Origin of the sequence: Pseudomonas sp. SID14000, assembly GCF_002165135.1 — a bacterium.
In the GTDB taxonomy this organism is placed as follows: domain Bacteria; phylum Pseudomonadota; class Gammaproteobacteria; order Pseudomonadales; family Pseudomonadaceae; genus Aquipseudomonas.
Genome location: NZ_NFZQ01000002.1, coordinates 228,774 through 285,328, shown reverse-complemented (window position 1 = coordinate 285,328; position 56,555 = coordinate 228,774). Strand labels below are relative to the sequence as shown.

At 62.2% G+C, this 56,555-nt stretch carries 54 protein-coding genes, 1 tRNA gene and 2 pseudogenes (1 of these 57 only partly in view); 39 read left to right on the top strand and 18 right to left on the bottom strand.

Annotated features, from left to right (window positions below; translation table 11 throughout):
* Nucleotides 1–46 precede the first annotated feature (46 nt).
* Nucleotides 47–625, top strand: a complete 579-nt coding sequence (locus CAY82_RS04125) for a cysteine hydrolase family protein (protein ID WP_087500045.1) — start codon at nt 47–49, stop codon at nt 623–625.
* Here CAY82_RS04125 and CAY82_RS04120 read toward each other — a convergent pair.
* A complete protein-coding gene (locus CAY82_RS04120; RefSeq protein ID WP_087500044.1) occupies nt 610–963 on the bottom strand; it encodes an SH3 domain-containing protein in 354 nt (117 codons plus the stop codon). The genes CAY82_RS04125 and CAY82_RS04120 overlap by 16 nt on opposite strands.
* Nucleotides 964–1,056: 93 nt before the next feature.
* On the opposite strand from CAY82_RS04120, the pseudogene CAY82_RS26970 reads away from it, so the two are divergent.
* The 7 genes and pseudogenes from CAY82_RS26970 to CAY82_RS04095 form a co-directional block, all read left to right on the top strand.
* Nucleotides 1,057–1,207 (top strand): annotated as a pseudogene (locus CAY82_RS26970) (alpha/beta hydrolase); the annotation flags it as partial.
* Between the two features lie 293 nt (nt 1,208–1,500).
* Entirely contained in the window at nt 1,501–1,686 is a 186-nt protein-coding gene (locus CAY82_RS04115; protein ID WP_063912572.1) for a hypothetical protein, read from the top strand.
* 179 nt (nt 1,687–1,865) lie between these two features.
* Nucleotides 1,866–2,117 (top strand): annotated as a pseudogene (locus CAY82_RS27230) (helix-turn-helix transcriptional regulator); the annotation flags it as partial.
* 67 nt (nt 2,118–2,184) lie between these two features.
* Nucleotides 2,185–2,568: a hypothetical protein gene (locus CAY82_RS04105; protein ID WP_087500043.1), complete on the top strand. Its 384-nt coding sequence runs from the start codon at nt 2,185–2,187 to the stop codon at nt 2,566–2,568.
* A gap of 770 nt (nt 2,569–3,338) precedes the next feature.
* Nucleotides 3,339–3,524: a hypothetical protein gene (locus tag CAY82_RS25740; RefSeq protein WP_140399079.1), complete on the top strand. Its 186-nt coding sequence runs from the start codon at nt 3,339–3,341 to the stop codon at nt 3,522–3,524.
* Between the two features lie 117 nt (nt 3,525–3,641).
* Complete coding sequence (locus CAY82_RS04100; protein WP_256576223.1) at nt 3,642–4,358, top strand: DUF6875 domain-containing protein; 717 nt, start codon at nt 3,642–3,644, stop codon at nt 4,356–4,358.
* Nucleotides 4,359–4,360: 2 nt separating this feature from the next.
* The gene (locus tag CAY82_RS04095; protein ID WP_256576222.1) at nt 4,361–5,686 is read left to right on the top strand and encodes an ABC transporter ATP-binding protein; all 1,326 of its coding nucleotides are present in this window, start codon (nt 4,361–4,363) and stop codon (nt 5,684–5,686) included.
* 412 nt (nt 5,687–6,098) lie between these two features.
* Here CAY82_RS04095 and CAY82_RS04090 read toward each other — a convergent pair.
* Nucleotides 6,099–6,186: transfer RNA gene (locus tag CAY82_RS04090), tRNA-Ser, on the bottom strand.
* A gap of 133 nt (nt 6,187–6,319) precedes the next feature.
* Between CAY82_RS04090 and CAY82_RS04085 the strand changes: the two genes are divergently transcribed.
* From CAY82_RS04085 to CAY82_RS04045, 8 genes are all read left to right on the top strand, one after another.
* Nucleotides 6,320–6,991 (top strand): Bax inhibitor-1/YccA family protein, encoded by a 672-nt coding sequence (locus tag CAY82_RS04085; protein ID WP_087500042.1) that lies wholly within the window; start codon nt 6,320–6,322, stop codon nt 6,989–6,991.
* A gap of 223 nt (nt 6,992–7,214) precedes the next feature.
* Nucleotides 7,215–8,594 (top strand): nucleobase:cation symporter-2 family protein, encoded by a 1,380-nt coding sequence (locus CAY82_RS04075; RefSeq protein WP_087500040.1) that lies wholly within the window; start codon nt 7,215–7,217, stop codon nt 8,592–8,594.
* Nucleotides 8,595–8,778: 184 nt separating this feature from the next.
* Nucleotides 8,779–9,171, top strand: coding sequence for a sulfurtransferase complex subunit TusD (tusD, locus tag CAY82_RS04070; protein ID WP_087500039.1), 393 nt, complete (start codon nt 8,779–8,781; stop codon nt 9,169–9,171).
* A gap of 1 nt (nt 9,172) precedes the next feature.
* Complete coding sequence (tusC, locus tag CAY82_RS04065; RefSeq protein WP_087500038.1) at nt 9,173–9,532, top strand: sulfurtransferase complex subunit TusC; 360 nt, start codon at nt 9,173–9,175, stop codon at nt 9,530–9,532.
* Nucleotides 9,532–9,828, top strand: a complete 297-nt coding sequence (gene tusB, locus CAY82_RS04060; protein WP_087500037.1) for a sulfurtransferase complex subunit TusB — start codon at nt 9,532–9,534, stop codon at nt 9,826–9,828. Before tusC ends, tusB begins: the two co-directional genes overlap by 1 nt.
* Nucleotides 9,825–10,160 (top strand): TusE/DsrC/DsvC family sulfur relay protein, encoded by a 336-nt coding sequence (locus CAY82_RS04055; RefSeq protein ID WP_087500036.1) that lies wholly within the window; start codon nt 9,825–9,827, stop codon nt 10,158–10,160. Before tusB ends, CAY82_RS04055 begins: the two co-directional genes overlap by 4 nt.
* Nucleotides 10,157–11,161 carry a glycosyl transferase family protein gene (locus CAY82_RS04050; RefSeq protein ID WP_087500035.1) on the top strand — a complete coding sequence of 335 codons (1,005 nt, stop codon included), beginning with the start codon at nt 10,157–10,159 and terminating at the stop codon, nt 11,159–11,161. The genes CAY82_RS04055 and CAY82_RS04050 overlap by 4 nt, the downstream gene beginning before the upstream one ends.
* 92 nt (nt 11,162–11,253) lie before the next feature.
* A complete protein-coding gene (locus CAY82_RS04045) occupies nt 11,254–12,213 on the top strand; it encodes a glutathione S-transferase family protein (protein WP_087500034.1) in 960 nt (319 codons plus the stop codon).
* Nucleotides 12,214–12,331: 118 nt separating this feature from the next.
* Here CAY82_RS04045 and cysG read toward each other — a convergent pair whose 3' ends face one another.
* The 6 genes from cysG to CAY82_RS04015 all read right to left on the bottom strand — a co-directional run bounded on the left by cysG (nt 12,332) and on the right by CAY82_RS04015 (nt 19,937).
* A complete protein-coding gene (gene cysG, locus CAY82_RS04040) occupies nt 12,332–13,723 on the bottom strand; it encodes a siroheme synthase CysG (protein WP_087500033.1) in 1,392 nt (463 codons plus the stop codon).
* A complete protein-coding gene (gene serS, locus CAY82_RS04035) occupies nt 13,724–15,004 on the bottom strand; it encodes a serine--tRNA ligase (RefSeq protein ID WP_025339770.1) in 1,281 nt (426 codons plus the stop codon).
* A 30-nt stretch (nt 15,005–15,034) separates the two neighbouring features.
* On the bottom strand, nt 15,035–15,409 hold the full coding sequence (crcB, locus tag CAY82_RS04030; protein WP_087500032.1) for a fluoride efflux transporter CrcB: 375 nt from the start codon (nt 15,407–15,409) through the stop codon (nt 15,035–15,037).
* The gene (locus CAY82_RS04025) at nt 15,406–16,731 is read right to left on the bottom strand and encodes a replication-associated recombination protein A (RefSeq protein WP_087500031.1); all 1,326 of its coding nucleotides are present in this window, start codon (nt 16,729–16,731) and stop codon (nt 15,406–15,408) included. Before CAY82_RS04025 ends, crcB begins: the two co-directional genes overlap by 4 nt.
* A gap of 12 nt (nt 16,732–16,743) precedes the next feature.
* Nucleotides 16,744–17,379, bottom strand: coding sequence for an outer membrane lipoprotein chaperone LolA (gene lolA, locus CAY82_RS04020; RefSeq protein ID WP_087500030.1), 636 nt, complete (start codon nt 17,377–17,379; stop codon nt 16,744–16,746).
* Nucleotides 17,380–17,441: 62 nt separating this feature from the next.
* Nucleotides 17,442–19,937 carry a DNA translocase FtsK gene (locus CAY82_RS04015; protein WP_170931021.1) on the bottom strand — a complete coding sequence of 832 codons (2,496 nt, stop codon included), beginning with the start codon at nt 19,935–19,937 and terminating at the stop codon, nt 17,442–17,444.
* A gap of 444 nt (nt 19,938–20,381) precedes the next feature.
* Here CAY82_RS04015 and aat point away from each other — a divergent pair, with 444 nt between their 5' ends.
* From aat to infA, 3 genes are all read left to right on the top strand, one after another.
* On the top strand, nt 20,382–21,062 hold the full coding sequence (gene aat / locus CAY82_RS04010; RefSeq protein WP_087500028.1) for a leucyl/phenylalanyl-tRNA--protein transferase: 681 nt from the start codon (nt 20,382–20,384) through the stop codon (nt 21,060–21,062).
* Nucleotides 21,063–21,118: 56 nt separating this feature from the next.
* Complete coding sequence (locus CAY82_RS04005; RefSeq protein ID WP_063913066.1) at nt 21,119–21,826, top strand: arginyltransferase; 708 nt, start codon at nt 21,119–21,121, stop codon at nt 21,824–21,826.
* A 102-nt stretch (nt 21,827–21,928) separates the two neighbouring features.
* Nucleotides 21,929–22,147 carry a translation initiation factor IF-1 gene (gene infA / locus CAY82_RS04000; protein WP_002553999.1) on the top strand — a complete coding sequence of 73 codons (219 nt, stop codon included), beginning with the start codon at nt 21,929–21,931 and terminating at the stop codon, nt 22,145–22,147.
* A 182-nt stretch (nt 22,148–22,329) separates the two neighbouring features.
* On the opposite strand, the gene clpA is transcribed toward infA, so the two are convergent.
* Complete coding sequence (gene clpA, locus CAY82_RS03995; protein WP_013973289.1) at nt 22,330–24,600, bottom strand: ATP-dependent Clp protease ATP-binding subunit ClpA; 2,271 nt, start codon at nt 24,598–24,600, stop codon at nt 22,330–22,332.
* Between the two features lie 30 nt (nt 24,601–24,630).
* Complete coding sequence (clpS, locus tag CAY82_RS03990) at nt 24,631–24,993, bottom strand: ATP-dependent Clp protease adapter ClpS (protein WP_013973290.1); 363 nt, start codon at nt 24,991–24,993, stop codon at nt 24,631–24,633.
* 230 nt (nt 24,994–25,223) lie between these two features.
* Here clpS and cspD point away from each other — a divergent pair, with 230 nt between their 5' ends.
* The gene (gene cspD / locus CAY82_RS03985; protein ID WP_140399077.1) at nt 25,224–25,478 is read left to right on the top strand and encodes a cold shock domain-containing protein CspD; all 255 of its coding nucleotides are present in this window, start codon (nt 25,224–25,226) and stop codon (nt 25,476–25,478) included.
* A 68-nt stretch (nt 25,479–25,546) separates the two neighbouring features.
* On the opposite strand, the gene icd is transcribed toward cspD, so the two are convergent.
* Complete coding sequence (gene icd, locus CAY82_RS03980) at nt 25,547–26,803, bottom strand: NADP-dependent isocitrate dehydrogenase (RefSeq protein WP_087500027.1); 1,257 nt, start codon at nt 26,801–26,803, stop codon at nt 25,547–25,549.
* Nucleotides 26,804–27,217: 414 nt separating this feature from the next.
* On the opposite strand from icd, the gene CAY82_RS03975 reads away from it, so the two are divergent.
* The 11 genes from CAY82_RS03975 (at nt 27,218) to CAY82_RS03925 (ending at nt 40,633) form a co-directional block, all read left to right on the top strand.
* Nucleotides 27,218–29,443, top strand: coding sequence for an NADP-dependent isocitrate dehydrogenase (locus tag CAY82_RS03975; RefSeq protein WP_087500026.1), 2,226 nt, complete (start codon nt 27,218–27,220; stop codon nt 29,441–29,443).
* Nucleotides 29,444–29,634: 191 nt separating this feature from the next.
* Nucleotides 29,635–30,075 (top strand): NUDIX hydrolase, encoded by a 441-nt coding sequence (locus CAY82_RS03970; RefSeq protein ID WP_087500025.1) that lies wholly within the window; start codon nt 29,635–29,637, stop codon nt 30,073–30,075.
* A gap of 59 nt (nt 30,076–30,134) precedes the next feature.
* Complete coding sequence (gene mnmA, locus CAY82_RS03965; protein WP_087500024.1) at nt 30,135–31,259, top strand: tRNA 2-thiouridine(34) synthase MnmA; 1,125 nt, start codon at nt 30,135–30,137, stop codon at nt 31,257–31,259.
* A complete protein-coding gene (hflD, locus tag CAY82_RS03960; RefSeq protein ID WP_015270973.1) occupies nt 31,256–31,882 on the top strand; it encodes a high frequency lysogenization protein HflD in 627 nt (208 codons plus the stop codon). Before mnmA ends, hflD begins: the two co-directional genes overlap by 4 nt.
* Before the next feature lie 150 nt (nt 31,883–32,032).
* Nucleotides 32,033–33,403: an adenylosuccinate lyase gene (gene purB / locus CAY82_RS03955; RefSeq protein WP_087500023.1), complete on the top strand. Its 1,371-nt coding sequence runs from the start codon at nt 32,033–32,035 to the stop codon at nt 33,401–33,403.
* An 81-nt stretch (nt 33,404–33,484) separates the two neighbouring features.
* The gene (locus CAY82_RS03950; RefSeq protein WP_087500022.1) at nt 33,485–34,651 is read left to right on the top strand and encodes a cupin domain-containing protein; all 1,167 of its coding nucleotides are present in this window, start codon (nt 33,485–33,487) and stop codon (nt 34,649–34,651) included.
* Nucleotides 34,644–35,072, top strand: coding sequence for a GNAT family N-acetyltransferase (locus tag CAY82_RS03945; protein ID WP_003258855.1), 429 nt, complete (start codon nt 34,644–34,646; stop codon nt 35,070–35,072). Before CAY82_RS03950 ends, CAY82_RS03945 begins: the two co-directional genes overlap by 8 nt.
* A gap of 201 nt (nt 35,073–35,273) precedes the next feature.
* Nucleotides 35,274–37,217 carry a DNA topoisomerase III gene (locus tag CAY82_RS03940; RefSeq protein WP_087500021.1) on the top strand — a complete coding sequence of 648 codons (1,944 nt, stop codon included), beginning with the start codon at nt 35,274–35,276 and terminating at the stop codon, nt 37,215–37,217.
* Nucleotides 37,218–37,451: 234 nt separating this feature from the next.
* The gene (locus CAY82_RS03935; protein ID WP_087500020.1) at nt 37,452–38,741 is read left to right on the top strand and encodes an FAD-binding oxidoreductase; all 1,290 of its coding nucleotides are present in this window, start codon (nt 37,452–37,454) and stop codon (nt 38,739–38,741) included.
* Nucleotides 38,742–38,821: 80 nt separating this feature from the next.
* The gene (locus tag CAY82_RS03930; protein ID WP_087500019.1) at nt 38,822–39,652 is read left to right on the top strand and encodes an alpha/beta fold hydrolase; all 831 of its coding nucleotides are present in this window, start codon (nt 38,822–38,824) and stop codon (nt 39,650–39,652) included.
* 201 nt (nt 39,653–39,853) lie between these two features.
* Nucleotides 39,854–40,633, top strand: coding sequence for a TSUP family transporter (locus tag CAY82_RS03925; protein ID WP_087500018.1), 780 nt, complete (start codon nt 39,854–39,856; stop codon nt 40,631–40,633).
* Here CAY82_RS03925 and nudC read toward each other — a convergent pair.
* Together nudC and CAY82_RS03915 are read right to left on the bottom strand one after the other, a co-directional pair.
* Complete coding sequence (gene nudC, locus CAY82_RS03920; protein WP_087500017.1) at nt 40,601–41,431, bottom strand: NAD(+) diphosphatase; 831 nt, start codon at nt 41,429–41,431, stop codon at nt 40,601–40,603. The genes CAY82_RS03925 and nudC overlap by 33 nt on opposite strands.
* Before the next feature lie 37 nt (nt 41,432–41,468).
* Nucleotides 41,469–42,281, bottom strand: a complete 813-nt coding sequence (locus CAY82_RS03915) for a crotonase/enoyl-CoA hydratase family protein (RefSeq protein WP_087500016.1) — start codon at nt 42,279–42,281, stop codon at nt 41,469–41,471.
* Between the two features lie 150 nt (nt 42,282–42,431).
* Between CAY82_RS03915 and nhaB the strand changes: the two genes are divergently transcribed.
* The 5 genes from nhaB to CAY82_RS03890 all read left to right on the top strand — a co-directional run bounded on the left by nhaB (nt 42,432) and on the right by CAY82_RS03890 (nt 46,894).
* Nucleotides 42,432–43,934, top strand: a complete 1,503-nt coding sequence (nhaB, locus tag CAY82_RS03910) for a sodium/proton antiporter NhaB (RefSeq protein WP_087500015.1) — start codon at nt 42,432–42,434, stop codon at nt 43,932–43,934.
* A 201-nt stretch (nt 43,935–44,135) separates the two neighbouring features.
* A complete protein-coding gene (locus tag CAY82_RS03905; RefSeq protein ID WP_087500014.1) occupies nt 44,136–44,750 on the top strand; it encodes a dihydrofolate reductase family protein in 615 nt (204 codons plus the stop codon).
* Between the two features lie 80 nt (nt 44,751–44,830).
* The gene (locus tag CAY82_RS03900) at nt 44,831–45,376 is read left to right on the top strand and encodes a lipocalin family protein (protein ID WP_087500013.1); all 546 of its coding nucleotides are present in this window, start codon (nt 44,831–44,833) and stop codon (nt 45,374–45,376) included.
* Between the two features lie 95 nt (nt 45,377–45,471).
* Nucleotides 45,472–45,918, top strand: coding sequence for an NUDIX hydrolase (locus tag CAY82_RS03895; RefSeq protein ID WP_102059521.1), 447 nt, complete (start codon nt 45,472–45,474; stop codon nt 45,916–45,918).
* A gap of 16 nt (nt 45,919–45,934) precedes the next feature.
* A complete protein-coding gene (locus CAY82_RS03890; protein WP_087500012.1) occupies nt 45,935–46,894 on the top strand; it encodes a ribonuclease Z in 960 nt (319 codons plus the stop codon).
* 368 nt (nt 46,895–47,262) lie between these two features.
* Here the strand turns inward: CAY82_RS03890 and CAY82_RS03885 are convergent, their stop codons facing one another.
* Both CAY82_RS03885 and CAY82_RS03880 read right to left on the bottom strand, forming a co-directional pair.
* Nucleotides 47,263–48,546, bottom strand: a complete 1,284-nt coding sequence (locus CAY82_RS03885; protein WP_087500011.1) for a Zn-dependent hydrolase — start codon at nt 48,544–48,546, stop codon at nt 47,263–47,265.
* Nucleotides 48,547–48,684: 138 nt separating this feature from the next.
* Entirely contained in the window at nt 48,685–50,175 is a 1,491-nt protein-coding gene (locus CAY82_RS03880) for an NCS1 family nucleobase:cation symporter-1 (RefSeq protein WP_087500010.1), read from the bottom strand.
* Nucleotides 50,176–50,512: 337 nt separating this feature from the next.
* Between CAY82_RS03880 and hydA the strand changes: the two genes are divergently transcribed.
* The 3 genes from hydA (at nt 50,513) to preA (ending at nt 54,676) form a co-directional block, all read left to right on the top strand.
* Entirely contained in the window at nt 50,513–51,952 is a 1,440-nt protein-coding gene (gene hydA / locus CAY82_RS03875; RefSeq protein WP_087500009.1) for a dihydropyrimidinase, read from the top strand.
* A gap of 81 nt (nt 51,953–52,033) precedes the next feature.
* On the top strand, nt 52,034–53,401 hold the full coding sequence (locus CAY82_RS03870) for an NAD(P)-dependent oxidoreductase (RefSeq protein ID WP_087500008.1): 1,368 nt from the start codon (nt 52,034–52,036) through the stop codon (nt 53,399–53,401).
* Nucleotides 53,402–54,676 (top strand): NAD-dependent dihydropyrimidine dehydrogenase subunit PreA, encoded by a 1,275-nt coding sequence (gene preA / locus CAY82_RS03865; protein WP_087500007.1) that lies wholly within the window; start codon nt 53,402–53,404, stop codon nt 54,674–54,676.
* Nucleotides 54,677–54,788: 112 nt separating this feature from the next.
* On the opposite strand, the gene CAY82_RS03860 is transcribed toward preA, so the two are convergent.
* The 3 genes from CAY82_RS03860 to zwf form a co-directional block, all read right to left on the bottom strand.
* Complete coding sequence (locus tag CAY82_RS03860; protein ID WP_087500203.1) at nt 54,789–55,409, bottom strand: TetR/AcrR family transcriptional regulator; 621 nt, start codon at nt 55,407–55,409, stop codon at nt 54,789–54,791.
* The gene (locus CAY82_RS03855; protein ID WP_087500006.1) at nt 55,409–55,765 is read right to left on the bottom strand and encodes a VOC family protein; all 357 of its coding nucleotides are present in this window, start codon (nt 55,763–55,765) and stop codon (nt 55,409–55,411) included. Before CAY82_RS03855 ends, CAY82_RS03860 begins: the two co-directional genes overlap by 1 nt.
* A 261-nt stretch (nt 55,766–56,026) precedes the next feature.
* Nucleotides 56,027–56,555: the final stretch of a glucose-6-phosphate dehydrogenase gene (zwf, locus tag CAY82_RS03850; RefSeq protein WP_087500005.1), read on the bottom strand. Its footprint extends 977 nt past the window's final position; only the last 529 of its 1,506 coding nucleotides appear in the window; the start codon falls outside the window, past its right edge — the gene reads right to left on this strand; its stop codon occupies nt 56,027–56,029.

The following is a 56,555-nucleotide window of genomic DNA, read 5'->3' as shown; positions in this document are numbered from 1 at the left end:
GCTAGGTTCAAGTGCTTGCCCCCCCGCCAAGGAGTGCCATCCCACCATGACTGCTTTCGCGACCAACGCAGCACTGTTGTTGATCGACCTTCAGGCCGGCATCCACCACCCGCGCCTGGGCCGGCGCAACAACCCCGAGGCAGAAGTACATATGGGCGAACTGCTGGCGGCATGGCGTCGGTCAGGACGCCCGGTGGTACATGTGCGCCACCTGTCCCGCTCGGTGGACTCGGTGTTCTGGCCGGGCCAGCCCGGTTGCGAATTCCAGCCCGCATTCACCCCGCTGGCCAGCGAAACAGTGTTCGACAAACATGTGCCCGATGCCTTCGCCAACTCCGGCCTGGAGCGATGGCTGCACACGCGCAGCATCAACGAACTGGTCATCGCCGGGGTGATTACCAACAATTCCGTGGAATCCAGCGCACGCTCGGCGGGCAACCTCGGTTTCGATGTGGTGGTGGTTGAAGACGCCTGTTTCACCTTTGACCAGTACGACCTGCAAGGCCGGCTGTGGCCCGCTGAGGATGTACATGCGCTGTCGCTGAGCAACCTGGCACTGGATTACGCGCGGATCCTGCGCACAGAGCAGGTACTGATTGATGGCGCGCTTCAAGTCAGCCGCTGAAGCTTCTGCGCAGGCAACCAGCCAAGCTCGCCATTGCCATGGCGCCGACACCAGACCCAGCCATTGAGCTGATGCACCATCTGCACCAACTGCCCCGGGTCGACATCCAGCTCATGCGCCGAGTAGTGGTCCAGCGCCCTGCCCTGGCACACGCTGAGCCGCTCGATCAATTGGGCCGGCACCCAGCCGGGTTCCTGGCCGGTGCAGGTGCACAGATACCAGTCCTGCCACCCTGGCTCGCCCTCGTAGCGCGGGCCGATGTCCAGCAAGGTGCCCCTGGCGAAGCGGATGGGCCGCGGGTACTCACTGCGGTGAGTTTCAATCACGACGTAATGCACGGGCCTCTCCATGGCCGGGAAAGCTAGCGATCGTAGCAGAAGCAGTAAAACTCGCTGCCATCCGGTGTTTGTATCTTTCGGCGTACCGACCCCCTGGAGGACGACACCAACGGCGCCCCGCCCCCACCGGCCGAAGCCTATGCGCAGCGCTCTACTGGCAAGTAGGGCTACCCCGGCTGATCAGCGGTGGCATCAAGCGCCGCAAACGTTCACCCAGGCAATGGTGGATGCAGATCACCTGTAGTTGCGGGTTAGCAATTGCTACATAAGATTTCGAAAAGCACGGCATGCCTTGGATTGAGCCGCGTTAAGGGCGTGCATTACCGAAAACCGCTTGCTCCCAGCTACCATGCGGCGTTGAGCCAGGTTTGAAAGACACGACTTGAAACGTAGTTTGTAGGATCTTTTACCGAGCAATGTAGGAAGAATCGATGTAGAGGGATTTGCCTGTATGAAACCTCAGTTTCTCCAGCAAAATCGAGCTGCTACGGTCCAGTTTTCCTACAACGGCACGGAAGCCTACAGCATGAGAAAAGCATGGACCCGTTCAATGCCTCGGCCCTGAAACTGCAGAAAAATTTGCTTAACCTGCGCCTTGAGCGCGATCGCCTGAGAAGGGAGGGCAAGGACAAGGAAGCGGACGAACTCGCTGCACCGATCGAGCGGATAGAGGCGGCTATTCGGCAATTACCGGATGACATGAAGCCAGTGACCCTGCAATAGAACCTGTGGGAGCGGGCATGCCCGCGAAGAATGCAACGCGATGCATGGCACCGGCTGCGCCGGTGTTCGCGGCTGAAGCCGCTCCCACAGGTACAGTACAGACCTCAAGCTTTACGCAATCCCTGCAGAATATTATCCATCTCCGCGCGCTGCGCATGCAGAGCACTGAAGGTGGTCCCGGGCGAGGCCAATCGATGGAACCCACTATCACGCACCACACTGATCGTGAACATCAACGTCTGCGGTTTTGTGGGTGACGGGATCTACCTCTTCTACTAGGATGACACGTCTGCATCAAACGCCTGCAGGCCGCTGATGAAGAGCATTTCGAGATCTCGGAGAACACCAGGCATAAGGATCGGCTTATCCGCCGGGACATAACCTATGCCCCGGCCTGGGTGCTGCTGGTGTGGAACGCCTATCTAGTCTGATTTATCCCGAATTTCGTAGCCATGGCCCTGCAGCAGCATTCACCAATTACATCTATCGGGATCACCAGTGTCACGTATCAAAAAGCTTGGTGTTTTTATCATTCTGCTCGTTGGTTCCGGCTATGCAGCTGTCGAATGGAAGAGGCACGCAGACTTTGAAAAGACCGGGGAGGACCTGGTCCGCCAGCTGGGCTCACAAATCGTTACCAATCTTGGGCAGATGAATGCCACTTGCAGGTCCGTGGCCAGGATTGACTCGGTCGCCCTTGATTCTGACGGGTTGCTTGGCATGAAGGGATCGGCCGTTCTGTACATTACCGGGAAGAACGACAGCGCTATTTCCATTAACTACCGCATGGAAACGGTGGGAGACAAGGTTTGGGTCCAGCCTACGGATCAGGTTTCCGCGCAGTTGTCAGTGATGCAATTTGGCTTGAGAAGCTGCGGCTAGAGCTCAGTAGCAAGCAGGGCGGAGGCGGTCAAAGAGGCAGTCACCGCCGGCGGCCAGGTGCTGGGCCACACCAAGGGCGACATAACCGAGTGGATTTATCGCCGAGTTGGAGCCCTGGCGAAACCGACCAAGTAAGAAGTATCGGAAGCGCTTCCGAAACAAACCATTCCCACGGACGCTCCCATGGATGGTTTTCTATGCCCCAAAAACGCAAAAAGCTCTGAGTAATCAGGGCTGGTCTCCCAGCAGAGGGAGCGTCTGAGCCACGTCAGTCCATACACAATTCATCTACAGCGTCTGGATGACCATGTCTATGGATGGTGAACATCTGCAATTGCTCATCACCGCCGCCCCCCAAAGTTCTTTGACCAGGCTTGCTGAATGGCGTGTGACAAAATCGATGAAGCTCGGAACAGCAGAATGACCAAGATCTAGTCGTTCAGCCTCGAACGACGAGGCGTCTGGCGGTCAAGCCAGTGTCATCAGCTACGCCCTACCTCTGCTGGACGAGGTCAGCATTTCTCCGAGCCAACTTGGCCGCCCGCGCAAGCGCTGTTAATGGTTGCTTGCAGGCAGGGCTACGACGGCTATGCGCTACGCCGCTACTGCGATATCAAATGGAACCCGAACATATCGATATTATCGATAGTAATTTGTATTTTTTTGCATAATAAAATCTGAAATTACGCTTCAAATAATCAAGAGAATATCGCTACGATGAATGCGCATCATTAGCTGATGCATTTGATTATTATTTACATGGAGCGTTTATGAAAATCGACTATTCCAATCCAATGTCTAAAGCCTTTACAACGGAACAAAAGGGGATGACTCTTGCCGAGGCGAGCCCAAATACCATGTTCAAAAAACTCAAGTCTGTTCTGTTCAACCTCGCTAACCCACCATGCTCTCCAGGATGGGCTCATGTTTGCGGTAGCGGCGGTTGGAATTGGTAAATAAGGCGATTGGTAAGTCTAGAAATCAAACTCACTGATTTTGAGTTAGGCATTTAATCGGCTGTACTAGACCCCTTTCGAAATTGAAAGGGGTTTCATTGCTTCAAGGAAGAAAATATGACATCTCTATGGACAATCCAACAATCACTACCCGATGACTTACCAGAATTTGCGATCGAAGCTTATAGCGACATCAAGCCTTACTTGGAAATTTTTCTAACCGGGAACCACCCGCACAGAAAAGGGGTGATGTGCCCTTTCATGCCCAAAGCTCTACGCTCGAATGAGATTTATTTTTCCTGCGTTGAAAATAGTAGATCAGACCAAGAAATTATCTCCCTGATTGAGAATTGCATTACCTTCTACAAAGCGCGAGCAAGAAAAACCCCTGGCGCCATTATAATTATATTTGAGCCTGACTTCGATATAGCTCGCCTTCTCCGGATACATATCGAAGCGAAGCCAACTTGTATAAAAAGTGAGTTGATGATCGGAGCGCTATATAAGGACAGCCCGGCCCCAAGCTTGCACTCTAAAAGCTACTTTCCACTTAGAACCCCTACCCCGACATTGGTGCTCAGGGATCTCACGTCACAGGATTTAATTTTTCTCAATCCCGACCATTACAATATAAAGCAGAAAATCGGTTTTCTCGACGCATTCATCAATAAATTCAGTTTCTATGACGGCAAGGGATTCATAGGAAAGCAGTTAGCTGAGGCAAAAGCATTGAGGAGCAGATACGCAAGAGCCAGAACGAGAAACGCTGGTGCCATAGCTATGTTGAGCGTCTCGATTATTTTATTTGCTTTGTTCGCCATAGGAAGTAGCTAAGCATGAAAGACAGAAGCTTTGTTCTTGCCATTTTGCTTGCAATTGCACAGCAAGCCTTACTAGCATTTTCTACATACTTCATTGCCATGGCAGGAGCTACTCTGTCCGACGGTGATTTAACGCTAGTTTTGCGCTACATCTCTTTCTTTTTTGGATTTGCGCTCTCTGCCTACATTGTAAGCTCATTGTCATCAATTTATGTTACGAAGGCTTCCAACTCCATATGGCTTAAGTACACAAAGTCGGCTTTGCGCGAAGCCTCTAGTGACATGCAATATGCTTCAGAAAAAAATAAAAAGAGCTTGGTTCAGTGGGTCAGCGGAGAGGCGGGTTCGACCATTACTCATGCCTGTGGATTTTACGTCGGACTGGTATCAACCTGCCTTAATATAATTATGACGCTTGCTGTGTTTTACTTATCAATAGGTTTAGAAATTACAATAGCAATTTCCATCTCACTCTTGATATCTGCCACACTAGTGGCTTTTTTAAAGAACCGGATAAAGAAGATTGCCGGGGACATGCAGCAAAAGAGGCTTGATGCGTTGCTGTCCATTGAACTCACTTGGGACTCAGCGACCCTAGGGAGTCTTAGAATGAAATCAGAGAGCTTTGAGTCCCTCGACACGAAAACGCGCTCGTATTTTGGCGAGGTAGACAGATACGTTTTACTAGAGCAGGCAATCGCATGTTTACCTATCGCTCTCGCGACCATTGTTGTGGCCGCGACCATCCACACTGCAGGCATCATCACTGCTGCAAGCGTGGGTGCCTTGGTGGCTATGCTGCCTAGAAGCCTGCAGGTATTCGGGAGCATCCACTCCTTAAGTATCTATTTCAGTCAGTTCCTCTTGGTTCGAGCCAAAATGAAGAACCTACATAGTTTCGTTTCTAAACTTGATAAGCATGACAGACTTTCTTCCATGAACTTAGATCACATCAAGATTGAAGAGCACCATTCATCTTATGCCGTCAAACCCTGCGAGCTCTTAGATCAACTAAAAAATGGATCAATCACAGTTGGTCGCTATTTGCTGAGCGGAAGTAATGGGTCAGGAAAGTCTTCATACCTAAAAAAAATAAAAGCTGCTGCAAAGGATTCTATTCTGATGACGCCTGAGGCGCAATTTATTAATCTTGACAATAATCTGTCAACGGGTGAACTGAGGCTTCTACAAATTGAAAAGGCTTTGTGTTCACCCCCACCAATCGTTATGCTGGACGAGTGGGACGCCAATCTAGATCTCGACAATGTGAGCCGTTTCAATGCCATCCTAGATTCAGCAGCAAAGAAAATTGTGGTCATCGAGTCTAGGCATAAGCGCTAATGTGCTCCGCCAAGTGTCATAGACGCTGCAGCTTATTAGCGCCACCGACACCATAGGTGGAAGCTTGGTGATACCTTTCATAGCCTCCCTGCACCGGTATACCTCGAATAGCCAGGAGGCGCTGCTCATGGACAAAATACGTATCAACCCTGGAAGAGCAAAGGCGGTGAGCTGAGGCTGACACAGGAAGCCTTCGAGGCCATCCCGAAGACCTGAGTCCATTGCCTAGATCTGCGGGGGGGCATCTGACTCCGCCAATCGGGATGCCTCCATTGCGAAGGCGCCCACACCGGAGGAAAACACCCGAGTTGCGGAAACGCTGAAGAATATGCGGAAGCGACCAGGTGCCGGGCGAGGAAAAAATCGAGACCCCAAAAACGCAAAAAGCCCTGAATAATCAGGGCTTTGAATATGGCGGAAGCGTAGAGATTCGAACTCTAGGATAGTTGCCCATCGACGGTTTTCAAGACCGTTGCCTTAAACCACTCGGCCACGCTTCCAGCTCGTTTTGCGGCCGCCATCATACCGTAATGAAACAAGCTGTCAAACTCTCTGTGTCGCGGGTTGTGGGAGCTCTGATAGACTCCTAGCATCTGAACGTTTGAAACCACAGGTTTACCAAGGAGTGTCGCCATGCGCGAACAGGATTACGCCGTACACCACGGCCAGCAGGTCGAGCAGCAGGAGATCAGCAAGGTCCTGCGCAACACGTACAGCCTGCTGGCACTAACCCTCGCCTTCAGCGGTGTCATGGCCTTCGTGGCCCAGCAGATGCGCGTCGGCTACCCGAACGTGTTCGTGGTGCTGATCGGCTTCTACGGGCTGTTCTTCCTTACCAACAAACTGCGTGACTCGGCCTGGGGCCTGGTCTCTACCTTCGCCCTCACCGGCTTCATGGGCTTCATCCTCGGCCCAATCCTCAACCGTTACCTGGGCATGGCCGGTGGCGCCGAGGTGGTCAGCTCGGCGTTTGCCATGACTGCGCTGGTGTTCGGTGGTCTGTCGGCCTATGTGCTGATTACCCGTAAGGACATGAGCTTCCTCAGCGGCTTCATCACTGCAGGCTTCTTTGTCCTGCTGGGTGCTATCGTGGCCAGCTTCTTCTTCCAGATCAGCGGCCTGCAACTGGCGATCAGCGCCGGCTTCGTGCTGTTCTCGTCAGTCTGCATCCTGTTCCAGACCAGTGCGATCATTCATGGTGGCGAGCGTAACTACATCATGGCGACCATCAGCCTGTATGTGTCGATCTACAACCTGTTTGTCAGCCTGCTGCAACTGTTTGGCATCATGGGTCGTGATGACTGATTGATTGCTGTACGAGAAAGCCCGCCTCGGCGGGCTTTTTTGTGGGAGCGGGTTTCGGGCTCAGGCTCTACCTGCTGGAGCAAACAGCACTCAATAACTGACCTTAAAGTCAGATAATCAGCCGAATGGTCGTCGATCATGCCGCCATCGTGCTTTTCCCTACCCCAATCCGCCATCACCCCGTAGAATGCGCTCCTTTTTTCTTCCGGGGCAGCTTTCCGCAATGAGTTCACACGAACACGGCCCAGGCGTGGCGGCGCCTGCCAATGAACTGGTGCTTGGTCTGGAGGACAAGCCACGGCTGTTGATCGGCCTGCTGGCAGCCCTGCAGCACCTGCTGGCTATCATCGTGCCAATCGTCACCCCTGGCCTGCTGATTTGCCAGGCGCTGGGTGTATCCGCACGTGACACCAACCTGATCGTCTCCATGTCGCTGGTAATCTCGGGTATCGCCACCTTCGTGCAGTGCAAACGCTTCGGGCCATTCGGCGCCGGGCTGCTGATCGTACAGGGCACCAGCTTCAACTTCGTCGGCCCGCTGATTGCCGGCGGGGCGCTGATGGTCAAGCAAGGTACGCCGGTAGAGGGCGTGATGGCGGCCATCTTTGGTGTGGTAATCGCCGGTTCGTTCGTCGAGATGGGCGTGTCGCGCATCCTGCCCTTCGTCAAACGCCTGATTACCCCGCTGGTGACCGGCATCGTGGTGCTGATGATCGGCCTGACCCTGATCAAGGTCGGCCTGATCAGCATGGGCGGTGGCTTCGGCGCCATGGCCAATGGCACCTTCGCCAATGGCGAGAACCTGCTGCTGTCGGGCGTGGTGCTGGCGATCATCGTCATCCTCAACCGCATCCCGGTGGTATGGATGCGCAGCTGCGCCATCGTTATCGCCCTGGCGGTCGGCTATGCACTGGCCGGCTATCTGGGCCGCCTGGATTTCACCGGCATGCACGAAGCCGCGCTGTTCCAGGTACCGATGCCGCTGCACTTTGGCCTGGGCTTCTCGTGGGCGCTGTTCATCCCGATGTTGGTGATCTACCTGGTGACTTCGCTGGAAGCCATCGGTGACGTTACCGCCACCAGCAAGGTGTCGCGCCAACCGGTCGAAGGGCCGGTGTGGATGCAGCGGATCAAGGGCGGTGTGCTGGTCAACGGGGCCAACTCGCTACTGGCCGGTTTGTTCAACACCTTCCCCAGCTCGATCTTTGCCCAGAACAATGGCGTGATTCAGCTGACCGGGATCGCCAGCCGCCATATTGGTATTTGGATCGCCGTGATGCTGGTACTGCTGGGGCTGTTCCCGAGCGTTGCCGGGGTGATCCAGGCAGTGCCGGAGCCCGTGCTGGGTGGCGCGGCCATGGTCATGTTCGGGGCGGTTGCGGCTTCGGGTATCAATATTCTGGCCAGCACTCGGCTGGACCGTCGTGCCCTGCTGATTATCGCTGTGTCCCTGGCCTTGGGCCTGGGTGTGGCGCAGGTGCCGGAGTTCCTGGCGCACATGCCGGCGGCGATTCGCAATGTGCTGGAATCAGGTGTGGCTACCGGGGGTATCTGTGCCTTGGTGTTGAACTGGTTCCTGCCGGAGAGCAAGGAACAGGCTTGAGCCTGGCGTCCTTCTGTTAGGGCCATGGGGCTGCTTTGCAGCCCGTCGCGACACAAGGCCGCTCCTACACGGGGCCGCGCAGGCCTGGAAATTGGTACAAGACAGAAAGCCCGCCCCGCCATGCACAAGCGGGCGCGGGCTTTTTTGCTTTATCATGGCACCATTCCTTTTGCATGAGTTATCCATGAAATTCGCTATCGCGGTGTTCTCCCCGGCCCATGCGCCCTCCTCGCGGCGCGCCTTGCGCTATGCCGAGGCGGTGCTGGCTGGCGGGCATGAGATTGCCCGGCTGTTCTTCTACCAGGACGGGGTACACAGTGCCTCGGCAAACGTGGTCACCCCCCAGGACGAACTGGATGTGGCCGGCCAATGGCGCGCGTTCATCGAGACCAACCAGCTGGATGCAGTGGTGTGCATCGCCGCCGCTCTGCGCCGTGGCGTGCTCGACGAGGCCGAAGCCAGCCGCTATCAGCGCCCGGCCGTGAACCTGCCCAAACCCTGGGAGTTGTCGGGGCTTGGCCAGTTGCATGAGGCGGCGCAGGTTGCCGATCGCCTTGTCTGCTTTGGAGGCGACTGAAATGACCAAATCCTTGTTGATCATCAGCCGCCAGGCGCCCTGGAACGGCCCATCGGCCCGTGAGGCGCTGGACATCGCTTTGGCTGGCGGCGCTTTCGATCTGCCACTGGGCATGCTGTTCCTCGATGACGGCGTGTTCCAGCTCGCCGCGGACCAGCAGCCCAGCGCCGTACAGCAGAAGAACCTGGCCGCCAACTTGCAAGCGCTGCCAATGTTCGGCGTCGAGGAACTGTTTGCCTGCAGCCACAGCCTGGCCCGCCGCGGCCTGGCAGCCGACACCCTGGCGCTGCCGGTGCAAGTGCTCGATGACGCGGCCCTTGCCGCGCTGATCGCCCGTTTCGACCAGGTGGTAACGCTCTGATGACGACCCTGCATGTAATTGCCCACTCCCCGTTTGGCGACGAGCGCCTGGCCAGCTGCCTGCGCCTGCTCGGTACCGACGACGCCCTGCTGCTGTGCGGCGATGCGGTGTACGCCCTGCGCAGCGGCAGCGAGCCGCACCGCCTGCTGCAAGCCGCCGGCCTGGCCCGGCGCCTGTTCGCCCTGGAAGAAGACGTGCAGGCCCGCGCGGTCGCCAACGAACTGGCCAAGGCCGTGGACTACGCCGGGTTTGTCGAACTGTCGCTGCATTACGACAAGGTCAACAGCTGGCTATGAATACCCTCAACGTTGGCGATCAGGCGATCGCCCTGGACAAAGACGGCTTTCTGGTCGACCTGCAAGACTGGTCACCTGCCGCCGCCGAGGCGTTGGCCGCGCGCGAGGGCATCCCGCTGACTGCAGACCACTGGGAAATCCTCGAACTGCTGCGCCAGTTCTACCAGGAATACCAGCTGTCCCCGGCCACGCGCCCGCTGATCAAGTACACGGCCCTCAAACTGGGCGCGGACAAGGGCAATAGCCCGCACCTGAATCGCCTGTTCAACGGCACTCCCGCCAAACTCGCCGCCAAGCTGGCGGGCCTGCCCAAGCCGACCAACTGCATATGACAGAACCTCGCCCGCTTACCCTGGAAACCCCGGCCGAGCACCCGTTCGCCGAGTTCGTACGCATTCTCGGCAAAGGCAAACGCGGCGCGCGCGGCCTGACCCGTGAAGAAGCCCGCACGGCCATGACCCTGCTGCTGGAAGGCAAGGTCGAAGACACCCAGCTCGGTGCCTTCCTCATGCTGCTGCGGCACAAGGAAGAAAGCGCCGAAGAACTGGCCGGCTTCACCGAGGCCCTGCGCGCGCACCTGCAGGCGCCGCGCATCGCCGTGGACCTGGACTGGCCCACTTATGCCGGCAAGAAGCGCCACCTGCCCTGGTACCTGCTGGCCGCCAGGTGCCTGGCCAACAATGGCGTGCGCATCCTGATGCACGGTGGCGGCGCCCACACCGCCGGGCGCATGTACACCGAGCAGTTGCTGCCCCTGCTGGAAATCCCGCTGTGCCGTGACTGGGCTGCGGTCAGCCAGGCCCTGGAGCAGCAGCACCTGGCCTTCTTCCCGCTGCAGGACTGGGCACCACAGTTACAGCGCATGATCGACCTGCGCAACACCCTGGGCCTGCGTTCGCCCATCCATTCGCTGGCCCGGGTGCTTAACCCGCTGGCTGCGCGTTGTGGCCTGCAGAGCATCTTCCACCCCGGTTACCAGGCGGTGCACCGCGAGGCCAGCCGCCTGCTGGGCGACCATGCAGTGGTGATCAAGGGTGATGGCGGCGAGATCGAGGTCAACCCTGATGTCATCAGCCACCTGTACGGCACCACCGCAGGCGAAGCCTGGGACGAGGAATGGCCAGCGCTGAGCGAACGCCGCCACGTGAAGCCGCCAAGCCTGCAGCCTGAGCAATTGCTGGCAGTCTGGCACGGCGAGGCCGAGGACAGCTACGGTGAAATGGCCGTGGTCGCGACCATGGCGTTGGCCCTGCGCAGCTTGGGCCAGGACCGTGAACAGGCTTTCGCCACAGCACGTGGCTACTGGAGTTCACGCAACAAATCGAATAACTAGATAGTAAGATTGCAGTCTTTGCGCTAGTTATTCGAACGATTTTCCCTAGACTGGGCTCCAACGACAGACAACTTTGTTCCGAGGAGCTCACCATGGGCCTTTTGATCGACGGCCGCTGGCATGACCAGTGGTATGAAAACGGCAAGGATGGCACGTTCAAACGCGAAAATGCCCAGCGCCGCAATCAGCTGCCCGCTCCCGAAGCCGGCCGTTACCACCTGTACGTCTCGCTGGCCTGCCCATGGGCGCACCGCACCCTGATCTTCCGTGCCCTCAAGGGCCTGGAGCCCCTGATCGACGTGTCCGTGGTCAGCTGGCTGATGCAGGACCATGGCTGGACTTTCGACCAGCAGCAAGGCTCCAGCGGTGACCACCTCGACGCGTTGCAGTACCTGCACCAGCGCTATACCCAGGATGACCCGCACTACACCGGCCGCGTGACTGTACCGGTGCTGTGGGACAAACAAGAGAAACGCATCGTCAACAACGAGTCGTCGGAGATCATCCGCATCTTCAACAGCGCGTTCAACGAACTGACCGGCAATACGCTGGACCTTTACCCAGAGCCACTACGCCCGACCATAGAGGCGCTGAACGAACGCATCTACCCGGCGGTGAACAATGGTGTGTATCGCGCAGGCTTTGCCACTACGCAGGAAGCCTACGAGGCTGCGTTTGACGATGTGTTCAACGAACTGGACTACCTGGAAGACTTGCTGAGCCGCAATCGCTACCTGGCCGGGGAATACCTGACCGAGGCCGATGTGCGCCTGTTCACTACCTTGGTGCGCTTCGACGCGGTGTACCACGGGCACTTCAAGTGCAACCTGCGCCGCCTGAGCGACTATCGCAACCTGTCGAACTGGCTGCGTGAGCTGTACCAGTGGCCGGGGGTGGCGGGTACAGTGGACATGGAGCATATCCAGAAGCACTACTACATGAGCCACAAGACCATCAACCCGAACGGGATCGTGCCCAAGGGGCCGCTGCAGGACTTCAACCTGCCGCATGATCGGGAGCGGTTGGCAGGCAAGGGGATTTGGCAGGCTTGAGATTGTCGGGGCTGCTTTGCAGCCCATTCGCAGCACAAGGCTGCTCCTACAGGGGATCGCTGTTTGCTGTAGGAGCAGCCTTGTGCTGCGAATGGGCCGCAAAGCGGCCCCAACGATTTCAGCTGTTCTGCGAGCCTTCGAACCAGGCCAGCTTGTCACGCAACTGCACCACTTCCCCGACAATCACCAGGGTCGGCGCATGCACTTCATGCTGGGCCACCAGGTCCGGCAAATCCGCCAGGGTGCCGGTGAACACCCGCTGATTACGCGTAGTCCCCTGCTGCACCAGCGCTGCCGGGGTACTGGCCGCACGGCCATGGCGAATCAACTCGGCACAGATGGTCGGCAAACCCACCAAGCCCATGTAGAACACCAGGGTCTGCGCTGGCGCCACCAGGTCATTCCAGGGCAGGTTGCTGGTGCCATCCTTCAGGTGCCCGGTCACGAAACGCACCGACTGGGCATAGTCACGGTGAGTCAGCGGAATCCCACCATAGGCGGAACACCCACTGGCCGCGGTAATGCCCGGCACCACCTGAAACGGGATGCCATGCTCGGCCAGCTCTTCGATCTCTTCGCCACCCCGCCCGAAGATGAACGGGTCGCCGCCCTTCAGGCGCAGCACACGCTTGCCCTGCCGGGCCAGATCGACCAGCAGGCGGTTGATCTGGTCCTGTGGCACAGCATGGTCGGCGCGGCGTTTGCCCACGTAGATACGCTCGGCATCGCGCCTGCACATCTCGATGATCGCTGGCGCCACCAGGCGGTCGTACAGCACCACGTCGGCCTGCTGCATCAGGCGCAAGGCACGGAAAGTCAGCAAGTCCGGATCGCCCGGGCCCGCACCGACCAAATACACCTCACCGCCCTGCTGCACGGGTGCACCGTCAACCATCGCCTGCAACAGGCGCTCGGCCTCGGCGCCCTGCCCGGCCAGCTGGCGCTCGGCGATCGGCCCCTGGAACACCGTTTCCCAGAAGCCGCGGCGCTGGTTGACGTCCGGGTACAAGGCCTTGACCTTGTCGCGGAAGCGTGCGGCCAGGCCGGCCAGTTCGCCGTAGGCGGACGGGATCCAGGCCTCCAGCTTGGCGCGAATCAAGCGCGCCAGCACTGGGGCATCACCGCCACTGGACACCGCCACCACCAACGGCGAACGGTCGACGATCGCCGGGAAGATCACCGTGCACAGGGCCGGTGCATCCACCACGTTGACCGGCAGGCTCAGCGCCTGCGCATCCGCCGACACCTGGGCATTGAGCCCAGGGTCGTCGGTAGCCGCGATCACCAGCCGGCAACCGACCAGGTCGGCTGCCTGATAGCCGCGAACCAGCACCTCACCGCCACCTTCCCGGGCCAGTGCGGCCAACTGGCCGTCGACATCCGGTGCCACCACGCGCAGCGCGGCGCCGGCATCGGCCAGCAGGCGCGCCTTGCGCAAGGCGATCTCACCGCCGCCAACGACCAGCACGCGGCCGCCCTGCAGCTTGTGGAACAGCGGCAGGTAATCCATTTAGCGGATGACCTCGACGCCGCCCATGTACGGCTTGAGCACTTCCGGCACACGGATCGAACCGTCGGCCTGCTGGTAGTTTTCCAGCACGGCAACCAGGGTACGGCCTACGGCCAGGCCGGAGCCGTTGAGGGTGTGCACCAGCTCTGGCTTGCCGGTTTCCGGGTTACGCCAGCGGGCCTGCATGCGGCGCGCCTGGAAGTCGCCGCAGTTGGAGCACGAGCTGATTTCGCGGTACTTGTCCTGGCTTGGCACCCACACTTCCAGGTCGTAGGTCTTCACCGCGCCAAAGCCCATGTCGCCGGTGCACAGGGCCAGCACGCGGTACGGCAGCTCCAGCAGTTGCAGCACGCGCTCGGCGTTGGCGGTCAGGCCTTCCAGGGCTTCCATCGACTTGGACGGCTCGACGACCTGCACCATCTCGACCTTGTCGAACTGGTGTTGGCGGATCATGCCGCGGGTGTCACGGCCGGAAGCACCGGCTTCGCTGCGGAAGCACGGGGTGTGGGCAACCAGCTTCAGCGGCAGTTGCTTGGCGTCGAGGATTTCACCGGCCACCAGGTTGGTCAGCGACACTTCGGCGGTCGGGATCAGGTAGAAGTCGGCCTCGCCTTCCCGGCTGATCTTGAACAGGTCTTCCTCGAACTTCGGCAACTGGCCGGTACCCTGCAGGGCCGGAGCCTGCACCAGGTACGGGGTGTAGTGTTCCTCGTAGCCGTGCTCGCCGGTGTGCAGGTTGATCATGAACTGCGCCAGGGCGCGGTGCAGGCGGGCGATAGGGCCACGCAACACGGCGAAGCGCGCGCCAGAAAGCTTGGCGGCGGCTTCGAAGTCCAGGCCACCGCTGACTTCACCAAGGGCGACGTGGTCCTTGATTTCGAAGTCGAAGGCCTTCGGCGTGCCCCAACGACGCACCTCGACGTTGTCGTCTTCGCTGGCACCGACCGGTACGCTGGCGTCCGGCAGGTTGGGGATAGTCAGCAGGATGCCGTCCAGCTCGGCCTGGATGCCATCCAGTTCGGTCTTGCCGGCAGCCAGTTCGTTGGCCATGCGCTCGACGTCAGCCATCAGCGGCGCGATGTCTTCGCCCTTGGCCTTGGCCTGGCCGATGGACTTGGAACGGGCGTTACGCTCGGCCTGCAGCTGCTCGGTGCGGGTCTGCACCGCCTTGCGGCGCTCTTCCAGTGATTCGATGCGCGCGACATCCAGGCTGAAGCCACGGGAGGCCAGGCGATCCGCCACTTCCTGAAGTTGGCCGCGTAACAGTTTGGAATCGAGCATATCGTTCTCTCGTTATGTGTAGGTGTTGGTTCAGAATCGGGTCAGGGACAGGCCGACCCAGGTCGCGAGCAGCCCGCCCACCACGCTGATGCCGGTATAGCCCAAAGCCAGGGGCACTTGCCCGCTTTCCAGCAGGCGTACGGTATCCAGCGAAAAGGAGGAAAAAGTCGTCAGGCCACCGAGGAAGCCGACAATCAGCCCGGCGCGCAGTTCTACCGGCACGATCGGCTTGTGCAGGAACAGGCCATAGAGCAGGCCGATCAGCAGGCAGCCAACCAGGTTGACCGCCAGCGTACCGAGATAGAAGTGCCGTGGCCAGTGGGCAGCCACCCAGTTGGTGGTAGCAAAGCGCAACAAGGTACCGGCAATACCGCCCGCGCTGACGGCGGCAATCAGTGCAATCACGGTTTTCTCCGCTGGCGTGGGCTGTTGCGGTCAAGGTCAGCCAGGTGGCGCAGCTTCTCGCCAATCTTCAGCTCCAGGCCTCGGGGCACCGGCTGGTAATACTGGCGCGGCTCGAGTTCCTCGGGGAAGTAGTCTTCGCCAGCGGCATAGGCATCGGGCTCGTCGTGGGCATAGCGGTACTCGTCACCATAGCCCAACTGCTTCATCAGCTTGGTCGGGGCGTTGCGCAGGTGCAGCGGCACTTCCAGCGAACCATGCTCGGCGGCCTCGCGCAGGGCGGCCTTGAAGCCCATGTAGACCGCGTTGCTCTTGGGCGCGCAGGCGAGGTAGGTGATGGCCTGAGCCACCGCCAGTTCGCCCTCGGGGCTACCCAGACGCTCTTGCACATCCCAGGCCGCCAGGCACAGGCTGAGCGCGCGCGGGTCGGCGTTACCGATGTCTTCACTGGCCATGCGCACCACGCGGCGGGCGATGTACAGCGGGTCGCAGCCGCCGTCGAGCATACGCGCAAACCAGTACAGAGCCCCATCGGGGTTGGAGCCACGCACCGATTTGTGCAACGCGGAAATCTGGTCGTAGAACGCCTCGCCACCCTTGTCGAAACGACGGCGGCTGTCACCGAGCAGGCTCTGCAGCATCTCGACGTCGATCTCGCTGCCGTCTTCAGCCAGGTCCGAGGCGTTTTCCAGGAAGTTGAGCATGCGCCGGCCATCGCCATCGGCGGCAGCCATCAGCATCTTGAAAGCATCGTCGCCAACCCGCAGGTTGCGCTTGCCCAGGCCGCGCTCTTCAGTCAGCGCGCGGTTGACCAGCTTGCGCAGCGCCGCCTCGTCCAGGCTCTTGAGCACGTACACCCGCGCCCGCGACAGCAGTGCGTTGTTCAGCTCGAACGACGGGTTTTCGGTGGTGGCGCCGATGAACAGCAGGGTGCCGTCTTCCACATAAGGCAGGAAGGCATCCTGCTGCGACTTGTTGAAGCGGTGCACCTCGTCGACGAACAGGATGGTACGGCGGCCGTACTGGCCAGCCTGCTGCTTGGCCACCTCAACCGCCTGGCGAATCTCCTTCACACCGGCCAGCACCGCCGACACTGTTTCGAAGTGCGCATCGCAGAACTGCGCCAGCAGCCGCGCAAGGGTGGTCTTGCCCACCCCCGGCGGCCCCCAGAAGATCATCGAGTGCAGCGCCCCCTGCTCCAGCGCCTCGCGCAGCGGTTTGCCGCGCGCCAGCAGGTGCTCCTGGCCGACGTACTCGTCCAGGTTGGACGGGCGCAGGCGAGCCGCCAGGGGCTGGGCGACAGGTTCGCTTCGAAACAGGTCCATGGCGAGCTCTGGTTACTCCTTGATGACGTCCGCGCCTTTAGGGATGTCGAACTTGAACTTGCTGTCCGGCACCGCCTGGTTGGCTTTCACGCCATTGAACAGGATGTTGGTGCGCTGGCCGACGCTGTCGATCAGCTGCATGTCGTTGATCAGGCCCTTGCGGAACGACACGCGCAGCGAGTCGAACAGGGTGTCCTTGGTCTTCGGCTTGAGGGTGAAATCCATCACTTCACCCTGCTCCTTCGAACTGATGTCGAAGCTCTGGCTGATCTTCGACACGTCACCGGACAGCAGCAGCGCCGGGGTCTGGTTCAGGCGCTGATCGAGCTTCTTGATGGTGGCCTGTTCCAGATCCGGATCCCACAGTGTGACGTTCTGGCCATCGGAGACTACCACCTGCTCCTGCGGCGCATCGGTGTGCCAGTAGAACAGGCCCGGGCGCTTGACGGTCATCTTGCCGGACGTTTCCTGCAGGCTGGTGCCGCCGGCGTCCAGAGTCAGCTGGGAGAAGTTGGCCTCGATGGTCTGCGACTTTTCCAGCAATTGGGTCAGGCGTTGTACATCTTGCTCACCGGCATAAGCCGAAACAGTGGCCGACACAGAAGCCGCGGCCAGGGCAGAAACCAACAGCATGCGAATCGCGCGCATGGGAGTCCTCATCGAGCGTTGAAAAGGCCGGACGCCACCGTTGGCGCCCGGCAAGGTGTTCATCAGTCGCGCGGGCCACCCGGGGCAATCACTTCCCGCGAGCCGTTGCTGTTCATGGGGGTGACCACGCCGGCCATTTCCATGGCTTCGATCATGCGGGCGGCGCGGTTGTAGCCGATCTTCAGCTTGCGCTGCACCGCCGAGATGGACGCGCGGCGGCTTTCCAGCACGAATTGCACAGCCTCATCATACAGGGCGTCGCTTTCCGAATCTTCGCCATCGCCACCACCACCTCCGCCGCCTTCAAAGCCGCTGCCGGCCTCTTCGACGCCGTTGAGGATGTCGTCGTTGTAGTCCGGAGCGCCGCGTAACTTCCACGCTTCCACCACGCGGTGCACCTCATCGTCGGAGACGAACGCACCGTGTACACGGATCGGCAGGCTGGTGCCAGGCGGCATGTACAGCATGTCACCGTGGCCCAGCAACTGCTCGGCCCCACCCTGGTCGATAATGGTCCTGGAGTCGATCTTGCTCGACACCTGGAACGCCATACGGGTAGGGATGTTGGCCTTGATCAGGCCGGTAATCACGTCCACCGACGGGCGCTGGGTGGCGAGGATCAGGTGGATACCGGCCGCACGTGCCTTCTGGGCGATACGGGCGATCAGTTCCTCGACCTTCTTGCCGACGATCATCATCATGTCGGCGAATTCGTCGACTACCACCACGATGGTCGGCAGGGTTTTCAGCGCAGGCGGCTCGTCGTCCATGCTCTCGCGGCGGTACAGCGGGTCATGGATGATTTCGCCAGCTTCCTGGGCGTCCTTGATCTTGCGGTTGAAGCCAGCCAGGTTACGCACGCCCATGGCCGCCATCAGCTTGTAGCGCCGCTCCATCTCGGCCACGCTCCAGCGCAGGGCGTTGGCGGCGTCCTTCATGTCGGTGACCACCGGGCACAGCAGGTGCGGGATGCCTTCGTAGATCGACAGTTCGAGCATTTTCGGGTCGATCATGATCAGCCGCGCGTCTTCCGGGCTGGACTTGAACAGGATCGACAGGATCATCGCGTTGACACCCACCGACTTACCGGAACCGGTGGTACCGGCTACCAGCAGGTGCGGCATCTTGGCCAGGTCGGTGATCACTGGCTTGCCGCCGATGTCGTGGCCCAGGGCCAGGGTGACAGGCGATTTCTGCTCATCGTACTGCGGCGTGGCCAGCACTTCGGAGAAGCGCACCATCTGCCGGTTTTCGTTGGGAATCTCGATACCCACGGTGGTCTTGCCTGGGATGACCTCGACGACACGCACACTGGTCACCGCCAGCGAACGCGCCAGGTCCTTGGCCAGGTTGGCGATGCGGCTGACCTTCACGCCGGCGGCCGGCTGGATTTCGTAACGGGTAATCACCGGGCCCGGGTGGATCGAGTCCACCGCCACTTCCACGCCGAATTCCTTGAGCTTGATTTCCAGCAGTTGGCCGACACCGGCCAGGGATTCTGGCGAGTACTCGATCTTCTTCTGTTCGGCCGGGTCGAGGATGGAAATCGACGGCAAGGTGCCTTCCACCGCGCTGTCGACGAACAGCGGTGCCTGTTTCTCCTTCATCACCCGCTTGCTCGGCTCCGGCGCCCTGGCCGGTGTCGGTGGCACGATCATCGGGGCCGCGGCAGGTTGCTCGCGGGAGACAATCGGCTCAAGTGGTGCCAGCGACTCGCGTGGTACCACAGGCTCGCGTGACAGGGTGGGCTCGCGGGGTTCGACCGGCTGGGCAGGTGTTTCTTCACGCCTGAAGATGCGCTCGCGCAGCGCCGGCTTGGCCGGCTCACGCTTGTCTGCAGCCACCGGCGCGGCCTTGACCACCACCGGTTCATCCTCGCGCAGCTGCGCTTCCAGGCGCTTGCGCTCGTTGCGTGCTTCCCACCAACGGTTGGCGGCGCCCTGCACCAGCTCGAACAGGTCAAGGGTGATCTTGCCGGTCAGGTCCATCACCTTGAACCACGACAGGTCGGTGAACACGGTCAGGCCGAACAGGAACAGGGCAATGAACATCAGCGTGCTGCCCTGCACGTTCAGCAGGTTGCGCGCCAGGTCGCCCAGGCTCTCGCCCAGTGCACCACCGGCGGAGAACGGCATGCTCGCCGGCGGGTGGAAATGGATATGCGCCAGCGCCGCGCCAGACAGCACCAGGAACACCAGGCCGATCAGCCGCCAGGAAAACAGCCAGCCGCTCCAGTCCCAGGGCTGGTGGCGCTCGCGGAAGATCTGCCAGGTCTTTATCGCCAGCAGCAGCGGGAAGATGTAGGCGAAATACCCCAGCACCATGAACAGGATGTCGGCGAAGTAGGCACCGGCACGCCCGGCGGCGTTCTGCACCTGGTCGACGTTGCTGGTGTGGCTGAAGCCCGGGTCCGACGTGTCGTAGGTCAGCAGCGCCATCCACAGGTACAGGCACAGGGCGCCGACAGCGATCAACGCACCTTCCTTGAGGCGATAATGCAGCTGCTGCCGCCACAGGGGGACGGGCAAGGGAGCTGGAGTTGCGGTGGATTTCTTCAAAACGCGTCTATTCCTGCGCGTGCTGCGCGTCCAATAGTGATCGGCCGACGGTGCGGCCAATGAACCACTACTTTTAACATTACTGCCCGCCCACTGCCATGACGGCACACCGTAAGGAGCTTGAGTGGGGGCGACTTTCGTATACCTGCAATTTGAGCACGCATTGTCTTCTGTGACAAAGGCTTATGCTGTGTTTTTGCACAGGTGTGACAGCAAATGTAGCGGATGGTGCCTGCGGTTTCATGAATGTGTAGGAAATTGCCTATTTTCATCGCCTGTGCCGGCCTCTTCGCGGGCTTGCCCGCTCCCACAGGTATTGCAACACCCCTGAAGGCAGCAGGGCCCCTGTGGGAGCGGGTTCACCCGCGAAGAGGCCACAACCATTGACCCTGCCATGCGCGCAAGCCATGCTGAGCCCTCCCCTCCCCCACCGCACGATAGACCATGCTCACCTGGCTGACCCGCGACTCGCTGACCTTCCCGCCCCTGGAAAAGGCCCTGCACGACCCCAACGGCCTGCTCGCCGCCGGCGGCGACCTGAGCCCCGAGCGCCTCGTACAGGCCTACCGCCATGGCTGCTTCCCGTGGTACCAGGACGGCCAGCCGATTCTCTGGTGGTCACCCGACCCGCGCACGGTGCTGTTCCCGGACCAGCTGCACGTATCGCGTTCGCTGGCCAAGCTGATGCGCCAAGGCCGCTACCAGGTCAGCTTCGACACCGACTTCGACGCCGTCATCGCCGCCTGCGCCGCGCCGCGTGATTACGCCGACGGCACCTGGATCACCGATACCATGCGCGCCGCCTACTGCGAGCTGCACCGGCGCGGCATCGCCCATTCGGTGGAGGTGCGCCAGAACGGCGAACTGGTCGGCGGCCTGTACGGCCTGGCCATGGGCCAGCTGTTCTTCGGCGAGTCGATGTTCAGCCGCGCCGACAACGCCTCCAAGGTCGGCTTCGTGACCCTGGTCAACCACCTGCGCCAGGCCGGTTTCGTCCTCATCGACTGCCAGATGCCGACCAATCACCTGCACAGCCTGGGCGCTCACGCCATCAGCCGTGCCGAGTTCGCCGGCTACCTGGCACGCCACCTCGACCAGCCCAACAGCGCCACTTGGGTTTCCTAGGCGAGTTCCCATAGCTGGCTTACACTTAAAACAAAGTCTCACCGAGGGGGTTGATCATGACAGAGTTGGCGCGGTTGAAGTTCTATGCCACTCAGCCCCACTCCTGCAGTTACCTGCCCGACGAACAGGCAACCACGCTATTCCTCGACCCCAGTCAGCCGATGGATGTGCACGTGTACGCCGATTTGTCGGAAATGGGCTTCCGTCGCAGCGGCGATCACCTGTACCGCCCGCACTGCCAGAACTGCAATGCCTGCGTGCCAGCACGCATCCCGGCTGCGCGCTTCATCCCCAACCGCCAGCAACGGCGCATCCTCAAGCGTAACGCCGATCTGACCGTGACCGCGGCACGCCCGGCATTCAAGGAAGAGTACTTCGAGCTATACCGGCGCTATATCGAAACGCGCCATGCCGACGGTGACATGTACCCGCCCAGCCGCGACCAGTTCTCCACCTTCCTGGTACGCGACCTGCCGTTCTGCTGGTTCTACGAGTTCCGCCTGGAAGGCCGCTTGATGGCGGTAGCGGTATGCGACCTGCTGCCCAACGGCCTGTCGGCGGTATACACCTTCTACGAGCCGGACGAAGAACGCCGCAGCCTGGGCCGCTTCGCCATCCTCTGGCAGATCACCGAAGCCCTGCGCCAGAACCTGGAGGCGGTCTACCTGGGTTACTGGATCAAGAACTGCAAGAAAATGAACTACAAGACGCAGTATCGGCCTATCGAGCTGTTGATAAATCAGCGCTGGGTCACCCTCAACTGAAAGGCATTGGCTTGATACACAGTTTTCGGGCATAATCCACGCCACTTTTTTGCCCGGTGCGGTTATGCGTCGGGCCAACACTGGATCCGAGGGCTCTACTGCATGTCGAAAGAAGACAGCTTCGAAATGGAAGGTACTGTCGTCGACACCCTGCCCAACACCATGTTCCGCGTGGAGTTGGAAAACGGGCACGTCGTAACCGCGCACATCTCCGGAAAAATGCGCAAGAACTACATCCGTATTCTCACTGGCGACAAGGTCCGCGTCGAGCTGACGCCCTACGACCTGAGCAAGGGCCGCATCACCTACCGTGCGCGCTAAGCTCAAGCCATGAAAAAGCCCGGCCATGTGCCGGGCTTTTTTGTACCTGTCAGATTGCAGGGGCTGCGTAGCAGCCCTGTGGGAGCGGGTTCACCCGCGAAGAGCCCAACGCGATGGATGGCACCGGCTGCGCCGGTGTTCGCGGCTAAAGCCGCTCCCACAGGTACAGCCCTGCCCCGTTTTCACGCAACCTCGGCCGTCGTCTCGAAGTCGAACACCAGCTCGCCATCACGCAGGTCGACATGCACCACGCCACCATGCTCGGCCAGTTCGCCAAACAGGATCTCCTCGGCCAGCGGCCGCTTGATCTTGTCCTGGATCAGCCGCGCCATCGGCCGTGCACCCATCTGCACGTCGTAGCCCGAGGCCGCCAGCCAGCCACGTGCATCATCGCTGACTTCCAGCAGCACACGCTTGTCTTCCAGCTGCGCCTGCAGTTCGATAAGGAACTTGTCGACGATGCTTTTGATCGTCTCGTGGCTCAGGCGGCCGAACTGGATGATGGTATCCAGGCGGTTGCGGAACTCCGGCGTGAAGCTCTTGCGGATGACTTCCATGGCATCGGACGCATGGTCCTGATGGGTGAAGCCGATCGACGCCCGTGCGGCGGTTTCTGCGCCCGCGTTGGTGGTCATTATCAGGATCACGTTACGGAAGTCGGCCTTGCGCCCGTTGTTGTCGGTCAGGGTGCCGTGATCCATCACCTGCAGCAGCAGGTTGAAGACTTCCGGGTGAGCCTTCTCGATTTCGTCGAGCAGCAATACGCAGTGCGGTTGCTTGGTGATCGCCTCGGTCAGCAAACCACCCTGATCGAAGCCAACATAACCAGGAGGCGCACCAATCAGGCGCGACACAGTGTGGCGCTCCATGTACTCGGACATGTCGAAGCGCACCAGCTCAACACCCAGTGCCTTGGCCAGCTGCCGCGCTGCTTCGGTCTTGCCGACGCCGGTCGGGCCGGCAAACAGGAACGAACCGACGGGCTTGTCTGGCGACTTGAGGCCGGCACGGGACAGCTTGATGGCGGTGGCCAGCGAATCGATCGCCTGGTCCTGACCAAATACAGTCAGCTTCAGGTCACGCTCGAGGTTACGCAGCAGCTCCTTGTCGGAACTGGTGACATGCTTCGGCGGAATCCGCGCGATCTTGGCAACGATGTCTTCGACCTGCGGCACGTCGATGCGCTTGACGCGGTTGGCCTCCGGCTGCAGGCGCTGGTACGCACCGGCTTCGTCGATCACGTCAATGGCCTTGTCCGGCATGTGCCGATCATTGATGTAGCGCGAGGCCAGTTCAGCGGCGGCGCGCAGGGCTTCGTCGCTGTACTCGATGTTGTGGTGGCTTTCGAAGCGCCCTTTCAGGCCACGCAGGATGCCCACGGTGTCTTCGACCGACGGCTCGCTGACATCGACCTTCTGGAAGCGCCGCGCCAGGGCACGGTCCTTCTCGAAGATGCCGCGGAACTCCTGGAAGGTGGTCGAGCCGATGCAACGAATTTCACCGGAAGACAGCAGTGGCTTGAGCAGGTTGGAGGCATCCATCACCCCGCCCGAAGCCGCACCGGCACCGATGATGGTGTGGATTTCGTCGATGAACAGGATAGCCTGCGGGCGCTTGCGCAGCTCGCCCAGCAGCGCCTTGAAGCGCTTCTCGAAGTCGCCGCGGTATTTGGTACCGGCCAACAGGGCGCCAAGGTCGAGGGAATACACCACGCTCTGCGCCAGCAGGTCAGGCACCTGGCCATCGACGATTCGCTTGGCCAGGCCTTCTGCAATGGCCGTCTTGCCCACGCCAGCCTCACCCACCAGCAGCGGGTTGTTCTTGCGCCGACGGGCGAGGATCTGCGCCACGCGCTCCACTTCCTGCTCGCGGCCTACCAGCGGGTCGATACGGCCGGCACGGGCCAGTTCGTTCAGGTTGCTGGCATAGGCATCCAGCGGGTTGCTCGAAGAGGCGGTATCGCCGCCCTCTTCGTCCTGCATTTCCTGGTCGCTTTCGGAATGCGAACCATGGCCTGGCACCTTGGAGATGCCATGGGCAATGTAGTTGACCACGTCGATGCGGGCCACGCTCTGCTGCTTGAGCAGGAACACGGCCTGGCTTTCCTGTTCGCTGAAGATCGCCACCAGCACGTTGGCGCCGGTGACTTCACGCTTGCCGGAGCTTTGCACGTGGAACACGGCACGCTGCAGCACACGCTGGAAGCCCAGGGTCGGCTGGGTTTCGCGGTCTTCGTCGTTGACCGGGATCAGGGGTGTGGTGGAATCGATGAACTCTTGCAGGTCGTGCTTGAGCTTGTCGAGATTGGCGCCACAGGCGCGCAGAACGGTCGCGGCAGCCTCATTGTCAAGGAGTGCCAGCAGCAGATGCTCGACGGTCATGAACTCATGACGCTTCGAACGAGCCTCCTTGAAGGCAAGATTGAGGGTGACTTCGAGCTCGCGGTTTAACATAGCTTCACCTCATACCCAAGTGGTCGGCGATTAACCGTCCTTCTCGATTTCACAGAGTAGCGGATGCTGGCTTTCCCTGGCGTATTGGTTGACCTGCATAGCCTTTGTTTCGGCGATGTCACGGGTAAACAATCCGCAAACTGCCCGCCCTTCGGTATGGACGGTCAGCATGATCTTGGTCGCCAGCTCGCGGTTCAAATTGAAGAACGTCTCGAGCACTTCGACGACGAAATCCATCGGCGTGTAGTCATCGTTGAACAAAACCACCTTGTACATCGGTGGCGCCTGCAGGATCGGCTTGGCTTCCTGAACTGCAAGACCTGAGCCGTCGTCCTCATTCGATTGCGGGCGATCCTGATTGAATGTTAGTCGAATCTCACTAGGTGCATGCATGGAAAGAATTTCATCATGAGCGACAGGTTAAGGTTGTGGATTGACCGCACAGGCCGCAGCCAGCGTAGGCGCCGGGCGACCTTGACTATCGGCAAAACGGTGTTACAACCAATAAGAACCCACCGTGGTCGATAAAGATCCGCGCAGTCAACCAGATTTTTCGCATGGTTCGTATGCGGATGAAGTGGATGATACTCCAGTCATGGAGTCCTTTGCAGAGGGACATAGGGATGGCAAGCGGTAAAGTCAAGTGGTTCAACAATGCCAAAGGCTATGGATTCATCAATGAAGAGGGCAAGGATGAAGACTTGTTCGCTCATTACTCGGCCATCCAGATGGACGGATACAAGACACTCAAGGCCGGCCAGGCCGTGAGCTTCGAAATCGTCCAGGGTCCCAAAGGCCTGCACGCGGTGAACATCTGCAGCGCCACTACCGCCACAACCGTCAGCCCGCAGCAAACCGGCAGCACTGCCGACGCCTGACTTGCCGCGCCGTCTGCCGACATACGAAAAGACCGGCCGCTTCTGGAAGCGGCCGGTTTTTCATTGCCTCACATATGCTTGATCATTTCATCGCCGAAGCCTGAACTGCTCACCAGCCTGGCGCCGTCCATCAGGCGTTCGAAGTCATAGGTCACGGTCTTGGCGGCAATCGCGCCGTTGGTGCCCTTGATGATCAGGTCGGCCGCCTCGGTCCAGCCCATGTGCCGCAGCATCATCTCCGCCGAGAGGATCACCGAACCCGGGTTGACCTTGTCCTGCCCGGCATACTTGGGCGCAGTGCCGTGGGTGGCCTCGAACATGGCCACGGTGTCGGACAGGTTGGCACCCGGCGCAATGCCGATACCGCCTACTTCCGCCGCCAGGGCGTCAGACAGGTAGTCACCGTTGAGGTTGAGAGTGGCGATCACGTCGTACTCGGCCGGGCGCAGCAGGATCTGCTGGAGCATGGCGTCGGCGATAGCATCCTTGACGATAACCTCGCGACCGGTCTTGGGGTTCGTGAACTTCATCCACGGGCCGCCATCGAGCAGTTCGGCACCGAACTCGTCACGCGCCACTTCGTAGCCCCAGTCCTTGAAGGCACCCTCGGTGAATTTCATGATGTTGCCCTTGTGCACCAGGGTCAGCGACTCGCGGTCGTTGTCCACCACGTACTGCAGAGCCTTGCGCACCAGGCGCTTGGTACCCTCGCGGGACACCGGCTTGATGCCAATGCCGCAGTCCTGGTCGAAGCGGATCTTGGTAACGCCCATTTCCTCCTTGAGGAACTTGATCACTTTGTTCGCCTCGGGCGAACCGGCCTTCCACTCGATGCCGGCATAGATGTCCTCGGAGTTCTCGCGGAAGATCACCATGTCCACATCGCCAGGTTTTTTCACCGGGCTCGGCACGCCCTGGAACCACAACACCGGGCGCAGACACACGTACAGGTCGAGTTGCTGGCGCAAGGCCACGTTGAGCGAACGGATGCCACCGCCCACCGGGGTGGTCAGCGGCCCTTTGATCGACACTACGTAATCACGCACGGCATCGAGGGTTTCCTGGGGTAGCCAGGTGTCCTGGTCGTACACCTGGGTGGCTTTTTCGCCGGCGTACACCTCCATCCAGGCGATCTTGCGCTTGCCACCGTAGGCCTTCTGCACGGCGGCGTCGACCACCTTGATCATTACCGGCGAGACATCGACGCCGATCCCGTCGCCCTCGATATAAGGAATGATCGGGTTGTCAGGAACGTTGAGCGAATGGTCGGCATTAACGGTGATCCTGGCGCCGTCGGTCGGAACCTTGATTTTCTGGTATCCCATGCTTGCACTACTCCGCTGTCGGGTGTGATTGGACATCATGCGATCCACTGAGCCTAAACCACATCTGCCGACCTGCAAGGCATGCGACAACCCGCCACATTGCCGCTTAGTCTTTGGTCTTATAAGTGGGCCTATATCACTTGGCCTTGCTGATTAGCCCGAATGGTTTGGTATACTGCGCCGCGACCGAAGGGTCATCGGGGCGATCCCTTGGAAAAATGCGGACCGCCCTCGGCCACGAATGGCCATGAAGCCTGGGTTGTTACCGCAGCTCGGCACTTGACGCTCGACTGATGCATCCACCATCACCGCTCGCAGCCTCTCGACTTTCCGCTCATGGCGTTGCCAGGGCGATGCGCCTACCCTGCGCACCACGAGACTCGAGCACGCTCAGCACACAGAGAGTTAACCCGCATGCCCACCCGTTCCAAGATCATCTATACCTTCACCGACGAAGCCCCCGCCCTCGCCACTTACTCGCTGCTGCCGATCATCGAAGCCTTCACCGCTTCGGCTGACATCGCCGTCGAAACCCGCGACATCTCCCTGGCTGGCCGTATCCTCGCCGCCTTCCCGGAGCAACTGGGCGCAGAGAAGCAAGTAGGCGATCACCTGGCGGAACTGGGCCAGCTGGCTACCACCCCTGAAGCCAACATCATCAAGCTGCCGAACATCAGCGCCTCGGTACCGCAGCTCAAAGCCGCGATCAAGGAACTGCAAGGCAAGGGCTTCAACATCCCTGACTACGCCGACGAGCCGGCCACCGCGCAAGAGAAAGAATCCCGCGCCCGCTACGACCGTATCAAGGGCTCCGCCGTGAACCCGGTACTGCGCGAAGGCAACTCCGACCGCCGCGCACCGCTGTCGGTCAAGAACTACGCCCGCAAGCACCCGCACAAGATGGGCGCCTGGGCTGCCGACTCCAAGTCGCACGTTGCCCACATGACCCACGGCGACTTCTACGGCAGCGAGAAAGCCGCACTGATCGAAGCTGATGACAGCCTGCGCATCGAGCTGGTCGGCAAAGACGGCAGCACCACCGTACTGAAAGAAAAGACCGCGGTAAAAGCCGCCGAAGTCATCGACTGCGCCACCATGAGCCGCAAGGCCCTGAAAGCCTTCATCGCCGAGCAGATCGCCGATGCCAAGGCCTCCGGCGTGCTGCTGTCGGTACACCTGAAAGCCACCATGATGAAGGTCTCCGACCCGATCATGTTCGGCGTCATCGTCGAAGAGTTCTACAACGACGTGCTGGCCAAGCACGCCGCCGCCTTGGCTGAAGTAGGCTTCAACGCCAACAACGGCATCGGCGACCTGTACGCCCGCATCAAGGACCTGCCCGCCGAGAAGCAGGCCGAGATCGAAGCCGACATCCAGGCCCTGTACGCCCAGCGCCCTGCCCTGGCCATGGTCAACTCCGACAAAGGCATCACCAACCTGCACGTGCCGAGCGACGTCATCGTCGACGCCTCGATGCCGGCCATGATCCGTGACTCGGGCAAGATGTGGAACGCCGCCGGCGAACTGCAAGACGCCAAGGCGATCATCCCGGACCGCTGCTACGCCGGCATCTACCAGGCCACCATCGAAGACTGCAAGGCCAATGGCGCCTTCGACCCGACCACCATGGGCAGCGTGCCGAACGTTGGCCTGATGGCACAGAAAGCCGAAGAGTACGGCTCCCACGACAAGACCTTCCAGATCAAGGCCGACGGTGTCGTTCGCGTAGTCGACAGCAAAGGCAAGGTCGTTCTCGAGCAGAACGTCGAAGCCGGTGACATCTTCCGCATGTGCCAGGTCAAGGACGCGCCGATCCAGGACTGGGTCAAGCTGGCCGTCAACCGTGCCCGCCTGAGCAACACGCCGGCAGTGTTCTGGCTGGACCCGGCCCGCGCCCACGACGGCGTGATGATCGAGAAGGTGCAGAAGTACCTGAAGGATCACGACACCAGTGGCCTGGACATCCGCATCCTGGCACCGGTCGACGCCATCAAGTTCTCCCTGGCCCGCATCCGCGAAGGCAAGGACACCATCTCGGTGACCGGCAACGTGCTGCGTGACTACCTGACCGACCTGTTCCCGATCATGGAGCTGGGCACCAGCGCCAAGATGCTGTCGATCGTACCGCTGATGAGCGGCGGCGGCCTGTTCGAAACCGGCGCCGGCGGTTCGGCACCGAAGCACGTGCAGCAGCTGGTGGAAGAGAACTTCCTGCGTTGGGACTCGCTGGGCGAATTCCTGGCCCTGGCCGCTTCCCTGGAGCACCTGGGCAACACCTACGACAACCCGCGCGCCAAAGTGCTGGCCAGCACCCTGGACCAGGCCACTGGCAAGTTCCTCGACACCAACAAGTCGCCGTCGCGCAAAGTCGGTGGCATCGACAACCGCGGTAGCCACTTCTACCTGACCCTGTACTGGGCCCAGGCCCTGGCTGCACAGAACGACGATGCTGCCCTGCAGGCACGCTTCGCACCACTGGCCAAGACCCTGACCGAGAACGAGGAGACCATCGTCGCCGAGCTCAACGCTGTCCAGGGCAAGCCGGCCGACATCGGTGGCTACTACGCCCCGGATGCCGAGCTGACCGCCAAGGTGATGCGCCCAAGCCAGACCCTGAACAGCGCCATTGCCGCCCTGTAAGGTTCGCTTGAAGTAACAGCACAAACCCCGGCCACGCACCGGGGTTTGTGCTTTCTGGACAAATGATATCTAGCGGCCAACACCTACCCTGTGGGAGCGGGTTTACCCGCGAATGCGATGCTGAAGCTACCGACGCATTCGCGAGTAAACCCGCTCCCACAGGGCCCGTGCCGGCCCTTATGGAGCTGTTCATGACCTGGCAACCCCACATCACCGTCGCCACCATCGTCGAACACGAAGGCAAGTTCCTCTTCGTCGAAGAATTCAAAGCCAACAAGCACGTATTCAACCAGCCCGCCGGCCACCTCGAACCCAACGAGACCCTGCCCCAGGCCGCCCTGCGCGAAACCCTCGAAGAGACCGCCTGGGAAGTCGAGCTCACCGGCGTAGTCGGCATCTACCTGTACACTGCACCAAGCAACGGCGTGACCTACCAGCGCATCTGCTTCGCAGCCCGCCCCGTGCGTCACCACGCCGACATGGCGCTGGACAGCGACATCGTCCGCGCCGTTTGGCTGACCCGCGACGAACTGCTGGCCGACCCCGCCCGCTGGCGCAGTGAGCTGGTGCCACGCTGCCTCGACGACTACCTCAAGGGCCCCTTGCACAGCCTCGACCTGCTGCGCGACTGACGCGCCGCCCCGGGTTTGATAGAATCGGATCTTTTCCCCCTTGATACACACCGGTAACCATGACCAGCCCAGCACTCAAAGACCCCGCCAAGACCCGCGTCATCGTCGGCATGTCCGGCGGCGTGGACTCTTCTGTCTCCGCCCTTCTGCTCATGGAGCAGGGCTACCAGGTGGAAGGGCTGTTCATGAAGAACTGGGAAGAAGACGACGGCACCGAATACTGTACCGCCCGTGAAGACCTGGCCGACGCGCAGGCCGTGTGCGACCGTATCGGTATCAAGCTGCACACCGCCAACTTCGCCGCCGAATACTGGGACAACGTGTTCGAGCACTTCCTCGAGGAGTACAAGGCTGGCCGCACGCCCAACCCGGACATCCTCTGTAATCGCGAAATCAAGTTCAAGGCGTTCCTCGACTATGCCCTGTCGCTGGGTGCCGACCTGATCGCCACCGGTCACTACGTGCGCCGCCGCGACACCGGTGAACTCACCGAACTGCTCAAGGGCCTGGACCCGAACAAGGACCAGAGCTACTTCCTGCACGCCGTCGGCGGCAAGGAAATCGCCCGCACCCTGTTCCCGGTCGGCGAGCTGGAAAAGCCCGAAGTACGCGCCATTGCCGAAAAGCATGGCCTGGCCACCGCCAAGAAGAAGGACTCCACCGGCATCTGCTTCATCGGCGAGCGCCGCTTCAGCGACTTCCTCAAGCAGTACCTGCCGGCCCAGCCGGGCGACATCGAAACCACCGACGGTGAAGTGATCGGCCGCCATCACGGCCTGATGTACCACACCATCGGCCAGCGCCAGGGCCTGGGCATTGGCGGCCTGAAGGACGCCGGCGACGAGCCGTGGTACGTGCTGCACAAGGATCTGACCCGCAACGTGCTGGTGGTCGGCCAGGGTAACGAACACCCGTGGTTGTTCTCCCGCGCCCTGCTGGCTTCGGAAATCTTCTGGGTCAACCCGGTCGACCTCAGCAGCCCGCGCCAGCTCACCGCCAAGGTGCGTTACCGCCAAAGCGACCAGCAGTGCACCCTGGAACTGACCGAAAGCGGTTACCGCGCGGTGTTCGACGAACCGCAACGCGCCGTCACCCCGGGCCAGTCGGTGGTGTTCTACGACGGCGAAGTGTGCCTGGGCGGCGGCGTGATCGAAGCCGCCGAGCCGTGGAGCCCGCGCGCATGAGCAACCTGCAGGAGCAGCTGATTGCGTTGGGTGGCGTGTTCCAGGCCGCTGTACTGGTCGACCGCATCGCCCGCACCGGCCAGGCCAGCGAGGCCAACATCGGTTGCATGCTGGGCAGCCTGCTGGTCCGTGACCCCAAGGACACCCTGGAGGTGTTCGGCGGTGACGACCTGAACCTGCGCGACGGCTACCGCGCGCTGGTCGGCGCGCTGGAGCGCGACCCCAGCAGCCTGCAGCGCGAGCCGCTGCGCTACGCCCTGTCGATGCTGGGCCTGGAGCGCCAGCTGAACAAGCGTGGCGACCTGCTCGACACCATCGGCAACCGCCTGCCGCAAATCCAGTCCCAGGCCGAGCATTTCGGCCTGGTTCATGAAAACGTCATCGCTTCCAGTGGAGCCTTGTACCAGGACACCCTGAGCACCTTGCGCCAGCGTATCCAGGTGCACGGCGACATGCGCTTCCTGCAGCAGGCCAGCAACGCCTCCAAGATCCGCGCCCTGCTGCTGGCCGGCATCCGCGCCGCACGCCTGTGGCGCCAGCTTGGCGGGCACCGCTGGCAGCTGGTGTTCAGCCGGCGCAAGCTGCTGAACGAACTGTACGACATGATGCGTTCGCCTTCCTGACACAGTAGGAGCGGCCGCTCCCACAGGCGCTCCTACACTGGGACCACGAAATGCGTTTTAGGCCCGACCTTTGGTCAGCCACCCGACTCGGGCGCAAAATTCATGTATGATATGCGCCCTTCCAAAAGCCTGACTGTCCGAGAACACCCCATGCAGCTCTCTTCGCTCACTGCGGTTTCCCCTGTAGACGGCCGTTATGCCGGCAAAACCCAGGCCTTGCGCCCCATTTTCAGCGAGTTCGGCCTGATCCGCTTCCGCGCCCTGGTCGAAGTACGCTGGCTGCAGCGCCTGGCCGCCCACCCGCAGATCGGCGAAGTGCCGGCGTTCTCCGCCGAAGCCAACGCCCTGCTGGACAGCCTGGCCACCGACTTCAAGCTCGAACACGCCGAACGCGTCAAGGAAATCGAGCGCACCACCAACCACGACGTCAAGGCGATCGAATACCTCCTGAAGGAGCAGGCCGCCAAGCTGCCTGAGCTGGCCAAGGTCAGCGAGTTCATCCACTTCGCCTGCACCAGCGAGGACATCAACAACCTGTCCCACGCCCTGATGCTGCGCGCCGGCCGTGACGAAGTGCTGCTGCCGCTGATGCGCCAGATCGCCGATGCCATCCGCACCCTGGCCCATGCCCACGCCGACGTGCCAATGCTGTCGCGCACCCATGGCCAGCCAGCTTCGCCGACCACTCTGGGTAAAGAGCTGGCCAACGTCGTGTACCGCCTGGAGCGCCAGATCGCCCAGGTTGCCGCCGTGCCGTTGCTGGGCAAGATCAACGGCGCCGTGGGCAACTACAACGCCCACCTGTCGGCCTACTCGCAGATCGACTGGGAGCAGAACGCCCGCGCCTTCATCGAAGACGAGCTGGGCCTGCAGTTCAACCCGTACACCACCCAGATCGAGCCGCACGACTACATCGCCGAGCTGTTTGACGCCATCGCCCGCTTCAACACCATCCTGATCGACTTCGACCGTGATGTGTGGGGCTACATCTCGCTGGGCTACTTCAAGCAGAAGACCGTTGCCGGCGAAATCGGCTCGTCGACCATGCCGCACAAGGTCAACCCGATCGACTTCGAAAACTCCGAAGGCAACCTGGGTATCGCCAACGCGCTGTTCCAGCACCTGGCCAGCAAGCTGCCGATCTCGCGCTGGCAGCGTGACCTGACCGACTCCACCGTGCTGCGCAACCTGGGCGTGGGCTTTGCCCACAGCGTCATCGCCTACGAAGCCAGCCTGAAAGGCATCGGCAAGCTGGAAGTCAACGAAGCCCGCATCGCCGCCGACCTGGACGCCTGCTGGGAAGTGCTGGCCGAGCCGATCCAGACCGTGATGCGCCGCTTCAACATCGAAAACCCCTACGAGAAGCTCAAAGAGCTGACCCGTGGCAAGGGCATCACCCCGGAAGCGCTGCTGACCTTCATCGACGGCCTGGACATGCCAGCCGACGCCAAGGCCGAGCTCAAGCAGCTGACCCCTGCTACCTACATCGGCAACGCGGCAGCACAGGCCAAACGCATCTAAGCTGAGCGTCGCGTTCAACGCCCGGCCTGGCCGGGCGTTTTTATTCCCGGACGAAAATTACATTTTTTCAATAGGTTGAACATGAATCCTGATACTCCACTGCAGCTGCTCGGCGGCATCTCGGCCCGCGAATTCATGCGCGACTACTGGCAGAAGAAGCCGCTGCTGGTGCGCCAGGCCTTCCCGGACTTCATCAGCCCGATCGACCCCGACGAGCTGGCCGGCCTGGCCCTGGAAGAGGAAGTAGAGTCGCGTATCGTGCTCGAGCACGGCGCGCACCCATGGGAGCTGCGCCGCGGCCCGTTCACCGAGGACACCTTCGCCGAGCTGCCGGAAAAGGACTGGACCCTGCTGGTGCAGGCCGTCGACCAGTTCGTCCCGGAAGTGGCCGAACTGCTGGAAAACTTCCGTTTCCTGCCTAGCTGGCGCATCGATGACGTGATGATCAGCTTTGCCGCCCCCGGTGGCAGCGTCGGCCCGCACTTCGATAACTACGACGTGTTCCTGCTGCAGGGTCACGGCCAGCGCAACTGGAAAATCGGCCAGATGTGCAGCAGCGACAGCTCGCTGCTGGAGCACGCCGACCTGCGAATCCTTGCCGAATTCGAGCAGAGCGATGAGTGGACCCTGGAGCCGGGCGACATGCTCTACCTGCCACCGCGCCTGGCCCATTACGGCGTGGCCGTGGACGACTGCCTGACCTACTCGGTCGGCTTCCGTGCACCGAGCGCCGCCGAAGTGCTGACCCACTTCACCGACTTCCTCGGCCAGTTCCTGCCCGATGAAGAACGCTACAGCGACGCCGACGCCCAGCCGGTCAGCGACCCGCACCAGATCCAGCACGACGCCCTCGACCGCCTGAAGGCACTGCTCGACAAGCACATGGGCGACAAGGACCTGCTGCTGACCTGGTTCGGCCAGTTCATGACCGAGCCGCGCTACCCCGAGCAGATCGTTGGTGAAGAACTGTCCGAGGAAGAGCTGATCGACGCCCTGGAACAAGGCGCCATCCTGATCCGCAACCCGAGCGCCCGCCTGGCCTGGTCGGAATTCGAAGAAGACCTGCTGCTGTTCGCCAGCGGCCGCAGCTGCCCGCTGCCAGGCAAACTGCGCGAGCTACTGAAGCTGGTTTGCGCGGCCGACGCCCTGCACATCGATAACCTGGGCGAATGGCTGCAGGATGAAGATGGCCTTATGCTGGTACAGCAGCTGGTCAAACAAGGAAGCCTGGGATTCGCCAATGAATAAGATTCGTGTGCGCCTTGCCGACTGGCACAAGGACAACGCCGACATCCGCCGCATCCGCGAAGCGGTGTTCATTGCCGAACAGCACGTGCCGCCGGAGCTGGAGTGGGACTCGGACGACCCGACCGCCGCGCACTTCCTGGCCCTGGAAGGCGACTACCCGATCGGCACCGCCCGCCTGCTGCCTGACGGCACCATTGGTCGGGTCTCGGTACTGAAAGACTGGCGCGGCCTGAAGGTGGGTGACGCGCTGATGAACGCGGTGATTGTCGAAGCCCAGAATCGCGACCTGAAGCAGCAGATGCTCAGCGCCCAGGTGCACGCCACGCCATTCTACGAGCGGCTGGGTTTTCGCGTAGTCAGCGAAGAGTTCCTCGAAGCCGGCATCCCGCACGTGGACATGGTACGCGACTCGCGCGCCTGATCCATAACCTCCCCACAAGGCCCCCTCGAATTCTGAAAATTGTGGAGGCCTTGTGGGAGCGGGTTCACCCGCGAAGAGGCCGGTACAGCCAAAGACACCCCTCCTGACAAAAAACCTGTACATCCATCCAGATAAAACTTGCCTCCGCGCCCCCGCTTGCGCATCCTATTGCCCATCACCCCCGATGAAGCGTCCCCGGCCATGCGCCTGTTCCTCTGCGAAAAACCCTCCCAGGCAAAAGACATCGCCAAAGTGCTCGGCGCCAACCGCAAGGGCGATGGCTGCTGGCAAGGCACCGACGTCTGCGTGACCTGGTGCATCGGCCACCTGCTGGAAACCGCCCCGCCCGACAGCTACGACGAACGCTACAAGCGCTGGAACCTGGCCGACCTGCCGATCATCCCGGAGAAGTGGAAGATGCTGGTCAAGCCCAAGACCGCCAGCCAGTTCAAGGCGGTCAAGCGCCTGCTCGGCGAAGCGCGCGAACTGGTTATCGCCACCGACGCCGACCGCGAAGGCGAAATGATCGCCCGCGAACTGGTCGAGCATTGCCGCTACCGCGGCCCGGTGCAGCGCCTGTGGCTCTCGGCACTGGACGACGCCTCCATCCGCAAGGCCCTGGCGCGCCTGCTGCCGGGCCACGAAACCTTCAACCTGTACCACTCGGCGCTGGGCCGCTCCCGCGCCGACTGGTTGATCGGCATGAACATGAGCCGGCTGTTCACCCTGCTGGGCCGGCAATCCGGCTATCAGGGCGTGCTGCCGGTGGGCCGGGTGCAAACGCCCACCTTGCGCCTGGTGGTCGACCGCGACCGCAGCATCGCCGACTTCGTGCCAGTGCCGTTCTGGGCCATCGACGTGCAGCTCGAACACGCAGGCTTTGGCTTCAACGCCCAATGGCGCGCCCCCGAGGGCGCCTGCGACGACCAGGGCCGCTGCCTGAACCAGGCCCTGGCGCAGCAGGCTGCCGCCGACATCGGCAAGGCGGGTACTGCCCGCGCCGTCAAGGTGACCACCGAGCGTGTGCGTGAAGCGGCACCCCTGCCCTTCGACCTGGGCACGTTGCAGGAGCTGTGCTCGAAAAAATTCGGCCTCGGCGCCCAGGAAACCCTCGACATCGCCCAAGCCCTGTACGAAACCCACAAGCTGATCACCTACCCGCGCAGCGACTGCGGCTACCTGCCGCAAAGCCAGCACGCCGAAGCGCCAGCCATCCTCGCTGCCTTGCAACGTGCCGATGCCAGCCTGGCGCCACTGCAGCCCTACCTGGAGCCACAGCGTCGCTCGCGGGCGTGGAACGACGCCAAGGTCAGCGCCCACCATGGCATCATCCCGACTGCCGCAGCCAGCGACCCATCGCGCCTGCCAGCCAAGCACAAGGCGGTGTACACCCTGATCCGCGCCCGCTACCTGGCGCAGTTCCTGCCCAACCACGAATACGACCGCACCCAGGCCGACTTCGACTGCGCCGGCCATGCCCTGCGCGCAGTAGGCAAGCAGATCGTCGAACCAGGCTGGCGCCGTGCGCTGCCCGAAGCGCTGACCCCGACCAAGGGCCGCGAAGCGCCACCCGCCCAGGTGCTGCCAGCGCTGCGCGAAGGCCAGGACTGCAGCGTACAGGGCCTGCAATTGAAAGACCTGTGGACCCAGCCGCCCAAACCGTTCACCGAAGGCGACCTGATCAAGGCGATGAAGAACGTCGCCAAGCTGGTGGATGACCCACGGCTGAAGCAGAAGCTCAAGGAAACCACCGGCATCGGCACCGAGGCCACCCGCGCCAGCATCATCCAGGGTCTGCTCGACCGTGGTTACCTGGTGAAGAACGGCAAGGCACTGTCGGCCACGCCTGCGGCGTTCAGCCTGATCGACGCCGTACCGCGCGCCATTGCCGACCCCGGCACCACGGCGATCTGGGAGCAGGCGCTGGACATGGTGCAGAGTGGCGAGATGACCCTGGAGGAGTTCGTTGCCCGGCAGTCGGCGTGGATGGGCAAGCTGGTCGAACGGTGCAGCGGCATGCGCATGACCATCAGCGGCCCGGCGGCCGGGGCGGCGCCGCCGTGGAAGAAGAAGCGCAGGAGCGGCGGGAAAGGAAAAGCGGCCGCAGGCAAGCCAAGGCAGCCTCGAAAAAAGGCGACAACCTGAAGATTTTGCCCTCCCAGGTCAGGCCCTTTCGCGGGTCAACCCGCTCCCACAGGAACAGCGCCGACCTCAAGACCTGTGATGACTCTGTGGGAGCGGGTTGACCCGCGAAAGGGCCAGGACAGGCAACACAACAACCCCAGGCAAACCACAAAGCCGGCTAATGCATTGGCGCCATGAAATTTACCTGCTAAATTTTCATGAAAATAATCAAAACAATTTTCATGAGCCCCTTGCATGTTCAAACAATCCGCCCAGCACGTCGCCAGCTACTACGCCCAGACCTACCCCGCCAGCATTCCCCTGCACCCTACCCTGCAAGGCAGCCACGACACCGATGTACTGATCATTGGCGCCGGCTTCAGCGGCCTGCACACCGCCCTGCGCCTGACTCAGGCCGGCAAGCGTGTAACGCTGCTGGAAGCCAGCCGCGTGGCCTGGGCGGCATCCGGCCGCAACGGTGGCCAGGCACTGCTCGGCTGGTCCTGCGACATGCCACCGCTGGAAAAGGCCTTGGGCGTCGAACGCACACAACGCCTGTGGGCCAGCATGTGCTGGGCCGCCGACGAAATGAGTGAACTGCCTGAGCGCCATGGCTTCGACATCGACTACCGGGTGGGTAGCCTGTGGACCGCCGTGCTGCCACGCCGGGTGAAGATGCTGGAGGAAGCCCTGCACGATGCCCGACACAAATGGGGCTACGACGCCTTGCGCCTGATCGGCCGCGACGAGCTGCCCCAATGGATCGACAGCCCGCGCTACCAGGCCGCGCTATACGACGCCAAAGGCGCCCACCTCAACCCGCTAAAGCTGGCCCAGGGCCTGGCCAGTACCATCGAGGCGGCCGGCGGGCGTATCTACGAACAGAGCCAGGTGCTCAGCTACCAGCGAGCTGGCGACGGCTATGTCGCCCGTACCGACCGCGGCGAAGTACGCTGTCAGGTGTTGGTGCTAGCCTGCAATGCCTACATCGACCGCCTCGACCGTAACCTGTCGCGTCGCCTGTTGCCGGTCGGTTCCTACCAGGTCGCCACCGCGCCGCTCGACGCCGATTTCGCCCGATCATTGCTGCCGCGCAATAGCTGCGTGATCGACAACCAGTTCGTGCCCGACTATTTCCGCCTTACCCCGGACCATCGCCTGCTGTTCGGCGGCGGCTGCACCTACCTGGGCGGTATTCCCAAAGATGTCGCCAGCGCCACCCGCCCCTACCTGGAGCGGGTGTTCCCGCAGCTGGCCGGGGTGGCCATCGACTATGCCTGGGGCGGCCATATCGACTGCAGCATCCAGCGCACCCCGGATGTCGGCCGCGAGGGCCAGCGCTACTGGCTGCAGGGCTTCTCCGGCCATGGCGTGCTGCCGACCCTGGCCGCAGCCCGGGCCGTGAGCGACGCCATCCTCGGTGACGACGACCTGCTGACGCTGTACCAAGGCATCGACAACGGCCGCTTCCCCGGCGGCGACCTGCTGGCCGCACCGCTGGAAGCCGCCGCCAAGGCCTGGTACAGGATGCGCGATCGTATCTGAAGACGGCCGGCGCTTACTGCGCAGAAATCTCTCCTATTCTCAATAGCTCCCTTCGCTTCCTGCACACAGGAGACCCGACCATGAGCTATGTAACCACGAAGGACGGCGTACAGATCTTCTACAAGGACTGGGGCCCACGCGATGCGCCGGTCATCCATTTCCACCACGGCTGGCCGCTCAGCGCCGACGACTGGGATGCGCAGATGTTGTTCTTCCTCACCCAGGGTTATCGCGTGGTCGCCCACGACCGCCGCGGCCATGGCCGCTCCAGCCAGGTATGGGACGGCCACGACATGGACCACTATGCCGACGACGTGGCGGCTGTCGTCGCTCACCTGGGCATCCAGGGCGCCGTGCATGTCGGCCACTCGACCGGTGGTGGTGAGGTGGTGCGCTACATGGCCCGGCACCCTCAAGACAAGGTGCTCAAGGCCGTGTTGATTGCCGCCGTACCGCCATTGATGGTGCAGACTTCCGGTAATCCCGGTGGCCTGCCCAAATCCGTGTTCGATGGTTTCCAGGCCCAGGTCGCCAGCAACCGTGCGCAGTTCTACCGGGATGTCCCGGCAGGGCCGTTCTACGGCTACAACCGCCCCGGTGTCGAAGCCAGCGAAGGCATCATCGGCAACTGGTGGCGCCAGGGCATGATCGGCAGCGCCAAGGCCCATTACGATGGCATCGTGGCGTTTTCCCAGACCGACTTCACCGAAGACCTGAAGGGCATAACCCAGCCGGTGCTGGTGATGCATGGCGACGACGACCAGATCGTGCCGTACGAGAACTCCGGATTGCTGTCGGCAAAGCTGCTACCCAACGGCACGCTGAAGACCTACAAGGGCTACCCGCATGGCATGCCGACTACCCATGCCGCCGTGATCAATGCGGATTTGCTGGCGTTTATCCGTAGCTGACGTGATCGCCTGCACCGACCTCTTCGCGGGTAAACCCGCTCCCACAGGTACTGCACAGGTCTTGAAATGTGTAGGTAACCTGTAAGAGCGGGTTTACCCGCGAAAGGGCCGGCACTGGCAACCCATACACCTCAGGATTAACATGTTTCCCTTCTAGCGCGGCCCTTTGCCGCCCCTTGCCTCCCTGCCTGCCAAGAAACCATGCCCTTCGAACTCACCGTAGAACCCCTCACCCTGCTGATCCTGGCCCTGGTCGCCTTCGTCGCCGGTTTCATCGATGCCATCGCCGGCGGTGGCGGCCTGCTCACCACCCCGGCGCTACTCACCGCCGGCATGCCACCGCACCTGGTACTGGGCACCAACAAGCTCAGCTCCACTTTCGGCTCGGCCACCGCCGGCTTTACCTACTACAGGCGCAAGCTGTTCCACCCGGCACAATGGCGCCCTGCCTTGTTCGCCACCTTGACCGGGGCGTTGCTCGGCGCGGTCATCGCCCACTACATGCCGGCCGAATGGCTGAACAAGATGCTGCCGGTGATCGTCTTCGCCTGTGGCGTCTACCTGCTGTTCGGCGGCACGCCCAAGGCGCCGCTGGATGCCGATGCGCCGATCAAGAAGAAATGGCAAGTGCCGCAAGGCTTTACCCTGGGCTTCTATGACGGCGTTGCCGGTCCGGGTACCGGGGCGTTCTGGACGGTCAGCACCCTGCTGCTCTACCCCATCGACCTGGTCCGTGCCAGCGGCGTTGCGCGCAGCATGAACTTCGTCAGCAACATCGCAGCGCTGACGGTGTTCATCATTTCCGGGCAGGTGGACTACATCGTCGGCCTGTGCATGGGCCTGTCGGTGATGGTCGGCGCATTCTTCGGCGCACGCACGGCGATCAGTGGCGGCAGCAGGTTCATCCGCCCGGTGTTCATCACCGTGGTGCTGGCCTTGACTGTGCGCCTAGCGTGGCAGCACTGGTTCGGGCAGCCCTAAACGGCGAGCCACATACAAATCAATCAGATACCGGGCAATCGACCGGCCGGCCGGCAGCGGCGGCAGGTCGTGGACGCTGAACCACCTGGCGTCCTCGATCTCGTCCGGCTGCATGACGATATCGCCGCCGGCGTATTCGGCATGGAAGCCCAGCATCATCGAGTGCGGGAACGGCCAGCACTGGCTACCGACGTACTGGATACTCTTAACTTCCACCGCCACCTCCTCACGCACTTCACGCACCAGGCAGTCCTCGGCCGACTCGCCCGGTTCGGCGAAGCCTGCCAGGGTGCTGTACACCCCGGTGACGAAACGCGGCGAGCGCGCCAGCAGAATTTCATCGCCACGGGTCACCAGTACGATCATGCTCGGCGAAATGCGCGGGTAGCTGCGCAGGTCGCAAGGCTGGCAGTACATCGCCCGTTCCCAGCGAATCTGCGTCATCGCCTGGCCACAGCTGCCACAGAAGCGGTGCTCGCGGGCCCAGGTACCGATCTGCGCGGCATAGCCCAGCACTTTGTAGGTGTCGAAGTCTCCTTCGAGCATGAACGCACGCAGGCCGCGCCAGGCGCAGCCGGGCACGTCGGTGGCGCTGCGCAGCTCGAGCAGGAACACCGGTTGGTCGTCGAAATGGCCGATGCCGTGTTCGCACAGCACGTCGAGGCCCTGGCGCTTGAGCCAGTCGCGGGGAAACAGCGCGCCGTTGTCGTCCACCAGGAACCCTTCCGGGCTGCGGGCCACGGCCAACCCCCCGGTGATCTGCGGGTCGAGTACTGCGGTAGTCCAGCGTGCTGACATGTCGGGGGGTTCCTTTACTGCGCGTCCCCCGGCCTGATCAGTCGGCGAACGTCGGTTTCTGTTTGCTCATGTGCGCCGCCACCGCCACGCGCAGGTCTTCGGACTGCAGCATCGCGGCGTTCCAGGTGGCGATGTACTCCAGGCCATCGTCGATGCGATGGTCACGCATGTAGCTGAGCATTTCCTTGGTGCCGGCCACGGCGATTGGCGATTTTGCGGCAATCTCGCGGGCGATGGCAAAGACCCCGTCCATCAGCGCGGCCTGATCATCATAGACCCGGTTGACCATGCCAATGCGCAGCGCCTCTTCAGCCTCGACATTGCGCCCGGTGAAGGCCAGCTCACGCATCATGCCGTCACCGATGATACGAGGCAAACGTTGCAGTGTGCCGACATCGGCGGCCATGCCCATGTCGATTTCCTTGATCGAGAACTGCGCGTCCCCGCTGCAGTAGCGCATGTCGCAGGCCGAGATGAGATCGATGGCGCCGCCAATGCAGTAACCCTGGACCGCAGCCAGTACCGGTTTGCGGCATTTGTCCACGGCATTGAACGACGCCTGCAGGCGCAGGATGGTGCTGCGCAGGAAACGCGCATTACGGCCCACATCCTTGCCCATCTGCCCGGCCAGCGAGGCCAGCATCATCAGGTCGATGCCGGCGGAAAAATGTTTGCCGGCACCGCTGATCACCACTGCCCGCACCGCATCGGTGTCGTCGACCCACTGGAAGATGTCGATGATCTCTTCCCAGAAGGCCGCGTTCATCGCATTGAGCTTTTCCGGACGGTTGATCTGAACGTGGGCGATGCTGTCGGTCAGTTCGACCTTGAATGCGCTGTACTCGGTCACGGGCGGCACTCCTGCAAATGAAAGGTTCATGGCACGGATGGTAACCCAGCCCGATGACCGCACTTGTGCCAAAAACGGGACTCTACGCCTTGCCTAAGACGCGCTGATCCGGCACCGTGCGCCATCGCCGAATCATAAGGATACAAATTCATGTCGCGCTCCCTGACCGGCGCCCTCGCCCACAGCTTTCTGGGCCAGTCGCCGCTTTGGTACAAGGCAGTCATCTGCCTGTTCCTGGTGCTCAACCCGCTGTTGCTGCTGACCGTTGGCCCGGTTGCCGCGGGCTGGGCACTGGTGCTCGAGTTCATCTTCACACTGGGCATGGCCCTGAAGTGCTACCCGCTGATGCCGGGCGGCCTGCTGCTGGTCGAAGCCCTGCTGCTGCAGATGACCACCCCGCAAGCCCTGTATGAAGAGTTGCAACACAACTTCCCGGTAATCCTGCTGCTGATGTTCATGGTCGCAGGTATCCACTTCATGAAGGAACTGCTGCTGTTCCTGTTCTCGCGCATCCTGCTGGGGGTGCGCTCGAAGGCGACCCTGGCATTGCTGTTCTGCGTGCTGTCGGCATTCCTCTCGGCGTTTCTCGATGCGCTGACGGTGACCGCCGTGATCATCAGCGCCGCGGTCGGTTTCTATGCGGTATACCACCGCGTCGCCTCCGGGGCCAACCCGCGCGAAGACAGCGCGCTGGACAGCGACCAGCAAGTCGCTCATCTGCACCGTGAAGACCTCGACCAGTTCCGCGCCTTCCTGCGCAGCCTGCTGATGCATGGCGCGGTGGGTACCGCCCTGGGGGGCGTGTGCACGCTGGTGGGCGAACCGCAGAACCTGCTGATCGGCCATGAGATGGGCTGGCACTTTGCCGAGTTCTTCCTGAAAGTGGCGCCGGTGTCGCTGCCGGTGCTGGGCGCCGGCCTGCTGACCTGCGTGCTGCTGGAGAAACTGCGCCTGTTCGGCTACGGCACGCTGATGCCCGAGCCGGTGCGCCAGGTGCTGGCCGCTTATGCCGCCGAGGACGATGCTGCGCGTACCCCGGCCCAGCGCATCGCGCTGTGGGTGCAAGGGTTCGCTGCACTGATCCTGATCGCCTGCCTGGGGCTGCACGTTGCCGAGGTCGGCCTGATCGGTCTGATGGTGATCGTGCTGATCACGGCGTTTACCGGCATCACCGACGAGCACCGCCTGGGCCGTGCCTTCCAGGACGCCATGCCATTCACCGCGTTGCTGGTGGTGTTCTTCGCCGTGGTGGCGGTGATTCATCAGCAGCACTTGTTCATCCCGTTGATTGCCTGGGTGCTGGCGCTGCCGGCCGAGCAGCAGCCAGGCATGCTGTACCTGGCCAACGGCCTGCTGTCGGCAATCAGCGACAACGTATTCGTTGCCACCATCTACATCACTGAGGTGAAGCAGGTATTCCTCGACGGTGGCATGAACCGTGAGCATTTCGAGACGCTGGCGGTGGCGATCAACACCGGTACCAACCTGCCCAGCGTGGCGACGCCGAATGGGCAGGCGGCGTTCCTGTTCCTGCTGACTTCGGCGATTGCGCCGCTGATCCGGCTGTCGTATGGGCGGATGGTGTGGATGGCCTTGCCCTATACCGTAGTGATGGGTGGGCTGGGGTGGTGGGCGGTGACCTACTGGCTGTGATGTAGCCTGTACCGGCCTCTTCGCGGGTGAACCCGCTCCCACAGGTACTGCACAGCCTGCGAAACTGTGGTGATCATGTGGGAGCGGGTTTACCCGCGAAAGGGCCAGTGCAGACCACTCAAACAGCCCTGTCGATTCTGCTGCCTGCCATTCGACTATTCCATGCCCCCAGCCACCCCGGCTGCCAACAGGAGAGTCCCCATGCGCAAACTCATCGTAGCCGCCTTCATCAGCCTCGACGGTGTCATGCAAGCCCCCGGTGGCCCGCAGGAAGACACCAGCGGCGGCTTCACCTACGGCGGCTGGATCGTGCCCTATGCCGAAGCAGTCTTCGGCCAGGCGATGCAGGCCCTGTTCAGCCAGCCCTTCGAGTTGCTGCTGGGCCGACGCACCTACGACATCTTCGCCGGCTACTGGCCAAAGGTAAAAGACAACTCGGAAGACTTCTCCATCGCCAACCTGTTCAACAGCGTGCCCAAGCACGTGGCCACCCACACCCCCGCAACCCTCGACTGGCACAACAGCCATGCCTTGGGCACGGACATCACCGCAGCGGTTCGCACGCTGAAAAAGCAGGACGGCGCCAACCTGCTGACCCAGGGCAGCAGCGAACTGGTGCAGCAACTGCTGGCGGCGGGCCTGGTCGATGAACTGCAACTGCTGATCCACCCGCTGCTGCTCGGCCACGGCAAACGCCTGTTCGGCGACGATGCGGCAGCGGCGGCCTTCACCCTGCAGCACTCGCAGGTTTCGCCCAAGGGCGTGGTCATCGCCCGCTACGAGCGCGCAGGCGAAGTGCAGACCGGTTCGTTCTGAAAGGTACAATCCCGTACAACTTTTGCCTCTCGCCCGCATCGAAACACAGGTATGCCCCGTCCGTATCAAGGAGGTTCACCATGGCGCTGCGCACCACGTTGCTGCTTTCCTGCATGACCCTGGCCCTGCTCGGCTGCGCCGGCAACGATCACCCGGCAACGCCGCGTACCCAGCAGGTCGACCTGCAACGTTACCAGGGCACCTGGTACGAACTCGCGCGGCTGCCGATGTTCTTCCAGCGCAACTGCGTGCAGTCCGAGGCGCACTACGGCTTGCGAGAGGACGGCCGTCTCGACGTGACCAATCGCTGCCAGGAAAAGGACGGCCGGTGGAGCCAGGCCAAGGGCATCGCCGAAGCCCAGCAACCGGGTAGCACCGACAAGCTCTGGGTGCGCTTCGACAACTGGTTCAGCCGCCTCGCGCCCGGCCTGGCCAAGGGCGAGTACTGGGTGCTGTACCACGACCAGGACTACCGCGTGGCCTTGGTCGGCCACCCGAACCGTGAATACCTGTGGCTACTTTCGCGCACGCCCGCGGTCACCGACCAGCTGCGCGAGCAACTGCTGATGATCGCCCGTGAGCAAGGCTATGACACCAGCAAGCTCATCTGGCGGCAGGCCGAGTAGGCAAAACCTGGGGGCCATCGACGACATGCGGCAATCCGGCTAAGGTGTGCGCCCCGAACCACCTCGAAGGAACGAGCCCGTTGAGTACCAAGCCGCTGCCAGCACACCGTATCCGTTTTCTCGCCCTCTGCGTGTTCCATCACCAAGGCAAGATCCTGGTGAACGTGTTCAACGACCCGGCCACCGGCCAGACCCTGTGCCGGCCGCTGGGTGGCGGCATCGAGTTCGGTGAACTGGGCCGCGATGCCATCGCCCGGGAAATCGACGAAGAACTGCGCCAGCCGATCAGCGACGTGCGCCTGCTCGGCACCCTGGAGAGCCTGTTCACCTATGCCGGCAAGCCAGGGCATGAGATTGTGCAGGTGTACGATGCACGCTTCGACGACGCCAGCCTGTACCAGCAAGCCTGGCTGGACGGCCAGGAGTCCGACAGCAGCCCGTTCCGCGCCCGCTGGTGCGACAGCGCCGACCTGGCGCGCATCGGCGCGCTGGTACCGCAAGGGCTGCAGACGTTGCTGCGTGACCTGTCGCTGCTGGGCTGAAACAAGGAGCCAGACCATGGACCTGCTGTTCCTGGGCACCTCCGCCGGCGTGCCGACCAAGGCACGCAACGTCAGCGCCACCGCCGTGATCGAAGCCAGGGGCAGCCACTGGTACCTGGTCGATTGTGGCGAAGGCACCCAGCACCGGCTGCAGCACACGCCGCTGTCGGTCCGTGACCTGCGCGCCATCTTCATCACCCACGTGCACGGCGACCATTGCTTTGGCCTGCCGGGCCTGCTGGCCAGCGCCGGCATGAGCGGGCGCACCCAGCCGCTGGAGATTGTCCTGCCCACCGCCCTGCACGACTGGGTACGCCAGGGGCTGGTGGCCAGCGATACCTTCCTGCCGTTCGAACTGCGCCTGCTGGCCGTGGAAGATCTGGTGGAGTGGCGCAGTGACACCGTGCAGGTGACCAGCGTGCAGTTGTCGCACCGGGTGCCGAGTGTCGGCTTCGTGTTCACCGAACTCAACCCCGAACCACGCCTGGACATCTCGCGCCTGGAAGCCGAAGGCATACCCCGCGGCCCGCTGTGGGGCGACCTGGCCAAAGGCCTGACGGTGCAGCATGGCGGGCAGCTGCTGCACGGCAGTGATTACTTGCGCCCTTCGCGCCCGCCACGGCGGGTGATCGTGTGCGGCGACAATGACAACCCCGCGCTATTGACCGATGCCGCCAGGGGGGCGGACGTGCTGGTACACGAAGCCACGTTCACCCAGGCGGTGGTCGAGCGCACGGGGGTCACCTTCGGCCATAGCACCGCGGCTGCAGTGGCACGCTTTGCCGAAGCTGCGGGCGTGCGCAACCTGGTACTGACGCACTTCAGCGCCCGCTACCAGCACGACTCACGGCGCAGCCCGAGCATCGACGATGTGCGTGCCGAGGCGTTGGCCCACTATAGCGGGCGGCTGGTTCTGGCGCAGGACCTGCAGCGTTATCACATTGGGCGCGATGGCTGTCTTGAGCCCGCGGGATGAATTGTGGAGCTCGCAGGTGCTCGCCACAACATCTTCATCGCCTGTGAAATCGAGCGCCGCCCGCGCGGCGCTTCGCGGCACAAGGCCGCTCCCACATTTGTTGCAACGTGGCCATGCCTGTGAGAGAGGCGCTGCCCGCCTTGGTGCATGACTCTAGACAAGTGGGGCTGCGGTAGCGCCAGCCAAAAAACCGCGTCAACGCGACAAAGCGACAAAGCTCCCAACCATTGCCTGACAAGTGTGGCACGTTGCAACAAATGTGGGAGCGGCCTTGTGCCGCGAAGCGCCGCGCGGGCGGCGCTCGATTTCACAGGCGATGAAGATGTTGTGGCGAATACATGCGAAGCCCTCCACAACCCGCCGCTCCACTATGCCGCCAACCGCCCGCTGGCAATCGCCTCCGACGCCGCCAGCATCGCGCGCAGCAACACCGCGCAGCCTGCGGCCAGGTCCTCGGGCGTGGCGTTCTCGATCTCGTTATGGCTGATACCGTTCTCGCACGGCACGAAAATCATCCCCGCCGGCCCCAGTTCAGCCAGGAAGATCGCGTCGTGCCCCGCCCCACTGACGATGTCCATGTGCGGCAGGCCCAACGTCTGCGCCGATTCGCGCACGGCATCGACACACACTTGGTCGAAGTACAGCGCCGGGAAATCGGCCGTGGGTATCAGTTCATGGCTCAGGCCATGCCTGGCACAGGTCGCCTCGATCACCGCGCGCACATCGGCAATCATCGCATTCAACTGCTCACCCTCCAGATGACGGAAGTCCAGGGTCATGCGCACTTCGCCCGGGATCACGTTGCGCGAGCCCGGGTAGGCTTGCAGGCAACCCACCGTGCCACAGGCGTGCGGCTGGTGGCCGAGGGCAGTGCGGTTGACTGCCTCCACTACCGCTGCCGCGCCGACCAGGGCGTCCTTGCGCAGGTGCATGGGCGTAGGGCCGGCATGGGCCTCGACACCGCGCAGGGTCAGGTCGAACCACTTCTGGCCCAGCGCGCCCAGCACCACACCGATGGTCTTGCCCTGGTCTTCGAGGATGGGGCCCTGCTCGATATGCGCTTCGAAATAGGCCCCCACCGGGTGGCCCGACACAGCGCGCGGGCCGGCGTAGCCGATGGCGTTCAACGCCTCGCCAACGCTGACACCCTGGGCGTCGCGCTTGGCCAGGGTTTCCTCCAGGGTGAACTTGCCGGCGAACACACCCGAACCCATCATGCAAGGCGCAAAACGCGAACCTTCTTCGTTGGTCCACACCACCACTTCCAGCGGCGCTTCGGTTTCCACGCCCAGGTCGTTGAGGGTGCGGATCACCTCCAGCCCGGCCATCACCCCGAAGCAGCCGTCGAACTTGCCACCGGTGGGCTGGGTGTCGATATGGCTACCGGTCATCACCGGGGGCAGCTTGGGGTTACGCCCCGGGCGGCGGGCAAAGATGTTGCCGACAGCGTCGATGCTGACCGTGCAACCGGCAGCCTCGCACCACTGCACGAACAGGTCCCGGGCCTGGCGGTCGAGGTCGGTCAGGGCCAGGCGGCACACGCCGCCCTTGGCGGTGGCACCGAGGCGGGCCAGGTCCATCAGGGATTGCCACAGGCGGCTGGTGTCGATGTGGTGGGCAGTGGTCTTCAGGATCTCTTTGACTGGGGTCACGGGTTTCTCCTTCAGGCTTTTCTGTTGTCTGTTCTGGCCTCTTCGCGGGCTCGCCCGCTCCCACAGGTACAGCGTTGGCCTCGGGACCTGCGCTGTACCTGTGGGAGCGGGTTTACCCGCGAAGAAGCCAGCGCGGTCTCACGGCAAAGGCTTGACCACCCGCGCCGGGCTGCGCGCGACCACACGGGCCAAGAGGTAATACAGCGCCCCACCCAGCAGCGAACCGGTGAACCAACCGTAGTCGTAGAACCAGCTGAAACTGCTGTTGCCAATGGCCATCACGGTCAGTGCCACCGGCAACGCAAAGGCGGCAAACCCGGCCCAGTTCCACGCCGGGTACACGTCGTCACGGTACAACCCGGCCAGGTCCAGCTTCTGCTGGCGGACCAGGAAGTAGTCCACCACCATGATCCCGGCAATCGGCCCCAGCAGGCTGGAATAGCCCAACAGCCAGTTGGAGTACACGCTCTCCAGGCTCAGGTCGGAGACGATCCAGCCCAGCTTCTTCAACAACTCGTGGCCCATCAGCGCCAGGCCGATGAAACCAGTCAACCACACCGCGCGGCTGCGCCCGATCAGGCGTGGGGCGATGTTCTGGAAGTCGTTGGTCGGCGACACGATGTTCGCCGCGGTGTTGGTCGACAGCGTGGCGATCACGATCAGCGCCATGGCCAGGGCCACCCAGAACGGGCTGTGGATCTTGCCGATCAGGCTGACCGGGTCGGACACGGTCTCGCCTACCAGCGACGCCGAGGCTGCGGTCAGCACCACGCCCAGCGCAGCGAACAGGAACATGGTCAGCGGCAAGCCGAAGATCTGCCCGAGAATCTGGTCCTTCTGGCTGCGGGCATAGCGGCTGAAGTCGGGGATGTTCAGCGATAGCGTGGCCCAGAAACCGACCATGGCGGTAAGCCCGGCGCAGAAGTAGCTGAGCATGTTTGCCCCTTCCGGGCGCTTGGGCGGCTGGGCCAGCAATTCGGTCATCGACATGTGCGGCAAGGCCCAGAACAGCAGGCCGACACCCACGGCCACCAACAGCGGTGCCGACAGCGTTTCGAGCCACTTGATCGACTCGGCGCCACGCAGTACCACCCACAGGTTGAGGCACCAGAAGATCATGAAGCCGATCACCTCGCCGGTGCCACCCAGGGCCTTCCAGCCGTCGAACACCGAGCCCAGGAACAGGTGGATGGCCAAGCCGCCGAACATGGTCTGGATGCCAAACCAGCCACAGGCGACCACCGCGCGGATCAGGCATGGCACGTTGGAGCCAAGGATGCCGAACGACGAACGCAGCAGCACCGGGAACGGGATGCCGTACTTGGTGCCGGGGAAGGCGTTGAGGGTAAGCGGGATCAGCACGATCAGGTTGGCCAGCAGAATCGCCAGCAGTGCCTCGCCCACGCTGAGGCCGAAGTAGGCAGTGAGCACGCCGCCGAGGGTGTAGGTGGGCACGCAGATGGACATGCCCACCCACAGAGCGGTGATGTGCCATTTGTTCCAGGTGCGCTGGTGCACCTTCGTCGGGGCGATGTCGTGGTTGTAGCGCGGGCTGTCGAGGACATCGCTGCCCTCGGAAAGCTCGAACAGACCATCCTGCTCGACCACTTCCGATCTGCTCTGCTGCATGGGGCTTTCTCCAGATTTTCTTGTAGTTGTTTGCCCATCGGGCTAATGCGATGGCCGGAGTACACACGCTTTATGTGCTTAAAAATCTCGACCAGATTTTCATCTTGTCAAGTCAGTCAAATCTTCCGAGGGCCCCGTAGTCAGCGCCATCTAATAAATTAACCTTTAAATTTCAATTAGTTAAAAACCACAAAATTAATGGGAAAATTTTCTTGCTGAATCCCGGATCAGCATCTAGCCTCGATTCTTGTCAGGCCTGACAGGATTAACCACCCTGCCCGCCCTGTAGAAAATTCCAAGAACCGGCCCAGACCGGTCAGCCTGCGAGGAAAACGGCATGTCCCTGTTGATCCGTGGCGCCACCGTGGTTACCCACGAAGAGAGTTACCCCGCCGATGTCCTGTGTGCCGATGGCCTGATCTGCGCCATTGGGCAAAACCTCGAGCCCCCCACCGACTGCAATATCCTCGACGGTAGCGGCCAGTACCTGATGCCCGGCGGCATCGACCCGCACACCCACATGCAGCTGCCGTTCATGGGCACGGTGGCCAGCGAGGACTTCTTCAGCGGCACTGCCGCGGGCCTGGCCGGTGGCACGACCTCGATCATCGACTTCGTCATCCCCAACCCGCAGCAGTCGTTGCTGGAGGCCTTCCACACCTGGCGCGGCTGGGCGCAGAAAAGCGCCAGCGACTATGGCTTCCATGTCGCCATCACCTGGTGGAGCGAGCAGGTGGCCGAAGAAATGGGCGAACTGGTGGCCAAACATGGGGTGAACAGCTTCAAGCACTTCATGGCCTACAAGAATGCGATCATGGCCGCCGACGACACCCTGGTGGCCAGCTTCGAACGCTGCCTGCAACTGGGTGCGGTGCCCACCGTGCATGCCGAGAACGGCGAACTGGTGTATCACCTGCAGAAAAAACTGCTGGCCCAGGGCCTGACCGGGCCGGAAGCCCACCCACTGTCACGCCCATCCCAAGTCGAGGGCGAGGCGGCCAGCCGCGCCATCCGCATTGCCGAGACGCTGGGCACACCGCTGTACCTGGTGCATGTTTCCAGCCGCGAAGCGCTGGATGAAATCGCCTATGCCCGGGGCAAGGGCCAGCCGGTGTACGGCGAGGTCCTGCCAGGCCATCTGCTGCTGGATGACAGCGTCTACCGTGACCCGGACTGGGCCACCGCCGCAGGCTACGTGATGAGCCCCCCGTTCCGCCCGCGTGAACACCAGGAGGCGCTGTGGCGCGGGCTGCAGTCGGGCAACCTGCACACCACCGCCACCGACCACTGCTGCTTCTGCGCCGAGCAGAAAGCCATGGGCCGCGACGACTTCAGCCGTATCCCCAACGGCACTGCCGGCATCGAGGACCGCATGGCGGTGCTGTGGGATGCTGGGGTGAACAGCGGGCGCCTGTCGATGCATGAGTTCGTCGCGCTGACCTCCACAAACACCGCAAAAATCTTCAACCTGTTCCCGCGCAAGGGTGCCATTCGTGTTGGTGCCGACGCCGACCTGGTGCTGTGGGACCCGCAAGGCACCCGCACCATCTCGGCCAAGACACACCACCAGCAGGTGGACTTCAATATTTTCGAAGGCCGCACCGTGCGCGGCATCCCCAGCCATACCATCAGCCAGGGCAAGGTGCTCTGGGCCGACGGCGACCTGCGCGCGGAAGCGGGCGCAGGGCGGTATGTGGAACGGCCGGCGTATCCGTCGGTGTATGAGGTGCTGGGGCGCAGGGCCGAAGTGCAGCGGCCGACGCCCGTGAAGCGCTGAAGCCATTGGGGCGCACAGCGGCCCCAGAAACCACCGCAATGCTTGTCGCCTGCATCCAAAAAAAATAGAGAGGCTACAACCGTGATCGACGCCCTGAACCACTTGCCGCGCCCAAGAGCCGGCGCCGACCAGCTGGCCGAACGCTTCAGCGACCTGGCCCCTCCCCTCACCGCCCGCCAGGCCGCCGTCGAAAGCGCACGCTGCCTGTACTGCTACGACGCCCCCTGCGTCAACGCTTGCCCCAGCGAAATCGACATCCCGTCGTTCATCCACCGCATCAGCGACGAAAACCTGCAAGGTGCCGCCGAACGCATCCTCTCGGCCAACATCCTCGGCGGCAGTTGCGCCCGCGTCTGTCCCACCGAAATCCTGTGCCAGCAAGCCTGCGTGCGCAACAACGCGCAGGAGTGCGCACCGGTGCTGATCGGCCAGCTGCAGCGCTACGCCCTGGACAACGCCCACTTCACCGAACACCCGTTCCAGCGCTCGCCGGCCACCGGCAAGCGTATCGCCGTGGTTGGTGCCGGCCCTGCCGGGCTGTCCTGTGCCCACCGCCTGGCCATGCACGGGCATGATGTGGTGGTGTTCGAGGCCTGCGACAAGGCCGGCGGCCTCAACGAGTACGGCATCGCCCGCTACAAGCTGGTGGACGACTATGCCCAGCGTGAAGTGGAGTTCCTGCTCGGCATCGGCGGTATCGAGATTCGCCACGGTCAGCGCCTGGGCAGCAACCTCAGCCTGGGCGAGCTGCGCGACCAGTACGACGCGGTGTTCCTCGGCCTCGGCCTGAACGCCGTGCGCCAGCTTGGCCTGCCTGACGAAGAAGCACCCGGCCTGCTGGCCGCCACCGAATACATCCGCGAACTGCGCCAGGCCGATGACCTGAGCCAACTGCCCCTGGCCGACCGCTGCCTTGTGATCGGCGCCGGCAACACCGCGATCGACATGGCCGTGCAAATGAGCCGCCTGGGTGCCCGCGACGTCAATCTGGTGTACCGCCGCGGCCACGCCGACATGGGCGCCACCGGCCATGAGCAGAATATTGCCAAGGCCAACCAGGTACGCCTGCACACCTGGGCTCGCCCCGATGCCGTGCTGCTGGACGACACCGGCAAGGTGCGCGGCATGCGCTTTGCCCGCACCGAGCTGGCAGACGGCCGCCTGCGCGACACCGGCGAAACCTTCGAGCTGGCCGCCGATGCCATCTTCAAGGCCATCGGCCAACGCTTCGACGACGCCAGCCTCGGCGACCCGGTGGCCGCACAACTGGCTCGCGACGGCGAGCGCATCCGCGTCGACGAAACGATGCAAACCAGCCTGCCGGGCGTATATGCCGGCGGCGACTGCACCGCCCTGGGCCAGGACCTCACCGTCCAGGCCGTGCAACATGGCAAGCTGGCCGCCGAAGCCATCCATGCCCGACTCATGCTCAACGTGGAGGCAGCGTAAATGGCCGACCTGTCCATCGAATTTGCCGGCATCAAGGCACCCAACCCCTTCTGGCTGGCGTCCGCACCACCAACCGACAAGGCCTACAACGTGGTCCGCGCCTTCGAGGCCGGCTGGGGCGGCGTGGTATGGAAAACCTTGGGCGAAGACCCGGCGGCGGTCAACGTGTCGTCGCGCTACTCGGCGCACTACGGCCTCAACCGCCAGGTACAGGGCATCAACAACATCGAGCTGATCACCGACCGCTCACTGGACATCAACCTGCGCGAAATCACCCAGGTGAAGAAGGACTGGCCCGACCGCGCGCTGATCGTGTCGCTGATGGTGCCGTGCGTGGAAGACTCGTGGAAGTTCATCCTGCCGCTGGTGGAAGCCACCGGGGCCGATGGCGTCGAACTGAACTTCGGATGCCCCCACGGCATGCCGGAGCGCGGCATGGGCGCGGCGGTCGGCCAGGTGCCGGATTACGTGGAAATGGTCACCCGCTGGTGCAAGACGTACTGCTCGCTGCCGGTGATCGTCAAACTCACGCCGAACATCACCGACATCCGCCAGTCGGCCCGCGCCGCGCACCGTGGTGGGGCCGATGCAGTGTCGTTGATCAATACCATCAACTCGATCACCAGCGTCGATCTGGACCGTATGGTCGCCCACCCCATCGTCGGCGACCAGAGCACCCATGGTGGTTACTGCGGTTCGGCGGTGAAGCCGATTGCCCTGAACATGGTGGCGGAAATCGCCCGCGATCCGGAAACGCGCGGCTTGCCGATCTGCGGCATTGGCGGCATCGGCAGTTGGCGTGACGCAGCCGAGTTCATGGCCCTGGGTAGTGGTGCCGTGCAGGTGTGCACGGCGGCGATGCTGCATGGCTTCCGTATCGTCGAGGACATGAAGGACGGCCTGGCGCGCTGGATGGACCAGCATGGGCACCGTAACATCGAGGCGTTCCGTGGCCAGGCGGTGGGGCATACCACCGACTGGAAGTACCTGGACATGAACTACAGGTCGGTGGCGCACATCGACCAGCAAGCGTGCATTGGCTGCGGGCGCTGCCACATTGCCTGTGAAGATACTTCGCACCAGGCGATTGCCAGTACGCTGAAGGCGGATGGCACGCATGCCTACAGCGTGATCGAGGAGGAATGCGTAGGCTGCAACCTGTGCCAGATCACCTGCCCGGTGGAGGGCTGCATCGAGATGGTGGCGCAGGATACCGGCAAGCCGTACATGAACTGGACGCAGGATCCGCGTAACCCCTACCGCGAGGTTAGCTGAAACCCGCTCCCACAGGGACCGCGCCGTTTGTGAGGGCAGCAAAACACCTGTGGGAGCGGGTTTACCCGCGAAGGGCCGCGCGGCGGCCCAATCTTTCAGGTAATCGCCGATCTCAAGGCTCCAGCCCGATCCCCCGCAAGATCACACTGGTTACCGTCTGCACGGCATTTTCAAAAGCCATGTCCGACAACGCCTCCCCGCCATTGAGCAATGCCACCTGGTAACCAAAGTCGGCATAGTGCTGGGTCGAGGCCCAGATCATGTACAAAAGCGCCGACGGCTCCACCGGCAGGATGCGCCCCTCCTCCACCCAGCGGCGAATCTTGGCTTCCTTCAGCTTGGCCCAGGGCACCAGGCTTTCATCCAGATTCACCCCCAGTACCGGCGCCCCGTGCAGCATCTCTTCGGCCCAGATCTTCGAACCCAGCGGCCGCGAGCGCGAGTGGCCCATCTTCGCCCGGATGTAACTGGTCAGCACCACGCGCGGGTCGTCGAAGTTCTCGAAGCACAGCGCGTCCTGCTTCCACACATCCAGCAGGTCCTGCAGCACCGCGCGGAACAGGTCGTCCTTGGTGCTGAAGTAATAATGCAGATTGGAACGCGGCAACTCGGCCTGTTCAGCGATATCACCCATTGAGGTGGCGCCGTACCCCTTCTCGGCGAACACCTTTTCCGCCGCCTGCAGAATTTTCTCGATATTGCGCCGGCGGATTTCGATCTTGTGGTTGGCCATCAGGCTTGGGCCGTCCACACCGCCAGTTCATAGCCGTCCGGGTCGATGAAATGAAACCGCCGCCCACCGGGGAAAGCAAAGGTGGCCCGGCTGATTTTTGCCCCGACAGCTTCGATCCTCTGCTGCGTGGCCTCCAGGTCGTCGGCGTACAAGATGACCAGCGGCCCACCCGGGCGCACCGGCTCACCCGTGGTGAAGCCACCGGTCAGCCGGCCATCGCTGAACTCGGTATAGGAAGGCCCGTAGTCGGTGAACGCCCAGCCGAACACACTGCCGTAGAAGGCCTTGCTCCGTGCGATGTCGCTGACATTGAACTCGATGTTGTCGATCTGCCGGTCAGTACCGCGAATGCCCATGTGTGCTCCGTGCCGAAGGGGTTTGCCCTAGTCTACTCCGGTCGTTTCACACTTTTATATCAGGCAGCCTGAAACAACCGGGTAATCAGGGCATAGCCTTCGATGTGGGCGGGCATTGAGACGCCTTTGTGTGGTTGCCTGTGTTGGCCTCTTCGCGGGTAAACCCGCTCCCACAGGTACATCACAGGCCTTGAAACCATCGATATCCCTGTGGGAGCGGGTTTACCCGCGAAGAGGCCGGCACAGGCTTTACAAAAAAACTCAGCCCAAGCTGTGCCACTCCCGCTTGTCCCGCGCCAGCAATTCATTGCCGGCCTCTGGCCCGTCTTCACCGGCCGGGTATTCATGCACCTCGCCGCCCTGGGCCCAGGCATCGAGGAATGGCTGCACCGCGCGCCAGCCGTTCTCGATGTTGTCAGCCCGCTGGAACAGGGTCTGGTCACCGGTCAGGCAGTCGTAGATCAGCGTCTCGTAGCCAGTGGCCGGGTTCATCTTGAAGAAGTCCTTGTAGGCAAAGCCCAGCTCGACATTCTCCATCACCAGCTCCGGCCCGGGGCGCTTGGCCTGCAGGTCGAACCACATGCCTTCGTTGGGCTGGATCTGGATTTTCAGGTAATTGGGCTTGGGCCGCTCCAGCTCCGATTCACGGAACTGCGCATAAGGCGCAGGCTTGAAGCAGATGGCGATTTCGGTGTCGCGCACGCTCATGCGCTTGCCGGTACGCAGGTAGAACGGCACGCCGGCCCAGCGCCAGTTGTCGATCATCACCTTCAACGCCACGTAGGTCTCG

Coding starts and splice junctions, on each gene's coding strand:
- CAY82_RS03945 (WP_003258855.1), top strand. CDS start 34,644: ATGAATAAGATTCGTGTGCGCCTTGCCGACTGGCACAAGGACAACGCC.
- tusD (WP_087500039.1), top strand. CDS start 8,779: ATGAAATTCGCTATCGCGGTGTTCTCCCCGGCCCATGCGCCCTCCTCG.
- CAY82_RS03930 (WP_087500019.1), top strand. CDS start 38,822: ATGAGCTATGTAACCACGAAGGACGGCGTACAGATCTTCTACAAGGAC.
- CAY82_RS03860 (WP_087500203.1), bottom strand. CDS start 55,409: ATGGCCAACCACAAGATCGAAATCCGCCGGCGCAATATCGAGAAAATT.
- CAY82_RS04055 (WP_087500036.1), top strand. CDS start 9,825: ATGAATACCCTCAACGTTGGCGATCAGGCGATCGCCCTGGACAAAGAC.
- clpA (WP_013973289.1), bottom strand. CDS start 24,600: ATGTTAAACCGCGAGCTCGAAGTCACCCTCAATCTTGCCTTCAAGGAG.
- nhaB (WP_087500015.1), top strand. CDS start 42,432: ATGTCGCGCTCCCTGACCGGCGCCCTCGCCCACAGCTTTCTGGGCCAG.
- CAY82_RS03970 (WP_087500025.1), top strand. CDS start 29,635: ATGACCTGGCAACCCCACATCACCGTCGCCACCATCGTCGAACACGAA.
- hydA (WP_087500009.1), top strand. CDS start 50,513: ATGTCCCTGTTGATCCGTGGCGCCACCGTGGTTACCCACGAAGAGAGT.
- nudC (WP_087500017.1), bottom strand. CDS start 41,431: ATGTCAGCACGCTGGACTACCGCAGTACTCGACCCGCAGATCACCGGG.
- purB (WP_087500023.1), top strand. CDS start 32,033: ATGCAGCTCTCTTCGCTCACTGCGGTTTCCCCTGTAGACGGCCGTTAT.
- CAY82_RS03855 (WP_087500006.1), bottom strand. CDS start 55,765: ATGGGCATTCGCGGTACTGACCGGCAGATCGACAACATCGAGTTCAAT.
- CAY82_RS04125 (WP_087500045.1), top strand. CDS start 47: ATGACTGCTTTCGCGACCAACGCAGCACTGTTGTTGATCGACCTTCAG.
- CAY82_RS04050 (WP_087500035.1), top strand. CDS start 10,157: ATGACAGAACCTCGCCCGCTTACCCTGGAAACCCCGGCCGAGCACCCG.
- CAY82_RS03905 (WP_087500014.1), top strand. CDS start 44,136: ATGCGCAAACTCATCGTAGCCGCCTTCATCAGCCTCGACGGTGTCATG.
- CAY82_RS04025 (WP_087500031.1), bottom strand. CDS start 16,731: ATGGACCTGTTTCGAAGCGAACCTGTCGCCCAGCCCCTGGCGGCTCGC.
- infA (WP_002553999.1), top strand. CDS start 21,929: ATGTCGAAAGAAGACAGCTTCGAAATGGAAGGTACTGTCGTCGACACC.
- tusB (WP_087500037.1), top strand. CDS start 9,532: ATGACGACCCTGCATGTAATTGCCCACTCCCCGTTTGGCGACGAGCGC.
- CAY82_RS03890 (WP_087500012.1), top strand. CDS start 45,935: ATGGACCTGCTGTTCCTGGGCACCTCCGCCGGCGTGCCGACCAAGGCA.
- CAY82_RS04115 (WP_063912572.1), top strand. CDS start 1,501: ATGGACCCGTTCAATGCCTCGGCCCTGAAACTGCAGAAAAATTTGCTT.
- CAY82_RS03925 (WP_087500018.1), top strand. CDS start 39,854: ATGCCCTTCGAACTCACCGTAGAACCCCTCACCCTGCTGATCCTGGCC.
- aat (WP_087500028.1), top strand. CDS start 20,382: ATGCTCACCTGGCTGACCCGCGACTCGCTGACCTTCCCGCCCCTGGAA.
- hflD (WP_015270973.1), top strand. CDS start 31,256: ATGAGCAACCTGCAGGAGCAGCTGATTGCGTTGGGTGGCGTGTTCCAG.
- CAY82_RS04095 (WP_256576222.1), top strand. CDS start 4,361: ATGAAAGACAGAAGCTTTGTTCTTGCCATTTTGCTTGCAATTGCACAG.
- CAY82_RS04075 (WP_087500040.1), top strand. CDS start 7,215: ATGAGTTCACACGAACACGGCCCAGGCGTGGCGGCGCCTGCCAATGAA.
- lolA (WP_087500030.1), bottom strand. CDS start 17,379: ATGCGCGCGATTCGCATGCTGTTGGTTTCTGCCCTGGCCGCGGCTTCT.
- CAY82_RS03880 (WP_087500010.1), bottom strand. CDS start 50,175: ATGCAGCAGAGCAGATCGGAAGTGGTCGAGCAGGATGGTCTGTTCGAG.
- CAY82_RS03935 (WP_087500020.1), top strand. CDS start 37,452: ATGTTCAAACAATCCGCCCAGCACGTCGCCAGCTACTACGCCCAGACC.
- CAY82_RS04045 (WP_087500034.1), top strand. CDS start 11,254: ATGGGCCTTTTGATCGACGGCCGCTGGCATGACCAGTGGTATGAAAAC.
- CAY82_RS03975 (WP_087500026.1), top strand. CDS start 27,218: ATGCCCACCCGTTCCAAGATCATCTATACCTTCACCGACGAAGCCCCC.
- CAY82_RS03950 (WP_087500022.1), top strand. CDS start 33,485: ATGAATCCTGATACTCCACTGCAGCTGCTCGGCGGCATCTCGGCCCGC.
- icd (WP_087500027.1), bottom strand. CDS start 26,803: ATGGGATACCAGAAAATCAAGGTTCCGACCGACGGCGCCAGGATCACC.
- serS (WP_025339770.1), bottom strand. CDS start 15,004: ATGCTCGATTCCAAACTGTTACGCGGCCAACTTCAGGAAGTGGCGGAT.
- CAY82_RS03900 (WP_087500013.1), top strand. CDS start 44,831: ATGGCGCTGCGCACCACGTTGCTGCTTTCCTGCATGACCCTGGCCCTG.
- tusC (WP_087500038.1), top strand. CDS start 9,173: ATGACCAAATCCTTGTTGATCATCAGCCGCCAGGCGCCCTGGAACGGC.
- CAY82_RS04085 (WP_087500042.1), top strand. CDS start 6,320: ATGCGCGAACAGGATTACGCCGTACACCACGGCCAGCAGGTCGAGCAG.
- cysG (WP_087500033.1), bottom strand. CDS start 13,723: ATGGATTACCTGCCGCTGTTCCACAAGCTGCAGGGCGGCCGCGTGCTG.
- CAY82_RS03940 (WP_087500021.1), top strand. CDS start 35,274: ATGCGCCTGTTCCTCTGCGAAAAACCCTCCCAGGCAAAAGACATCGCC.
- cspD (WP_140399077.1), top strand. CDS start 25,224: ATGGCAAGCGGTAAAGTCAAGTGGTTCAACAATGCCAAAGGCTATGGA.
- CAY82_RS04100 (WP_256576223.1), top strand. CDS start 3,642: ATGACATCTCTATGGACAATCCAACAATCACTACCCGATGACTTACCA.
- preA (WP_087500007.1), top strand. CDS start 53,402: ATGGCCGACCTGTCCATCGAATTTGCCGGCATCAAGGCACCCAACCCC.
- CAY82_RS04005 (WP_063913066.1), top strand. CDS start 21,119: ATGACAGAGTTGGCGCGGTTGAAGTTCTATGCCACTCAGCCCCACTCC.
- CAY82_RS25740 (WP_140399079.1), top strand. CDS start 3,339: ATGAAAATCGACTATTCCAATCCAATGTCTAAAGCCTTTACAACGGAA.
- mnmA (WP_087500024.1), top strand. CDS start 30,135: ATGACCAGCCCAGCACTCAAAGACCCCGCCAAGACCCGCGTCATCGTC.
- clpS (WP_013973290.1), bottom strand. CDS start 24,993: ATGCATGCACCTAGTGAGATTCGACTAACATTCAATCAGGATCGCCCG.